Source organism: Nocardia sp. NPDC050378, assembly GCF_040655675.1.
Classification (GTDB): domain Bacteria; phylum Actinomycetota; class Actinomycetes; order Mycobacteriales; family Mycobacteriaceae; genus Nocardia; species Nocardia coubleae.
The window spans coordinates 229,666-287,336 of sequence record NZ_JBFAKI010000006.1 but is presented as its reverse complement, the minus strand read 5'-3'; the positions used below and the strand labels follow the sequence as shown (position 1 = coordinate 287,336).

Sequence of the window (57,671 nt, the reverse complement as noted above, 5' to 3'; positions counted from 1 at the left end):
CACCGCCATCACAGCGCCCATGTATCCGGAGTAGCGCCCACGCTCACGTGGCGCGACGATGGAACCGATGATGGCGACGGTGAGCGCGGTCAGCCCGCCCATGCCGACACCCTGAACCACACGCGCGACGAGCAGCACCGGCACGTTGTGCGCGAATCCCGCGATGACCGAACCGGCGACGAAGACGACGATCGCCGACTGCACCAGCAGCTTCTTGTTGAACAGATCCGCGAACTTGCCCCAGATCGGTGTGGACGCGGCGTTGGCGAGCAGCGCCGTCGTGATGACCCAGGCGTACGCGGTCTGCGAACCCTCCAGATCACCGATGATCGTCGGGAGTGCGGTCGCGACGATCGTGGTGCTGAGCAGGGCCGTGAACAGCGCCGCCAGCAAGCCGGTCAGCGCTTCCAGGACTTCGCGGTGAGTCATCGCGGCGGGATCGCGCGGCGTCACCGCCTGCACTGAACTAGACATGTGTTTCCTGACTCTCTGCCGAGATCGGCCGATCGTGGCTTGCCGCAGTGTGATGCGCGTGTGCGGTCAGTGCGTTCGTGAGTTTCTGAATGGCAGCGCGCGCATGCTCTGCTTCGTCCTCGCTCCAGTCGGCGAGAACCGCTTGCAGGCCGCGCGCTCTCGACAACCGAACGCGCAGTAGCAGATCGCGTCCCTTGTCGGTGATCCGGAGGACGCACGCACGGCCATCACTGGGGTCGGCGTGGCGGCTGACCAGGCCGGAGCCGACGAGGTCGGCGACCTGCCTGCTCAGCACGGACGGACTGATGCACAGGTCGGGGCTCAGATCCCCCTGCCTGCGCGGCCCCTTGGCTTCGAGAAGACCGAGTACCGCGACACCGCCGGGAAGCAGTTCGCCTTCTTCCGGGTGCGGCAGTGCGAAGCGAGTAGCCCTGCCGACAAGGTAGATCTCCTTGATCAGGCCCTCTGCCGTACTGGCGGACACCACCATGATCGCCCCAAACGCGAGATAGTTATTTGCATTATGCAACTATAATATAGTTGCATGCGCTAAGCAAATATCAGTCGTCGGCGCGGCGCACGCGGCGGCGCTGGATGTGCAGATCCGGGTGTTGCGTCTGCGGCGCGCCGTGTTGCAGGCGGTAGCGAAGCGGGAGTCGAACCCACAGGAGATGGATCTGATGCACAAACTGGCCGCTTCATCCACGACTTCATCGACGACGAGTCGCGGTGTTCACCTGGTTCGCCCACGCACTGCGCACCCATTCCGAGAAGTAGCACCGGCGCAGCCGCGAGACGGCCATCGGGCGTTACCGTCCGGCTGGAAACGATTCGGGTCGCCCGCGGCCACCGCCTTCAGATCCCCTCCGGCACAGAAGGTTCCGCCTTCGCCACACAAGTCGGGGTCGGCATCGAAGGCGCGAGAGACGTCCGCGAGCGCCGAGCCACCGCGTTGCGTGCGGCCTATTGATGCTGATGGTGGTCACTGGCCTGTCGCGGTCGACGGTCGCGTGTGCTCGGTCGTCACGGCATCAGCGCTCGTGCTGGGCGCGCTTGTGATCACCGGATAGTCCCCGGTGAACAGCGGCCGACCGGCCCGCTGATCGCCGAGCCGGTACGACCACGAGCCGATGCGCGAACACACCTCACAGCGGCTTGATCACGCGCGCGGGATTGCCTGCGGCGAAGACCTTTTCGGGGAGGTCGCGGGTGACCACACTGCCTGCGCCGACAACAGTGTCGGCGCCGATCGTGACACCTGGGCACACGATGACCCCGGCACCGAACCACACATTGTCGCCGATAGTGACCGGGGCGACGGTCTCCCACCCTTCGCGCCGAAGTTGGTGATCGGCCACCGGGTGCAGCGCGGTGATGATCTGGGCCCGTGGGCCGATCTGCACGTTGTCGCCGATCACGACTTTCGCACCGTCCATGATGATGGCGTCGTAGTTGAGGCAGCAGTCGCGGCCGAGGTGGATGAGGTAGCCGTATTCGCACCGGAAGGTCGGCAGGATCAGGGAGCCCTCGCCGATGCTTCCCAGTAGCTCCTCCAGGATGCTGCGGCGGAGCGGCTTCTCTTCCGCCGCAGAGGCATTGAACTTCTCCAACGTCTGCCGACAATGCATCCGCTCGGCGGCCAGCTCGGGGTCGTGGCAACGGTAGAGCTCACCGCTGAGCATGCGGTTCTTCTGTTCGCCCATGCGTGGCATCGTAAGAGCTCGACCTGGTACACAAGGGTATTCGCCCGCACGTGTCGGCAACGTCTGCCTGATCGCAGCACCGTCGCCGAACCTCGCGTCCGGATCGGCCGTGTGGGCACATGGACTGTATTGGTGGACAGGTCTTTTCGTTTCGCCGCTGGGGCGGGGTAGGGCCGACCGGGAAGGCGCACGGTGGAGATCGGTCATGAGAAACGGACCGGAAAACTGATTCTGGTGCGTCACGGCCAGTCACACGGCAATGTCGGACGTCGGCTCGAAACCCGGGTCCCCGGACCTCGCCTCACCGAGCGCGGGGCGGAACAGGCCGCTCGTTTCGCCGACGGTGTGACCGGCTCGCCGCGGTTGTTCTGCTCGACTGCTTTGCGGGCCCAGCAGACCGCCGCCCACATCGAATCGGTGGTCCGCACCCCTGTCACGGTGTTGCCGGGGGTACAGGAGGTGCAGGCCGGCGCGCTCGAAGGACTCGAAACCGATACCGCGCGTGCGGTATTCCATCAGACCTACCAGCGATGGCACGAGGGCGAGCTCGACCTCGCGGTGCCGGGTGGGGAAACCGGACACGAGGTGCTCGATCGCTATCTGCCCGTGCTCGAGGAGTTGCGGGCTCGCCATCTGCCTGCCGGCGGCGGGACGGATGTGATCGTGGTCAGTCACGGGATGGCCATGCGGCTCGCGGCCGGGGCGATCACCGAAGTCCCGACGGCGTTCGCCGCGCGCACGCGGCTCGACTTCACCCACACCATCGAGCTGGTGCCACGCTATTCGGCGGGCGAATTCACCGGGTGGGAGTGCACACGGTGGGGTGAGAATGTGCCGCCGTTCGACCCGGCCACGGCGTAGCTCTAGCCCAGCAAGTTCAGCGTACGCAGGTCGGTGAGGTATTTCCCGATCAAGCTCCGGTCGAGATGTGGGATGGGCAGGTCGATTTCCCGCAGTGCATCGTGAAACCGTTTGGCCGGCACCATGCCGCGTGCGCGTGCGGGTCGCCGGTAGGCACGCAGCAGCGGGAACACCGTCCGGCGCCGTCGCGGCTCCGGCAGCTGGGTCAGTGCCGACTCGAACCGGGCCAGCCACTCGGGATAACCGTCCAGGCGCTGCAGCGGCAGTCCCTCCTCGATGAGCCAGTCCACCAGCCGATCCAGACTCACTCCGTCGTCGTGTGGGTTGGTGACATTGAAGGTTCTGTGCGCCGGCCTCGGGTCACCGCCCAGCCTCGCGATCGCTGTCGCGGTGAAGTCGACCGGAAGCCCGTCGTAGTGATCGCCCGGGGTGGTGTCGCCGGTGAACGATCGCGGCGCGACACCGGTGGCGCCAAGGCTCAGCACCAGCCGGGTGAAGGTGTCCTCGACGTTGAGCTGACCGACGTAGTCCCGGTGTGCCAGCGCCATATTCGACCGGAACACTGTGACGGGCAGCCCGCATCGCTCGTGCGCCGCACGCAAGAGGACCTCCCCCGCCCATTTGCTCACCTCGTAGCCGTTGGCGTAGCTCCGCTCGTCGAGGGCTCTGCTCGGCAGCGCGACGCGGATGTCGGTGTCCTCGTCCAGTAGCGAGCCTTCCCGCGAACCCACGACCGCGATCGTGGACAGGAAGTCCACGGATTTCCCGCGAGTGGTGAGGGCGAGCCGGATGATCTCGGCCGTTCCCACGACATTGGCATCGAACAGATGCTGGTACGGGAGAACATGATTGACGTGGGCCGCCGCGTGCACGATGTGGTCCACGCGTGAGGCGAGCTGTTCCCAGACCGTACCGGGTACGCCGAGGGCGGGTGCGGCGACGTCGCCGGCGACGATCTCGAGGTGCCGCGCCGCCAATGCCCGGAATTCGCGGTGCAGGGTGGTGTCGCTGTCGAAGACGGTGTCGAGCCGCTGTTCGGCGGCGGTGGGGTCGGTCCCCCGCACGAGGCAGATCACGGTGCCACCGGTGGGGGCGAGCTTGCGCAACCATTCCAGGCACAGGAAGCGCCCGATATAGCCGGTGGCACCGGTCAGCAGCACTGTCCGCACCACCTCCGCCGACCGTGGCATCGCGTCGGCCTCGGCGACGATCGCCGGATCGAGAAAGACCTCCAACGCCAGGTCCGCCGCGTGCGCGGTGAGGCTGCCGATACCGTGCGCTGAGCTGAAGTTCGGCCGGATGCTATCCGAATATCGTTGCTGCTGAATGTATCCCGCGATGGAACCGAAGTCGGCGGTCGGCCCGGTGAGCAGCCGAGCAGGCACTTCCACGCCGAGCAACTCCCGCAGCAGGGCCGCATAGGACACGACCGCCAGCGAGTCGCCACCCAGTTCGGTGAAGCTCGTGGCGCCGGACACTTCCCCACCCACGATCGCCTGTGCCGCCCGCACGACGACCTCGAGCACCGGCAACTCACCCGCCCGCTGCCGCAGTGCCCGTAGGTCGTCGGCCTGGTCGTCGGCGTGGTCGCGATAGATCCGCTCCAGCCGCGCCGCATAGCGGTCCCGAAGCTTCGGCCGTAGCAATTTGCCCAGGCCCGAGAGCAGTCCGTTGTCGACGGTGAACGGTTCCGGCTCCACCAGGAAATCGCGGGGGATCTCGTGGGTGGCCAGTCCCGCCGCCGAGGCCGCTGTGCGCAGGGCGGCGGCCAGCGCCTGTTCGACGGTCCCGCCCGCCCGCGCTTCGTCGGTGGGCACGATCACCGCGAGCAGGTACGCGCGTTCGCTGGAGCCGTAGACGAAGATCTGATGGATCAGCGGGCTTGTGGCGTAGACGGCCTCCAACCGCGCCACCGTCACGAACTCGCCGTTGGACAGCTTGAGCACGTTGTTGCGCCGGTCGAGGTAGCGCAGGTGGTCGGGGGCGATCTCGGCCATGACGTCGCCGGTGCGATAGAAGCCCTCCTCGTCGAAGATCGCCGCCGACAACTCCGGCTGCCGGTAATACCCGGGAACGGCGGTGGCGGTGCGCACCAGCAGTTCCCCGCGCGGGTAGGGCCGGTCGGTGGTGAAGTAGCCCAGTTCCGGCACGTCGACGAGTTTGTACGCGGTGACCGGCGGACGTTGGATGCGATGGTCGAGCAGGATGTCGAGTGCTTCGGTGGCGCCGTATCCGTCGTGCAGTTCGAACCCGAGCAGCGCCTCGGCGAAGTCCTTGGCTTCCTCGGCCATCGGAGCGCTGCCGAAGATGGCATAGAGTGCTCGTCCGCCGAGGACGTCGCGGCGCATGGTGTCGAGCGCGGCGGCGCGCGCGGCATCGGGGTCGGCGCCCGCCGCACAGCGGCGGTCCACGTCGTCGCGGAACCGGTGCAGCAACAGCTCACAGACGCGCGGGGCGAAGGCGATCTCGGTGGGTCGCACCAGCGCGAGGTCGTCGAGCAGTGTCGAACGGTCGGACCGTGCCGTGAAGAACGTGGTGCCACCACGACCGAGTGTGCCGTAGAGCGAAAGACGAGCCGCCACATGGCTCATCGGCATATAGGCCAGGGTGAGCGCGGGTACCGGGCCGGCATTGCGCCACATTCTGGCGACCAGCCGCTGCGGGTAGATGGCGCCTTTCGGAGTGCCGGTGCTGCCGGAGGTGTAGATGAGCAGGCTCATCGAGTCGGGGTCACCCGCGAACAACGGGGCCGGTGTGAGCGTGTGCCCCGCGGCGATGTTCGTCTCGAGCGTGTCGACGGTGACGCCGGGAAGGCGTTGCCGGGCCTGATCGACGAGGCGAGTGTGTCCCTCGTCCGCCAGATCGGCGTCGAGCACCACAAGGTGCCGTGGAATCTGTTCGGCTGCAACGCTTTCCAGAACGCGCGCGAGAAATTCGACGCCCACCGCGAGGATTCGCGGTGACGTCTCGGCCAGGATGGTGGTCATCTCGTGTCCGGCGGCTCCGGCCTGCACCGGCACCGCCACCGCGCCCAGGCGCACGCACGCCAGGTCGACGGTGGCGTAGTCGACTCCGGTGACACCGACGATCGCGACGAAATCGCCGGGGCTCAACCCGCGTTCCCCGTGCCAGAACGCCGCGACGGCACCCACCCGGTCCCAGAGTTCCCGATAGCCGACGGTGTCGAACCGTGGGAGCAATCGCGCTGGCCCACCGGCGTTTTCGTGGGACGGTTCGGCGGCCCGGTACCCGAGGGCCGGTCGGTCGCCGTACCCGGTCAGTACCGTCTCGACCAGATGCGCCAGCGGCAGTGCGGGGTCCAGAACCGCCTCGGTGATCCTCGGGTCGCGTAACGCGGCCCGAACCTGCGCGTCGCTCTCGCACAGCCGCTCGATGCGCCGGTGCAGCGGAACTCCCGCACTGCCCATGGTCAGCCCCTTCCCACGAACGGCATCGTCGTCGGGAAGACACCGAGGAATTGGATATTCGTGTCCAGCGGCATCGAGGCCATCAGCACCAGCGACTCGGTGAACCGCTCGACCGGGATCGTCTGCTCGACCGACAGTGTGCCGTCGGCCTGCCGGGCCGCCGGTTGCGCGCTGCCGTCCGGCGGCGTCACATTGCCGACATCGATCTGACCGCAGGCGATTCCGTGCGCCCGCCCGTCCAGCGACAGCGCTCTGGTCAAGCCGAGCAGCGCGTGTTTGGCGGTGGTGTAGGCGATGGCGTTGGGTCGGGGCGCGTGCGCGGACGGCGCACCCATATTGATGATCCGGCCGCCACCGGGCGACTGCGCGCACATGAGGCGAAAGGCCTGCTGCGCGCACAGGAACGCGCCGGTGACGAGGGTGTCGATGGCGCGGTTCCAGTCCTCGACCCGGATGTCGGCGATCGGACAGCGCGGGACCGCCGCTCCCGCGTTGTTGAACAGCAGATCCAGCCGGCCGAAATGCCGTTCCACCGCGGCGAACAGCTCGGTGACCTCGGCGGGGACGGTGATGTCGGCGGGTGCGACCAGCACGCGGTTCGCGGGGACGTTCGCCAGATCGGCCGTCTCCTTCAGCAGTGCCTCACGACGGCCGGTCAACGCGACCGACCAACCGTGCTCGAGCAGAGCCAGCGCCGCCGCCCGACCCAGCCCACTGCCCGCTCCGGTGACGAGTGCGATGCGATCGTGGGTGCTCATCGGTTTTCCTCCGTTGCCACGTCGTCCACCCACAGGCGCAGGATGCGGCGGGCCTTGGGGCCTGGCTGATCGATATAGGGTGAGCGGCCGTGCAGCACCCGGCTGTTGCGGATGAGCAGCAGATCGCCTGCGGCCAGCATCAAATCGAATCCGACGCCGGGCCGGTGCAGCACCTCGTCGAGCACATCGAGCGCGGCCAGCCGGCGCGCATCGGCCGGGCGATCCGGATTCAGCGAGGCACGCACGGTTCTGGTCTGGTAGTAGCAACCGATGGTGCCGTCGGGCTGGGTGAACAGGATGGGTGACACCACGATCTGCGGTCCGGCCCGGCCGGTGCGGTCGTAGGTCCAGTCCTCGCGCAGCAGCGAGAGGGTGTCGCGGTCTTCGGCGGTCAGGATGTCGTCGACCTTGCGGGCACTGGCCAGCCGGGTGAAGCCCTGACCGTCGGCGGCCGGTTGCAGACACAGCAGGACCAGCAGATCGCACGTGTCGCAATGGAATCCGAGTGCGGTGACGCCGTCCCCGTCGCGGTCGCGCAGCACCTGGAGCAGATCGCCCGCACCGTTCTGGGGGACGACCACACCGATCCCGTCGAGCACGAACAGCAGGGTGCGCGTGATGTCGTCTTCTGATCGGCCCGGGTCGACGAAACCGGCGATATGGGCGAATCCCACTCGCTCGATGGCGGCGTCGACGAAAGCGTGCACGGCGGAACGCACCTTGTGCGCGTCGTCGTCGGCCGCGGCGAGGGTGTGCTGGTCGTCCCGGGCCAAAGGCAGCGACCAGAGCTCCGGGCGATCGACCAGGTGCTTTGCGTCCCAGCCGATTTCAACGTTATCGGACACTGTCGGTCCCCTTCCCTTGTCCTACGTCACCGCTCACCCGGGCGAGCGCCTTCGACCACAGCACCACCGCGGCATCGATCTGTTCGGCGGTCACCACCAGCGCGGGCATCATCCGGACGACGTTGCCGTAGGGCCCGCAGGTCAACAGCAACAGCCCGAGATCGGCGGCGGCCCGCTGAACGCGGGTAGCCGTGTCCCGATCCGGTGTGCCCTCGGGCGTGCGGAATTCGATGCCGACCATCAGACCCCGTCCCCGCACGTCCCCGATTCCGGGTTCGCCCAGCGCGCCCGCTCGCAATGCGGTGAGCAGTCGCTCACCCTGGGTCGCGGCGTTCTCGACCAGGTTCTCCTCGCGGATCACCGCCAAGGTGGCCAGGGCGGCGGCGCAGGCGACGGCGTTGCCACCGTAGGTACCGCCCTGGGACCCGGGCCAGGCGCGGCGCATGAGCTCCGTCGGTGCGGCGATGGCCGAGAGCGGGAACCCGCTCGCCAATCCCTTTGCGGTGACCAAGATGTCGGGGCGAACCACCGGTTCGTGCTGGTGTGCCCAGAAGTGCCCCGTCCGGCCGAAGCCGGTCTGCACCTCGTCGAGTATCAGCAGCATGCCGTGGTGGTCGGCGCGTTCGCGCAGACCGGCGAGGAATCCCGGTGGTGCGGGGACATAGCCGCCTTCGCCGAGGATCGGTTCGACCAGCAGCGCCGCGGTCTCGGCGGGCGCGGTGACGGTGGCCAGCACGTAATCGAGACCGCGCAGGGCGAATTCGACGGCCGCGTCCTCGCTCAGACCGAGCCGGTAGGCCGCCGGGAACGGCGCCACCGCGACACCGGGCATGAGCGGGCCGATACCCGCCCGGTACCGGGTGGAGGCGGTGGTCAACGCCGCCGCGCCCATGGTGCGGCCGTGGAACGAACCGTCGAACACCACGACGTTCGGCTTGCCGGTGGCGTGCCGGGCCAGGCGTACCGCCGCTTCGATCGCCTCGCTGCCGGAGTTGCTGAAGAACAGCGAATCCAGACCGGACGGCAGCACCGACCCGAGCTGATCGGCCAATTCGAGCAGCGGTTCGTGCATGACCGTGGTGTATTGCCCGTGGATCAGCCGCGCGACCTGCTCCTGGGCGGCTGCCACCACCCGCGGATGACAGTGGCCGGTGCTGGTCACCCCGACGCCGGCGGTGAAGTCGAGATACCGCACGTCCGCCGCGTCGTACAGGTACATCCCCTCGCCGCGACAGACCGTGACGGGCGTGGCCTGGGTGAGGACCGGTGAGAGTTCGGACATTCGGCTCCTAACGAGGTGGGTGGAGGGTCAGGCGGTGCGGTCGGCGGTCGCGACGGCCGGGAAGTACCCGGCCGCGCTCCCCCACGCGAGCGCGGCCGACCACCACCGCGGGGTCGGCGCGTGGAATCGGATGCCGAGCCGGTTCAGCGCCTCGACGGTCCACGAACTGTCGAGGCGAACGCGGCGATCCGCGTCATGGTGCGACCACGCCAGGGCTTCGCGCACCGCCGCCGCGTGCGATCCCTCCACGCGGGTGAGGGCGGCCGTGAACTCGGCGTCGTCGGCGAGGGCCACCGGATAGCCCGCCGCGGCACTCCACGCGACGAGATCGTCATGGGCGACCAGATGCGGGGTTTCGATGTGGTAGACCCCGGGCGCACAGGCCGGACGGCCTGCCACCGTCGCGATCGCCGCGGCGACGGTATCCACATGGGAGAACCCGAAAGTCACCGCGGGCCGCCTCGGGGCGACACCGGCGAGCAGATACCCGCGCAGCAACTGGTAGACCCGGTTGTCGCCGATATTGCGCTGGAACTCCCCGGTCCGGCTGTGCGCCGCGATGTGCCCGCTGCGATGGACATAGCATTGTCTGCCCTGCGCCGCCCACCGCCGCACAGCCAGCTCGGCCCCGAACTTCGCCCGCTCGTACGGAGTTCGGAAGTATTGGCCGATCCGCAGGTCCGCTTCGCTGAACCGGCGCGGTGCGCCGTCGACGGCGCCGGCGACCCCGAGCGTCGACAGATGATGGAATCTCACGCTCGGTACGTGCTCGTCGATCCAGTCGAGCAGCCCGCGCACCGCGAGGTGATTGGTCCGTTCGAGTTCGGCGGGTGCGGCGACGAGCCGGGTATCGGCGGCGGCGTGGATGATCACCTGGGCGTGCCGGGCCTCGCGAGCCGCCTCGGCCGACAGCCCGAGGTCCGGGCGCGTGATGTCACCGGCGAACACCTGGACACCCCGCTGGTGCCGGAGCCGTTGCCGCGCGTCGAGGTCGCGCTCCGCGCGCACGAGACACGTCACGTGGGCGTGGCGCGCGCGCAGCGCCGAGACCAGATGCCCGCCGAGGTACCCGGTGGCGCCGGTGACCAGCACTCGTGGTGCCTCGTCGAGGACACGCACCCGAGCGCGTGGCGGGCGAGCCGCCGCGAGCAGAACCTGGCCGGAGGTCGACAGCGCCGAGGTGACGCAGGCGTCGGCGACCACCCCGACCCGCCCGGCGAGCGTGGCGGCGAATTCCGCCATGATCCGGCGCGCCTGGTCGTCGGAGGCCGGAGTGCCAGGGTGTACGAGGTCGGCGACGAGGCGCCCCTCCACGATGCGCGCGGTCAGCTTCAGCCGGTACAGCGAGTCGCAGTGCGGGTCACGCGCGATGCCTGCCTGTTCCGGCGCGACCGACCAGTCCAAGGTGTGCTTGTCCGGTAACTGGAAGGTGCCGAGGAAATTGAAGCCGACATCGGGGCGATCCCCCTCGGTGTCCATCGGCTGCTCGGGTGTGGCCGCGAGCAGCCGCTCGATCGCCGCGGCGGAGTAAGTGTGCGCGTGGGACGTCGCTCGCGGGAGCCGGAGCCACTTCACCGCCGTGAACCAGCCGACGGTGTCGAGATATTCGCCGCCGTCGTCACCGACGTCACGACCGTGCGTCTCGACCTCGACCGCGATCTCGTCCCGCGACAGCGCCGCGAGGAAGGCCGCCAGCAGCTGCGCCTCGAGGCCGTGACCGCCGCCGCATTCGCGAACGAGTGCCGTTGTCGCCGCGCTGTCCAAGGTCCACACCAGACCGGCGGGGCGTGGTGCCTGCCCGGGGGAACGGGCCGGTCGGGGCGCCACCGCTACCGGGTCGGCGCGCTCGCTCGCCCATCGGTAGTAGTCACCGGTGGGCGGCAGGTCGAATCGCTTGCCCTGCAAGGCTGTTCGATAGGCGTAGGCGAGGTCGTCGAGCAGGATGTGCCACGAGAATCCGTCCACCGCCGAATGGTGGATCACCAGGGCGATGCGATCGGCGTGATGATCGCCCCCGTCGAACAGGTGCACCCGCAGGAGCCGTCCGGCCGCCGGATCCACACTCAGGTGCAGGTCGGTGCACGTGTCGGCAACGAACTGCGCCATCGCCGCCGCCGATCGCGGCAATCGCGAGAACGAGACCAGCTCGCCCTCGTCGACCTCGCGGGTGGCACCGGGACCGGTCGGCCCGATCTCGGTGCGCAGTACCGCATGCCGCTCGACGAGATCGGTGACCGCACGCGACAACACGCCCGCGTCGACGCGTTTGCCACAGCGCAGCACCACCGACTGGTTCCACTGCCGATGATCGCCGACCGGCTGCGCGAACATCCACCGCTGAGCGGGCCCCGGCCTGCGCGCGGTCCGGGGGGTCGTAGCGGGCGCCGTTACGCCGGATTCGATCGGCCGCGCCACTGCCGCCAGGCGTCGCGGGGTCGGGTGCCGGTAGAAGTCGTCGAAGGTGACGCGTCGGCCGTGCCGGTGGAGCAGGGCGATGGTGCGCATCGCCAGAATCGAGTCACCACCGAGGTCGATGATGTCGGCCTCGGGATGCACCGTACGTACGCCGAGCGCACCCGCCCACAAGGCCGCGATGCTGTGTGCGAGGCCGCTCGCCTCGCCACCGTGCAGCACACCGGCGCTGCCGCCTGCTCGGCTGCCGAGCAGCGCGGTGACTGTGGCGGCGAGGCGGGCGCGGTCGAGCTTGCCCGTCGGTGCCAGCGGCAGTGCCGGTAGCACGAAGATCGGTTGCGGGACGGCGTAGTCCGGCAGGACCGCACCCAGGTGGGTGCGCAGGGCCGCCACCGCTGCCGTCTCGTCGCAGGCGGGGTCGGTCAGGCTCACTGCCGCGCTCAAGCGATGGTCCGCGCCGGTCGAGTGGACCACCACGGCCGCCCGTTCGACACTCGGCACGAGTTCGGCCGCACGTTCGACCTCGGCCGGGTCGACCCGGAAGCCACGGATCTTGATCTGACGATCGGCGCGGCGCACGAACACCAGCGCACCGTCCTCGCGTCGCCGGCAGATGTCGCCGGTGCGGTACACACGTTCGCCGTCCCGCGCGAGAAACTTGCACGCCGTGTCGCCTGGAAGACCGAAATAGCCTGCGGCGACACCCTTTCCGCCGATATACAGTTCACCTTCGACACCGTCGGGTACCGGGTCGCCCTGCTCGTCGTGCAGCGACAACACCGTGGTGCCGATTGCCGTCCCGATGGGAACGATCGGCTCGTCGGGCAGTTCGGCGACCGTGGTCGCGACGAAACAGGCCGCACCGACCGTCGTTTCGGTGGGACCGTAATGATTGATCACCCGGTGGGCGATGCCGCGGGTGAGCACACTCGCCGTGAATTCGCGCGAGAGCGGTTCGCCGCCGAGCAACACCACGTCCAACGGCTCGCGCTCGGCCGGCGCGCCCTGCTCGAGTGCGCCCAGATGGGACGGCGTCGTCTTCAGCACCGAGATTCCCGCCCGCCGCACCGCTGCCCAGAAGGCCGCCGGATCACGGGTGTCACGATCGGCGACCACGTGCACCGAACCGGCGCAGGCCAGCGCGAGCAACCACGCGGTATGCCCGAGATCCGCCGCCAACGTCGTGACATGCCCGACGCACGGTGCCTCGCCCGCCTCGAAACCGAGTCGCGTACACAGCGACAACGCGTAGTGCGTGGCGTTGCCGTGGGTGACGGCGACGGCCTTCGGCTCACCGGACGAGCCGGAGGTGAACGAAAGATACGCGAGGTCGGCGGCGTCGACGGCGCAGGTGCCCGCGACAACGTCGCTCCCCAGCGCCGCGACCGGGTCGACAACCAGGGTGCCGTCGTGGCCCGGCTCCGCCGTCACCACGCAGCGCACCCCGACGGCGTCGAGTCGCCTGCGCAACTGTGCTGGGCTCCAGGATGATTCGGCGGCGACGGCGACCGCGCCGCAGCGCCATACCCCGAACAGCAAGGCGCACTGACGGGCATCGCGGTCACCGAGAACGGCGACGCGGTCGCCCCGGCGGATTCCGTCGTCTCGCAACCGCCGCGCGGTCACCTCGGCTATTCGCTCGACCTCGAGGTAGGTGAACGCGCGTTCGGAATCGGACAGCGCGGGCCGGTGCGGGTATGTTCGCGCGTTTCGCCGCAGCAGGTCGATCAGCGTGTCGGAGGTCATCGCGGCGAACCTCCGTCTCGGAAGTCGCCGGCCACAATGGCATCGATCGTTTCCTCCTCGGGCAACCGCCCGGCGAGCTCCCACGCGATCATGCGGTGCAGCCCGTCGAGGTGGAACAGACCTCGATCGGCGCGCAGATCCGCGTAGTCGCTGTGGTCCACCGGAGCGGTACTGAGGAACACCGTGGTGAGCGGCGCGTCGGCAAGAGCCGTGATCAGCTCGGTGCACACCGGATTCGCCGCCAGCAGATCGGCGCGCTCGGTGCGCACCCGCGCCGCGGCTTGCGCGACTGTCAGCCCGGTGCGTGGAACCAGCTCCCGCTCCCCGCCTTCGCTCAGGTGCCACGGCAGGGTGACGCCGGTGAGATCGGCCCGCGACAGCCTCACCCGTGTCCAGGTGCCCGACAGTGCGTCACCTCGACGAAGATTGTCCTCGCCTTCACGAAACCGCACGCCCTCTTCCGCGCCGTGCGCGCAGTGCTCCCCACGATAGATCTCCACGACCTCGGTGAAATCGCTCTTTCCGACGATTCTCATGATCCGCCGCGCCCCTATCCTTGTGCGATATCGTCTCGGAAGTGCTTGTCCGCGAACAGTTCCGGCGACAACCCGGCACCGAGCCCGAGCTCGCGCGCGCGGGCGAGCATGTGGCGCCAGTACGGCTTCACCGGGCGCCAGCGCGCCGCACCGACTTGGCAGTACGACGCATCGACGAAATAGCGGTGCCGATCCGACGTGGCGCCCGACAGGCGTCGCGCGTGCAGCAACGCCGAATGCAGCAGCACGGTCGAACCCGGTGGCAGAGCGTTGATCGTCAGTTCGCCCTCGATCCGGGCGGTTCCCAGATGAGCCATCGCCGACTTGCCGCGCGGCTCACGATGGGACCCCGGCAGGATCACCAGCTCGGCCATGCCGTTGTCGAGACCGTTCAGATAGTGCAGCGCGTGCACCATGATCAACGACGAATCGGCTCGATCGTTGGGTTCGTAGTCGTGATGCCACGGTTTGGCCGCGATCGTCGCGTCATGACGGTCGCTGTGCAGGTGGTGGAACACGAAATCGGGGCCGAGCAGCTGCGACAGAATCGCCATCAGCGATCGGTGGGTCAGGATTTCGCCGTGTGCGGGCAATTCCAGTTCCATCACCGGCGGAATCCCGAACGTCGCGGGATCCCGGCAACTATCGATGGACCGGGCGCGTAATCCCTGGTCGACCCATCGATCCACTTCCGGTAATGCCCGCGCGCACAATTCGCCCGGAATCAGTCCGGGGACGATCAGATAGCCCGATTCGGCGAACTGTTGTGCCACACCGACGCCGATATGGTCATTATCGAGAACAGGCCGCATGTGCCCGACCCTCCCTTCGACAACAAGCGATTACACGGTGGGAACGAGCGACGCCCGCGCATCCCGTAACCAATTCAGGGTGCGTTCGATACCGTTCGGCAGAGCAGTGGCCGGAGCCATAATGCGTTCCGCACGCGCGCGGGCGACATCGAGACAGCTGCGCCGCACCTCGCCGACGCGGGCGGCGGCGTACTGCGGAAGCCAACCGGATTGTTGTAGTCCGGCGGCGGTACGAATGGCGTCGACGAGTCCGTTCACGGTGATCTCCACGCCGGTTCCCACGTTGTACTCACCGAAACGGTGCGTGTGACACAGCGCGGCGGCGATGTTGGATTCGGCCACATCGTCGACGTACACGAAGTCACGGGTCTGCATTCCGTCGCCGTAGATGATCGGGGGGCGCCGTTCGAGTGCCGCCGCACAGAAACGCAACACCACCCCGGAGTCGCCGTCCAGCGATTGCCTCGGCCCGTAGACATTGCTGTAGCGCAAGGCAACGACATCGATATCGGTGGTTTCGGCGAACCACCGCCCGTAGCGTTCACCGACCCATTTCGCGAGGCCGTAGGCCGAGGGTGGATCGGGCGCCGTGCCCTCGGGCGTCGGGTAGTCCGCGGATTCGCCGTAGATCGCACCGCCCGTCGAACTGAGCACCACGCGCCGGACCCCGGCCGCCGCGGACGCCGCGAGCACGCTCACCACACCGACCACGTTGTGCTCGGCATCGGTCACCGGGTCGGCGATGGAACAGTGAACGCTGACCTGCGCGGCGAGGTGGAACACCACATCCGGCCGAAACCGCTGGACGATCTGGCGCACGGCGGCGGCCGATCGGACATCCTCACCGACCAGGTCCGCGCCGTGGCTCAATGCCCACTTCAGATTCCCGACGTTGCCGCGCGACAGATCGTCGACGACGAGCACCTCGGCCCCACGCGCGACAAGTGCATCCGTCACATGCGAGCCGACAAATCCGGCACCTCCGGTCACCAACGCACGCATCACTCAGACCCCCTGAGAAGAAGTGGTAAGGAATCATCATCTTTCGATGATTCGCCTGCTGAAACACGTTGCTACGCAAGCTATTCGAACCCCGGCTGCCACTCCGGCGGTGAAATCACCGTAACACGATGGCGCCGAATCATGTTGCGCATCAGTGACTTTCAATATTGCGTTTGCAGTCCGAGAACGGCCGACCACGGACGTCCGCCCGAACCGGCGCGATCACCACTGCGAGAAGTCGACTTATCTTGGGCAGCAGTATGTTTCGATTTCTGTGCTGAACCGACCGCAGATCCGCCAGCTACCCGAGGGAGCGATCGCATGTACGGCACCGTCCTCCACGCGCCCGGCGACATCCGCTTCGAGCAATTGCCCGACCCGCGGCTCGAGACGCCGACCGACGCGATCATCCGCACCGTGGCGGCGTGCGTGTGCGGAACCGACTTGTGGGTCTACCGAGGCATCGAACCCGTGGACCGCCCGGAGCCGATGGGCCACGAGTACGTCGGAGTAGTCGAGGAAGTGGGCGGTGACGTGCGCACGCTGCGCCCCGGGCAATTCGTCGTCGGATCGTTCGCGATCTCCGACAACACCTGCGGCACTTGCCGTCACGGCTACCAGTCCCGGTGCGAGCACGGTGCGTTTCTGAACACCTGTCAGGCCGAACACATCCGGATTCCGCACGCCGACGGCACGCTCGTCGCGATCGGTGATCCGCCGGACAGCCGTCACCTGGCCGATCTGCTCGCCCTGTCCGACGTGATGGGCACCGGGTGGTACGCCGCGATCTGCGCCGAGGTGCGGCCGGGTTCGACGGTGGCCGTCGTCGGCGACGGCGCCGTCGGACTGTGCGCCGTGCTGGCCGCGAGGGAACTCGGCGCCGCACGCATCATCGCGATGAGCAGGAACCCCGCCCGACAGCGGCTCGCACTGTCGTTCGGGGCCACCGATGTCGTCGCCGAACGCGGCTGCGAGGGTGTCGCGATCGTTCGGGACCTCACCGGCGGGACCGGTGCCGACTCGGTCATGGAATGCGTTGGCACGGCGGAATCTTTGGCGCAGGCGCTGCGCTCGACCCGCCCCGGCGGCAATCTCGGCGTCGTCGGCATACCCCACACCGACGGGGTCGACTGTGCCGAACTGATCTCCTCCACCGTCGGCGTGCGCGGCGGACCAGCACCGGTACGCCGCTTTCTCCCCGACCTGATCCACCGCGTCCGCACCGACCGCATCGACCCCGGCCGGGTCTTCGACCTCACTCTCCCGCTGTCCCGGGTGGCCGACGCCTATCGGGCGATGGATGAACGCCGTGCCGTCAAAGCCCTGCTGCTGCCCTGATCCGGCGGCTGGAGCAGGCATTGCGCCACATCGACGCCCAGACGCCGGCAACTATTTCGGTGGCTCCCTACGAATGATCAGGGCGCACCCAGGCCACGGCACCGATGATCAGTCCGGTCATCTCCGGGACCTTGGCAACGACGAGCGCGCCCATCACGTCTCGCTTTCGGTGTCGGTATCGCTGGGCTTGCGCCGTGCGGTGCCGGGAGGTGGCGTGGTGTCCCCGGTCGGATCGGTGGACAGGGCGGTTCTGACGCTGGGATAGACCTCGAGCGGTGTGGCACCCTCGGTTTTGCCGAGAACGTCACGGAACTGGCCGATATCGCGTGCGATACGCAGTCCTGTGCCCTGACGGGCCAGGACGGTGGCCAGTTCGGTGAGCATTGTCGCGGCGGTGACGTCGATGAACGGTGAGGTCTGCGCGTCGAGCACGACGATTCGGGTGTCGTCGGTGCGCAGCGCCCGGATTCGTTGTTTCACGAAATCGGCGTTGGCGAAGAACAATCCGGCCTCGACACGCACGACCAGCGCGCCGACCGGAGGGGCGAGGTCGCGGTGTTGTTCGGCGTCGACCCAGGCGGTGCCCGACCACGCCAGGGTCGCTACGTGTGGTCGCGAGACTCGGTAGAGCAGGAGCAGCATCGACACACCGATGCCGATCATCAGACCGGGCAGGGTATCGAACAGCAGCACACCGACCATCGCCGCGAGAGCGGCGGTGAAATCGGCACGGGCGGCATACCGGTAGATGCTGCCGACCCGTTCGGTCCACACCCGGTACAGCGCACGCAGGGCGGCGAAGTCCACCAGTTCGATCACCGCGGCGATCACCACGGCGGCCAGGACGGCTTCGGGAAGTTTCTCGAACAGCCCGGTCAGCAGCAGCAACGTCACAGTGGTGAGTGCCGCGACCACGAGGCCGCTGAGCTGTGTTCTCGCGCCGGCGGCGCCGTTGACCGCGGTCTTGGACAGGCTGCCGTTGACGACCATGCCCGAACACAGTCCGGCGCCGAGGTTCGCCGCGCCGAGCCCGCTGAGTTCACGGTTGGCGTCGATCTCGTACCCCGCCTCGACCGCGTAGGTTTTCGCCGCGCCGAGGCCTTCGGCGAATCCGATCAACAGCACACCGACCGCTGGTCCCAGCAGCCCGAGGTAGTCGTCCACGCCGAGGCCGCCCGGCAGCCCGATCGAGGGCAGGCCGGCATCGATGTGCCCGACGATCTCGACGCCCTTGCTGTCGAGATCGAACACCGCGACCGAGGCGATGCCGAGTAGCACCGCCAGCAACGATCCTGGAACCAACGGCAGCCACCGTTCGAGACCGAGGACGACGGCCAAGGCGAGAACGCCGACGCACAGGGTGCGCCAGTCGGTATCGCCGAGACGGCTCAGCACGCCCCACGCCTGCTCGAAGAAGTTGCCGTCGGTTTTCTCGACGCCGAACAACGTGGGGACTTGGCCGATGATGATCGTCAACGCCAAGCCGACGATGAAACCCTTGAGGACCGGTTCGGAGATGAACGACGCGATGAAGCCCAACCGGATCAGTCCGGCGAGTAGCCCGAGCAGGCCGGTCGCGATCGCCAACGCCGCGGTCAGCGCGATGTAGCGACCCTGGTCGGATGCGGCCAAGGGCGCGATGATGGCGGCCGACAATGCCGCGGTGGCCGACATCGGACCGACGACCAGGTGCCGCGAACTCCCGGCAGCGGCGTAGAGGATCAGCGCCGGGATCGCGGCATAGAGCCCGACCACCGGCGGTACCCCGGCGATGGTGGCATAGGCCAGTGCTTCGGGGACCAGCACCGCCCAGACCGTGAGACCCGCGACAACGTCGGGACGCAGCCAACTGCCGCGATAGTGCCGCAGCGAGGAGAAGACAGGCCAACCCCGACGGTTGTCGGCCATGGGTCCCACCGTCCGTTCGTCGAAGGAACACCCCTCACCCGCACCGTCGAGGTGCCCTGGTCAGGGGATGACGATGTCGAAGTCCGGGTTCGGTGTGTCCAACAGCCCCGACAGGGTCGCGAGCACCTGCGGGTCGCCCTCGACATCGACTTCGTGGAGGCCTTGGCCCGCCAGCACCCCGAGCAGTTGCGGTTTGGTCAATGTCAGGGTGAGGTCGGCGGGACCGACGTGGGGCGCCTCGGCGGTAGCGGTGCGCGGGGTGAGCGCGCCGTTGGACAATGTCAGACGGATGACCTGGTCTTCGTCGGTGAGCTTCCAGTCCATCGTGAAGCCGCCGATGCGCGCCGCCCGTGGCCCGTCGATGCGGACAGCGAGCGAGTCCGCGATCATGTCCACCGTCAGTGCCGAGGCCATCTCAGGATTGGCGGTGTCGATTTCGGTATGGCCGGGACCATGGCGTAGTTCTTGCGCACCGGTGAGATAGAAGTTTCGCCACGTGCCGTTCTCCGCGCCCCAGCCCAACTGCTCGTACACATCGGCCAGCGCGGCCTTGGCCGCCGTGTTGGCCGGCTCGGCGAAGACCGCGTGGTTGAGCAAGGTCGCGGCGAACCGCAGATCACCGTCCTGCACATAGGATTCGGCTTTGGCGAGCACGGCGTCGACGCCGCCGTAGTCCTTGACATACCGCTGGGCGGTAGCGACGGGCGGGTGCTCCCACAAATGGGCGGGATTTCCGTCGAACCAGCCCATGTATCGCTGGTAGACGGCCTTGACATTGTGGCTCAGCGACCCGTAATAGCCACGGTTGCACCATTTCTCATCCAGCGCCGGTGGTAATTCGAGTTGCTCGGCGATCTCCGCGCCGGTGAGGCCCTGGTTGGTCAATCGCAGTGTCTGGTCGTGCAGGTAGGAGTACATGTCACGCTGGCCGGCCAGCAGGTCGACGAACCGGTCGCGCCCCCACACCGGCCAATGGTGGGAGGCGAACGCGACATCGATCTTGTCGGCGAACATCGCGATCGCCTCGTCGAGGTAGCGCGCCCAGATCCGCGAATCACGCACCACCGCACCGCGCAGGGTCAACACGTTGTGCATGTTGTGGGTGGCGTTCTCGGCCATACAGATCGCACGCCGGTCGGGGAACAGGAAGTTCATCTCGGCAGGGGCCTCGGTACCCGGCGTCAGCTGGAAGATGATGCGCACACCGTCGACGGTTTCCTGCTGCCCGGTGTGGGTGATGTCGACCGTGGGCGGGATCAGCGTGATGGTGCCTGTGGAGGTGGTCATGCCCAACCCGCAACCGATCTGCCCGTCAGGGGCTTTCGGTAGCGTGGCGCCGTACATGTACACCGCGCGCCGTGTCATCGCGTTACCGGCGTAGACGTTCTCACTCACCGCGTGTTCGAGGAACCCCGCCGGAGCGAGCACTGGGACAGGATCGTGGCCGTGCGGGACCACACCGCGGGCGCCACCGAAATGATCACCGTGGGAATGGGTGTAGATCAGCCCCGTCACCGCACGATCACCCCGGTGGGCCCGGTACAGCTCCAGCGCCGCGGCGGCGGTCTCGGCCGAGATCAGCGGGTCGATGACGATAACGCCACGCTCGCCCTCGACGAGCGTCATATTGGACAGATCCAGATTGCGGACCTGGTAGATCCCTTCGGCGACCTTGAACAATCCCTGCTTGCCGCACAGCTGGCCTTGCCGCCACAAACTCGGGTTCGCCGTCGAGGGGCACTCACCGTCGAGGAAGCCGTACGCGTCGCCGTCCCAGATCGTGGTTCCGGCCGCGTCGGTGATGACAGCAGGTTCCAGAGCCGCGATAAACCCTCGCTCGGCATCTTCGAAATCGGTCTTGTCATCAAAGCGCAGCTCAGCCATCGCACCGTCCTCGAGATCATCACGCCTAGTCATTGAGCGAGACCGGCTCACCGAGCACCGGTCCCCGCTCCGAAGCATTCGGATACTTCCCATCGTCGCCACAGACGCCGATGTAGACCTCACCCTTTTCGGGTGAACCGCTGCACCTCGAGCACGCAAACCGGGTACTCGCGAGCGATGACTCACCGGAGCCCGGGATACCTGCCCAGCCTCACACCGTTCGGCGCCAACTCACCCACTCGACTCGCAGTCCGGTGCCTTCCGCCACCCACCGGATCGCGCAAGGTTCCTTCTCACGAGACGCGGATCCGCTGACAGAACACTCTGCGGACGATGGCGGCACTTTCGTTTGCGGCCGTTTGAGGCTGACGAGCTGGTATCCACATGATCTCCAGTGACAGCAGAGGCCCCGCATCGAATGTCTCCGATGCGGGGCCTCGAACGAAAAGAGCTGCTACGAGCTACTTTTCACCACTCGCCACACTACTTCTGCGCGGCCTTGAACTCACGACGACGCCGGTGCAGGATCGGCTCGGTGTACCTAACTCGGGCATCTTACCTAGCCTGACCTGCTGCTATCCCCGGAGAAGGTCGGCCTGTGACCGTTTTGTGGACGTTTTGAGCGTCGGGCCACTCGCACTCTCGGATACTCCAGCGAATACGCCCGCGCGGCGACCATCGATCCCGACGATGAAAGACCACGCACTGTGACGATATCGAAGGGTGAGCCGCGACCACGCACAAGCATGGAAACCCCGACGTTCGCCAAGACCTAGGCTCGGTCATCAACTTCCGGCAATCTCCAGGCAAAGTACTTGCTGAACACCGGACACCCTTGGTCCGTATCGAAACAGTTGGCGTTCGGATCAATCGACGACAGTTGCCGAAAACGGCCGCGCACCTCGAGCCGACAGAACCGCTCATGCGCCGCGATTGTCAACGCTCGAGAATCGACGAAGGGTCCTCGCGTTGGACCTGAGCCTGGCCAAGCAGACGACTCTCGAGTCGGCGACCCGACAGCGCGAGGTGTTGCACCACGTGCACGTGGGCGGGAACAGCGTAGGTTTCGCCTGGTTCGGTGAGCAGCCGGATCTCGCGCATGCCGAGTTCGTCGAGGATGTCGAAGGCAGATTGCAGATCGCTGTGTCCGACCGGATGTGGTTGCTGGAACGTCGCGTTCCCCACGTGTCCGCCCGCGCGCAGGGTGTCGCCGATGGCGGTCTTGCCTGCCCGGATGTAGATCAGCGCACCGCACCCCGTCTCGACGATCCGGCGCATCGCGGCGTCGAGGGCATCCCGGCAACCACAGGACAGCGCACCGAGAACGTCGCCGAGAATGCATTCGAAATGCAGCCGCACCAACGGTCGCGGAGCCGATGCCGGGTCGCCGTGGAGGAGAGCGACATGTTCGCGCCCGAGCCCGTCGGTGAAGCCCACGGCCTGGAACTCACCGTGCGGCACCGGGATCCGTGCGGCACCATGGTTGGTCACCCGGCACAATTCGCGGCGTCGGTAGGCGAGTAGTTGGCGCACTGTCACGAGCGGAAACCCGTGTGCCTGGCCCAGTTCGGTCAGTTCGGCCAGAGTGGGCCATTCGCCGTCGGCACCGATGAATTCGCACAGCACGGCGGCGGGCCGGAGCCCGGCGAGTTCGGCGATGTCGACGGCTGCCTCCGGGACATCGGGAACCGCGAGTACTCCGTCGTCGGCGGTGCCGACGGGAAAAATGTGACCGGGCCGGGTGAAATCGGTTGCTGCCCTGCCAGGTTCGATCAGCGCACGTAGCGTCGCGGCCCGCTGGGAGGCGCAGATGCCGCCCGCCTGGGCCGCGGCGAGCGTGACCGCGACTCGGTGGCGGGATCGCTCGGCCTCGGTACCCGAGGGATCGGCGGGCGGGATCTCGAGGGCGTCGAGCTCCGTGGCGGGCATCGCGACCTGGACGAGGCCGCAACCCAGACCGCCGAGCACGGTGATCGCCGCGCCGGTGACATGCTCGGCGGCCAGCAGCAGATGCCCACGGTAGCCGCCGGCCACCTCATCGACGACCACGGCCATCCGGCCCGCCCGCAGCGCGCCGAGGGTCGCGGTGACGGCCGGATACGCGGTCTCGATGGGGTTTTCGTTCACGGCAACGCGCGACCCGCGGGAACGAAGGTCAGCAGCTGACCCGCCAGCATGTCCAGTTGCGCAGCGATGCCGGGGTCGATGAGCGCACCCTCGGCATCCCAGATCGGCTCGGCCGAGTTGATCGCCACCCCGAGAGGAGTCGGCCAGGCGCGCAGTGCGTGTCCGATGACGCGCAACTGCCCGAGGGTGCCGACCGCGGCCTGCCACCCGTAGGCGCAGGCGATACATCCCCACGGCTTGTTGTCCAGGTAGACCGTTGGGTCACCGCGCAGATCTTCGATGTAGTCGAGCGCGTTCTTGACCAGCCCCGATACCCCGCCGTGGTAGCCGGGAGACCCGATGAGCACCGCATCGGCCTGCCGCAATGCCGCCAACAGGGCGAGCGCGCGGGGGACGCGGCCTTGATCGTGTGGGCTGTACATCGGCAGATCGATGTCGGCTCCACTGAACAGGACTGTGCGCCCGCCGCGGCGTTCGACGGCGGTCAGGCAGTGTCGCAGCGCGCGTTCGGTCGACGACGCCTGCCGCAGGGTGCCGCCGACGGCGACGACGAACGGGCGTCCGTCCTCCACCGGTGCGGGGGTGGTCTTGCTCGTCGGGCTGACCATCATTGTGCGGCCTCGTCTCTTCGTCGTGCGCCGAGGATGGCGAGAGTTGTATTATCCTCTGTCGAGAATGTTATTCTCTCCAAGCGCAGTCCGCAATATCTGCCGAATGACCGACCGGCCGATGACGGCCCGGATAGTGCGTCCGCACGCCGTCGGTAAACAACCATCCGAGCCGCCCCCGTCGAGGAGCCACCGTGGCCTATGTCATCACCCAGAACTGCTGCAAGGACGCGTCTTGCGTCCCGGCGTGCCCGGTGGACTGCATCCGCCCGGCCGATGGCGCCCAGGGCACCCAGATGCTGTTCATCGATCCCGAGACCTGCATCGATTGCGGGGCGTGTGTGGACGAGTGCCCGGTCGACGCCATCTACTCCGAATACGATCTGCCGCCGGATCAACAACGATTCCGTGAGCTCAACGCCGCCTATTTCCAACGGCATCCGCTCGAGCCCGGACCCGTCGCGGCGCCGCCGCAGCAGCGCGCGCCGGTTGGTCCGGGCGCGCTGCGGGTCGCGATCGTCGGGGCCGGGCCCGCCGCCTGTTACGCCGCGACCGGACTGCTGAGTGTCGACGGCGTCGAGGTCGACCTGTTCGATCGACTGCCCACGCCCTTCGGGCTGGTCCGGTTCGGTGTCGCCCCGGATCACCAGCGCACCAAATCGGTGGTCAAGGCGTTCGACAACGCCTTTCGCACCGAACGTTTCGCTTGTCATCTCGGCGTGGAGATCGGCTCGACGCTGACCCATCAAGACCTGCTGGCCCACCATCACGCCGTTGTCTACGCCATCGGCGCCCCGGCCAGCCGCGACCTCGGCATCCCCGGAGAGCACCTGCCAGGACACCACGCCGCCGCCGACTTCGTCGGCTGGTACAACGGGCATCCCGATCACGCCGCGCACCTCGTGGACCTGACAGGCAGGCGAGCGGTGATCACCGGCAACGGTAACGTCGCCCTCGACATCGCCCGGATGCTGCTGGCCGGGCCGGTCGCGCTCGCCGCGACCGATATCGCCGAGCACGCCTTGGCGGCACTCTCGGAGCATCGCATCGAGGAGGTCGTGATCCTCGGTCGGCGCGGTCCTCGCGAGGCGGCCTTCTCCGTCGGCGAATTCAGCGCGCTCGGCCATCTCGACGGCGTCGATGTCGTCCTCGACGACGCCGATCTGACACCGCACCCCGACGACGACGTCGAAACCGCGGCGAAACTGGCTCTCGCTCGCGAATACCGCGAGCGCCCCGCGACCCAGGGGAACAAGCGCATCACCTTCCGCTTCCACACCGCCCCTGTCGAATTCGTCGGTACCGAACGCGTCGAGGCGCTGCGGGTCACCGGTGCGACGGAGCCGATCGAGACCGGCCTGGTGTTCCGCTCGATCGGTTACCTCGGCCGCGCCGTCGACGGCGTGCCCTACGACGCCCGCACCGGCACCATTCCGCACCGGGCAGGCCGGGTTGTCGACGCGGCCGGCGTCGCGATCCCCGGGGTCTATGCGACCGGCTGGATCAAACGCGGGCCGCGCGGTGTCATCGGCACCAATCGTGGCTGCGCTGCCGAGACCGTCGCCGGACTACTCGCCGATCACGCGAACGGCAGCCTCGACCGTCCGGTCGCGGATCGGCGATCACTGCTCGAGCTGATGGCCGAACGGGAAATCGCCCCGGTGGATTGGCCGGGCTGGCGCGCGATCGACGCCGCGGAACGGGCGCGTGGCGCCGCCGTGTCCCGGCCGCGCGTCAAGCTCGTCTCGGTCGAGGAACTCCTCGAGACCGCGCGTCGTCGCTGATCCCCCGCCCGCTCGTCGAGCCCGGGCGGCGAAGACCGGTGCGGCGTTCAGCGCGGCTCGACGTCGGGCGACTCCACCGGAACGTCCACCCGCTGGTCTTCGACGGGCCACAGCGACTTCCCCAGATGCTGTAGCGACAGCATCGCCACGGCCAGCATCGATTTCACCCGTCGATCGCAGGCAATACGCCGGGCGATCGCGCCGACGCGCATATCAGTCGCTTGCGGGCAGCGGCTCGGCGCCCTTGAGGGACATCGGGACCCGGCCGATACTGAGCGTCCCGATTCCGGGTTTGGTCACCAGGACCTCGGCGCCGGAGCCGTCGACATAGCGCTTGCCAAGGATGGTGCCCTCGGCAAAGTCTGCATCCAGCGTGACACCGGCCACCGCGGGCGCCCCCAGGGGGACCATCGGTACCCCGCCGACCCGCAGGTCGTCGAGGCTCGCCGACGGGCGGACCACGATGACTTCGGTGTCGCAGACCTGGCTGCGCAGTCGCGTACCGCTGGTGACCACGGTCGACCTCCCAATCCTCGGACGTATCAGCATTCTCTCATTCGGAGAATATCATATTCACCTAGCTACAAAATGGCGCACTACAGAGAGGCTCCACTGATAATCTCGTTCTCATGAGGGAGAAGGTCGGGCAGTTCCGATCCGTCCTTCACACCGAAAGGCCTTGCTGTGGACCCAGATTTCTTGTATCGCCACGCGATACGGCCGGACCCCCGCCGATATTCCGTCGTCGTGTGGGCGTCCGGTCAGTCGGCGGATCACCTTGCCGCAGCGGTCGGCGAACATCCGGTCCTGGACTTGCTCGCGATCTGTTCCGACGCCCACCCGGGTGCGGACATCCCAGCACAGACCGACCTCGCGCGTACCGTGCAGAGCGTCGTGACACTCGCCCCGGACTGCGTGCTGTACCTACCTCGCCACTACGACACCGACACCGTCTGCCGACTACTCATGGCCGGTATCAACGTCATCACCACCCGTAGCGAGCTGCATCACCCCGACAGCATGGAGCCCACCGTGCTCGCCCGGCTGGAATCCGCCTGCTGGGCGGGGCGAGCGTCCCTGTACAGCACCGGGGTCAGCCCGGCGTTCGTGACCGAGCTGATGCCGATCACCATCGGTGCGATCCAGAGCCGGATAGAGAACGTATCGATCGAGGAGTACACCGATCTCACCGGCCACGAACCGACCTCCCCACCGCCTGGCCTCGCCAGATTCGGCACACCGTGCCCCACCCACATGGACCATCGGGCACTGATCCATTTCCAACAGAACTTCGGCCCCTCGCTTCGCCTGATCGCGGACGGTCTCGGGCTCGCCGTGGACACGGTCGAAGTCAGTGGCGACTACGCCGCGACGCGCGGGGGAACCGCGCACATCCCAGCCGCGACAGTGGGAGCGCTTCGGATGTCGTTGGTGGGCAGCCATCTCGGCATCACCCGTGTCACCTACCGGGCGACGTGGTACTGCACGCGAAACCTCGAGCCGGCATGGCGACTCGAACCGAACGGCTGGCGAGCCACCATCACAGGCGATCCGACACCCATGGAGATCACTGTGCGCTCCGCGTTCCCGCTCGGGGCACCATATGAGCCCGTCCCCACCCACACTGCCCATCGCGCGGCCCGCACGATCCCGTTCCTGTGCATGGCACCCCCCGGAATCCGCACCAGCCTCGAGCTACCTCCCTCGACGGTGTCCACCCGCTGACCTGGAAACCCACTGCCCTCGGCGCAGATCCGGGCAGTCAGTCCTGCTCGTTCTGTCCGGCCTGGGCGCGAGCGACGATGCGGCGGGCGTGGCCGAGGATGGGTGCGTCCACCATGCGCCCGCCGATCGCGAAGACTCCGTGCGAGTGTCGCGCGGCGGCGAGGGTGCGCCGGGCCCAGTCGACTTCGTCGGGGGTGGGGCGGTACGCGGCCGCGATGACCGGAACCTGCCCGGGGTGCAGCGCGACCTTGATGTCGAAGCCGGACGCCACCGCATCCTCGGCTTCCTCGGCGAGGCCGGCCAGATCGGCGATGTCGAGGAACACACCGTCGACGGCGAGTTTGCCCTGTGCTTTCGCGGCGAGCAGAGTCGTCGCCCGCAGCTGCCTGGCTACGTCGCGATACGTGCCGTCAGCATGGCGGGAGGAACTGCCGCCCAGCGCGGCGACCAGGTCTTCGGCACCCCACATCACCGCGACCACGTTCGCGGCCCCGGCGATTTCGTCCACTCGCCGGAGCCCGACTGGAGTCTCGATCAGGGCGATGATGTCGTAGCCGGCCAATTCCGCGGCGAGCGCACCGGTCTCGGCCTTGGGCAGCATGAGAACGCGGTAAGGCGACCGTGCGAGCATGTCGAGATCGTCGTCGATGTGCGGTGAATCGAGCGGGTTGATCCGGATGATCGTGCGTGCGGGGTCCAGGCGGCTCCCCCGGACCGCCTCGCGCGCAGCGGCTTTCGCATCCTCGCCCACCCCGTCCTCCAAGTCCAGGATCACGGCATCCGCACAGGCCGCCGCCTTGGCGAATCGTTCAGGCCGGTCCGCCGGGCAGAAGATCCACACAGACCCGGGCGGCTCCCAACGGGGGTCTACAGCTTGCTTCACAGACTGAACGATAACGCCATTCTCGCAGCTATATCAACCTCTTCGGCGAAGATTGCTCGACATAGACCACATTGCTGAGGATAGAATGGAAATGTAATTCTCCAAAGATCGCTTCGCGCTGACCGCCCTGCCCCGCCCCCGCCGAGTACCGGCAAGAGATGGACGACCATGCATCCTCGAATCGACCACGGCGACACCGCGATCCGAAAAGGACCACCACGGTCGAGCCGTCGGCAGCCGGCTCCCGCACCCAGCGAACCGGCCCAACCCCGCCGGGTGATCGTGCGCCAAGTGCTGGACTTCTTCGAGAAGTGCCCGGCTTGCGACTATCCCGCGGAGGCGACCGAGACCGTTGCCATCTTCCGCGACGGCCGTATCGACACAACGCTGCAGCCCACGTGCGGGCTACCGTGCGGATGGCGCGGCACGGCGCGCGAGCAACGGATCGGATGACCGGCGAGGCGCCGCGACCAGGCCGGTCAGCGTCCGCTCACGACGGGCATCGCGGCGCCGATCCGCACTGTCACGAGGTCCTGGTAGAAGGCCACGTGGCCCCGGAGCCGAGCCACCTGCGGTGCGGGATCCTCGTAGCTCCAGATCAGCGGAGTGCCGCCGTCGCCGTCGAAGTGCCAGTAGGTCGCCACGCCCTTGAACGGGCACGTGCTGGCACGCCCCTCGGCTCGCGACAGCGGCACCGCCACGTCGGCGCGGGGAACGTAGAACACGAGGCCGTGGTCCTGCTCGTCGACCAGCAGGGTTCGCGTCGATTCCGCGATCAGCCGGTCACCGAGACCGACAGTGACGAGATTGCGACGCGCGTGGATGTCGACGCGGTAGTCGGGACGGTCGAGAAATCCTCGGGACACGACGTTCTTCCTCTCAGAGCCGGGCCGCGGCCGGCACCCGCGCGTCATCGACGCGGAGGCCGCGGATCATCGCTTCCTGCGTGAAAGAGGCGAGCAGGCTGCCACTTTCGGTGTGTATCAGACCATGCACGCACGACATCCCTGCACCGACCTGGATGCTCTCGTGCGAGTACAGCAACCAGCCGTCCCATTCGACCGGTTCGTGGAATCGCACGCCGATGGTGAGTACCGCGGTCGAGAGGCTCCGGTGGGCTTGCGCAGTGCCGACTCCAGGATGCGCACGCAACGTAGTCGACACCGACAGGTGGCCGGTGAAGTGCGCCAGCAGCGCCTTGGCCAGGTCGTCACGCTCGGGTATCTGGTTGTAGCGCACCCAGGCGTGCAATTCAGGCGGACCGACCTCGTCCGGATGGTTGACATCGGCGACGCCGACGATGCGCACATCCCGGCCGCTCATCGGCATCCGCGCAGGCAGCGCCGACGCGGGACCGGCTACCTCGGGGCGTGGAACATGATGGCGCACAACATCTTCCACCGGCACATCGGCCAGCACCGACACGGTCGCGCAACACCTGCCCGCTTGCCGCACCGCGACGACCGCACCGGCAGTGGTCCGTCCCTGGTGCGTTACCTCGACCGAGAACCATACGGACTCGGCCGGGTCGACCACGCGGGTGAACACCGCGTGCGCCGACCGGATCACCTTGCCGGGCAAGGATTTCGCGCAGGCCACCAGGGACTGCGCGAGCAGCTGACTGCCGTCGACGACTTGCCGCCCGCCGCCGTCACTCGAGCCGGAGAAGGTCCCTGGTTCCGCCGGTTCGACATCGAAGATCCGCAGCATCCGCCCGACCGAAGACTCCGGCACTGCCTGCTCCGCTGCCGTCGCGTTCATCCGACCTCCCAAACAGGACGAGAATCTGATTCTCCCAATAGAGAATCTATCTTACAATGACGGCCATGCCCGACATGTGGAACGACCTTCTGTCCTGCCTCGACCTCGAACCGGTGCTCGGTATCGACAACATCGCACTCCAGGGCGGGAACCAGGCCCTGCCCTATCACCGTGTGTTCGGCGGTCAGATTCTCGGGCAACTGCTGACGGCGGCCCGGCTCGCCCGCCCGGACAAGGTGGTGAAGTCGCTGCACACCGTCTTCACCAGGGAAGGGCGCTCCGACACCCCGATCAGGTATTACGTCAGCGTCGAGCACGAAGGCCGCTCGTTCGCCACTTTGTCCATGCTTGCCTACCAGGGCGAACGAGTGATCGCCTCGGCCATCGCGTCGTTGCATGTCCCCGAGGAGGGCCCGCACCGCCAGAGCCTGCCCGCGGTCGGTCCCGTGCTCGGCCCCGAACACCGGGTCGAATTCCCTTTGCTGCCCTGGGAAGTCCGCGCGAGCGACGACCTCGACAGCATCGCCGTCGGCGCCCCCGAGTACACGATGTGGATGCGCACCCCACCGGTCGAGCCGGAGCTGGGCCGAGCGCTCACCGCCTACGCCACCGACCTGACACTGATCGGCACCGCACTGCGACCCGAAGCGGGGATCAGCCACACCGGCAACGGCACGCGGTTCCTGTCGGCGGTCACCACCCACACCCTGTGGTTCCACGGCGCCGTCCGCAGCGACACCTGGCAGATGCTGCGTCAGCACAGCCCGATCCTGTCTGGTGGCCGCATCTTCGGTCGCGGCGACGTCCTCACCGAGGACGGTCTGCTGGTGGCTTCCTACGCCCAGGAAGCGATGTTCCGCATGCAACCGTGACGATGCACGGGCCCGTGTTTCCGGGTTCAGGCGCCGGTCTGACTGTCAGCAGGCCGGCGGCTGTATTCGTCCACCAGCTCGCGCCGCAGAATCTTCCCGGTCGGTGTGGCAGGCAACGCATCCCGGAAAACCACCTTGTCCGGGGTGCGTGAGCCGCGCAAGCCCGCGCGCGCGAAGCCGCGCAGCTCCTCCGGGTCGGGATCGCCGTCGGGCACCACGACAGCCACGATGATCTGACCCCACTGCTCGTCCTCGACCCCGATGACCGCGACCTCACGCACCTGCGGATGCTCCACCAGCACGTCCTCGATCTCCGCGGGCGCGATGTTCTCACCCCCACGAATGATGGTGTCGTCGGAACGCCCACCGACATAGAGGTATCCATCGGTGTCGAGCACGGCCACGTCCTTCGTCGGAAACCAGCCGTCCGGGTCGAGGACGGACCCGATGCCGGTGTAGCGGCCCGACACCTGCGCGCCCCGGACGTACAGCTCGCCCGGCGCGCCTGCGGGCAGCACGGTACCGTTCTCGTCACGGATCTGCAGCTCGATGCCGGGCACCGGGGTTCCGACCGAACCCAATCTGCGAGCCACTGCCGGGTTGTCGGTGGCCAGCGCCGCACGATGCTCCTCGGGCCCGAGAACCGCGATGGTCGAACTGGTTTCGGTCAGTCCGTACGCGTTGACGAAGCCGACGTCGGGCAGCAGGCGAAGGGCCTTGCGCAGCAGCGGCAGGGCGACCTTGGAGCCGCCGTAGGCCAAAGTGCGCAGCGACGGCAGTGTCGCACCGGTGTGTTCCAGTTCGGCGACGATTCTGGCGAGCATGGTCGGCACGACGGTCGCCGTGGTCACCGATTCCCGACGCGCGGCCGCGATCCATTCCGCCGCGTCGAATGAGCGCAGGTACACCACTTTTCGGCCCGCGTACAGATGTGACATCGCGGCACCGACGCCGGCGATGTGGTACGGCGGCACGCACACCAGCGCTGCGTCGTCCGGCGCGGCGGAAGCGAAGTCGACCGTGCCGGTGATGTAGCTGACCAGATTGTGGTGGGTCAGTTCGACCGCTTTGGGTGCGGACGTCGTCCCGGAGGTGAACAGCACGACCGCCACCTCGTCAGGGGCGGCATCGAGTGCGGCGGGTTCGGCCGCCGCCGCTCGCGCGCGGAAATCCGTCGAACGGACAACGGCGACAACAGAATCGGAAACCGCACTCGCGACGGTGTCGTGGTACTCGTCGTCGCAGACGATCAGGGGTGCGTCCAGCCGGGCGATGAGCCCACCGAGTGCGCTCGCGCCGAGCCGGTAGTTCAGCGGCGTGAAGGGCAGCGCGGCACCGGCGCAGGAGAACAGCAACAGCGGCAGCAGATGTCCGCCGGTCCCCACGTAGGCGACGCTGCGGGCGCGTGACTCGGTGAGCACCGCGGCACCACCGTGCGTCAGTTCGCGCAATCGCGCTGTCGTCCAGTGTGTTTCGCCGCAGACCACCGCGGTCCGGTCCGGATCGTTCGACGCGGCCATGTCGAGCAGTAGCGCAATGCTCATGTCGCCCTCTCCACGGGCAACGCTCGTCGGCGGGGCGACGCAGTCGATGCCGCGATATTGCATTCTTCGTTCAGGAGAATAACATATCCATAGCAGTGCCCTGCGCAGCGAGAGGCGGTAGCCGTGATCCGAGTGGTCGGCGCTTTCGACACCGCGGACTTCGACGCCGCTGTGACACCGCCCGGTGTCGTCGTCGCGGTCGCGGCGGATCCCGTGGCTGCCTCGGGCGCGCATTGGCTCCAGCACGCGACGTTCACGCTCACGACGGTGGCCACGGCCGACCCCCGCGTCGTCACGGTGCCGTCCATCGCGCGGGCTCTCGATCAGATCCGGCAGCACTGCCGATCCCGTCCACTGGCGGCCACGGTCTGCGATGCCGTACTCCGCGCCGGGCAGCCGTCACCGAATGTCGAGCATGGGCTGCTCGTCGAGTCGCTGGCGTATTCCACCCTGCAGAGCGGACCGGAGTTCGCTGCCTGGCTGCGTACCCGGCGGGCGGCGCCGGGTGAGCCGGAGCCCGGTGAGCCGCTCACGGTTCGTCGCGACGGACCCGCTCTGCACATCCGCTTCACCCGACCGCACCGGCACAACGCGTTCGACGACCGCACGCGTGCGGCGCTGCTCGACGCGCTGGCCATCGCCCGGTGGGACGATTCGATCCGCGCGGTCGAACTCAGCGGCGCGGGTCCGAGCTTTTGCAGCGGTGGGGATCTCACCGAGTTCGGCCGATTCACCGATCCGGTGCGCGCCCACCTGGCACGCACCGAGTACAGCCCGGCGCGGGCACTTAACGCGCTGGCCGAACGTCTCGGGCCGGGGTTGCGGGCGCACATCCACGGCCACACCCGGGGCAGCGGCCTCGAAATGGTCGCCTTCTGCGGTGTCGTGAGCGCGCACCCCGACACGATGCTCGGCCTGCCCGAACTCCGGCTCGGCCTCATCCCCGGCGCGGGCGGAACGGTGAGCGTCGCGCGCCGCATCGGCCGCTGGCGCACCGCCTACCTGGTACTGAGCGGACAAACGATCGACGCGCGAACCGCCCTGGATTGGGGGCTGGTCGACGAACTCACCGAGCCGGTCACGCACCGGCACGACTCCCACCGCGCCCCGAGGGGCATCACCCCAGGACTTGCACCGTGACTGCCGCCCGACCCGCACGCGCGGCACAACCCGACCGAACCTCGCGACCCGACGAGCACTGCACCACTGCCGCCCGTACAGCCACGCCCGGCACACAACTGAACCGGCCCTCCCCACCCGAGGACTACCCCACCGAGACCCCCACGCGAAGCACATCCAGCACCGACCCCACCAGGATCCGGCCAAGCCGTGAGCACCCGGACACAGCCGCCGCGCAATGGGCCGCCTCCGGCGCGCTCTGGTTGACCGGCGATCCGGCGGGCAAGCCCGACCACAGCCGGGCAGCGATCGTGTCACGAGCTCGCCTGGTCGCCGACTCCTTCACCGCGGCTACCGGGGTTCCGATCGACGTTGGAATCGAATTGGCCGGGCGCGCAGCACAACTCGGGTTGAGCCGCCGCGGGCGGATCTCCGCGGGTGGCGCGACACGGCTGCTCGAGGCCAGCGACGGGTGGTGTGCGCTCACCCTGGCCAGAGCGGGCGACTGGGCAGCAGTCCCTGCGCTGGTCGCGACAGCGGACTACGGAACGGCACCGGGACCGGACATTCGGGCTTCCAGCACTGCCGATTCCGTGGTGGCGGACGCATGGAAGGCGATTACCCGATGGTCAGCGCAGCGACCAGCGACCGATGTCGTGGCGCGCGCCCGTCTGCTCGGATTGCCCGCGGCGGTCCTCGGCGAGCAGGCACCGGCCCGGCCGATCGTGCGGCGCATCGGACCGGCGGGTGCCGCGCGGACTCCGGCCGGATGCCTGGTGGTCGACCTGTCCTCGATGTGGGCGGGCCCGTTGTGCGGGCGACTGCTCAGGCAGGCAGGCGCGACTGTGATCAAAGTCGAGAGCCCGTCGCGCCCCGACGGCACCCGCGCGGGCGCACCAGCGTTCTTCGACTGGATGAATGCGGGAAAGCTCTGCTATGCAACGGATTTCGATGATGCTCGGCTGTTACGCGAGCTGCTTCTGCGCGCCGATGTGGTACTGGAGTCGTCCCGGCCCGCAGCGCTGACCCGCCGCGGCCTCGGCCCGGAACTCCCCGCTCGGCCGGGTCGGGTGTGGGCACGGATCACCGCCCACGGCACCGGGCACGGCGCGCACTGGACCGGGTTCGGCGATGACGCCGCGGTGGCCGGTGGGCTGGTCGCCGTCGGGGCCGGCGGCCCCTATTTCTGCGCTGACGCCGTGGCCGACCCACTCACCGGCCTGAAGGCGGCTCGCGCGGTCGTGGAATCCCTCGCCCGCGGTGGCGGCGAGCTGATCGAACTGTCGCTGAGCGCGGTCGCCGCGGAATACGCGGCTCTACCGATCGTTCCCGCGACGCCCGGCCTCCTCGCCGCCCGGCCTACGGCACCGACGGTCACCGCACACGCCTCACGGCTGGGCGGCGACAACGCCGCGGTCCATCTCCTCGCGGACTCACTGTCGCGATCGGACCACACCGGGCCGGTCGACGCGCACGGCACACTATGCCATTCTCCATTGAAGAGAAGTATATTCTTCAATGACACGAATTGAGTTCAGCCACGGTCGCTTTCGCGCACCGGAGAGGAGCCCGCATGGCTCTGCCCCCGCTTCCCGAGGACCAGTGGGACGACGATGTCGACCACGCGCTGGCGCGCATGCTGCCCAAGGAGCGACGCAACCCCACCGAGGCGGGCAACGCGCTCTCGGTGCTGGTCAACCATCCCCGGTTGACTCGCGCCTTCCTCGGTTTCAACACACACCTGCTGTTCGGCTCGACCCTCAAACCGAGATTGCGCGAACTGGCCGTGCTGCGGGTGGCGCACCGCCGCGAGTGCGCCTACGAATGGCAGCATCACGTCGAGATGGGGCGGGCCGCCGGGCTGACCGACGCCGAGATCGACGCGGCAGCCCGCACCGGCACCGCACCCGACGCGTTCGACCGGCTGGTGCTCGACGCGGTCGATGAACTGGACGAGAAATCGGCACTGTCGGAGCAGACGTGGACGGCCCTGGGCACCCGGCTCGACGACCGTCAGCGGATGGACTTCGTGTTCACCGTCGGCTGCTACACCACCTTGGCCATGGCGTTCAACACCTTCGGTGTCGCACCGGACGAGACCGCTGCCATGCCGCACTGAACTCACCGGGCGCGCGCTCCCCGCCGGACGCGCGCCCGGTGCCGTCACGCCCGCGGCAGGCCGAGCACTCGCTGCGCGATGATGTTGCGCTGGATTTCCGAGGTGCCGCCTGCGATGGTCCCGCTGAAACTGCGCAGGTAGCGCTCGAACCAGCTGCTCGAGAAGTGGTCGAGGTTGAGCGCATTCTGCGGTGCGGTCATCCGGGGATGACCCAGCCCGTCCGGCCCGGCGGTATCGAGGGCGTGTTCGGTCGCCGCCTGCACTGCCTCGGACCCGAGGACCTTGAGCACCGACAGCGCGGGCACATCCGGTTCGCCACGCGATTCCTTGGCCAGCGCGGCCGAACCGAGCAGCCGCAGCGCGTAGCTGTCCATCACCAGCCGGGCGTAGGCGTCGTTGTCGAGCGCGGTGCGCGGGCGGAAATCGGTGAGCAGATCCTGCAAGCGGTCGGCGAAACTGAGCCAGAGCAGGGTGCGCTCGTGCCCGAGCGAACCGTTGGCCACCGACCAGCCCGCGTTCTCCTCCCCGATCCGGTTGGCCACCGGCACCCGCACGCCCTCGAAATAGACCTCGTTGAAGTCCAGGTCGTCGGGTGCGCAGGCAGAAGGGAACGGGCGCACCGTCACCCCGGCGGTGTCGGTCGGGATCAGCAGCACGCTGATCCCCCGGTGTTTGGGCGCCGCCGGATCGGTGCGGACGAACGTGAGCAGCACATCGGCGTCGTGCGCCCCCGAGGTCCACACCTTCTGCCCGTCGACGACGTAGTGGTCGCCGTCGCGCACCGCTCTGGTCCGCAACCCGGCCAGGTCCGAACCGGCACCCGGCTCGCTCATCCCGAGCGCGGCGGTGAGCTCGGCCCGCAGGATCGGCACCGCCCATTCCCGTTGTTGTGCAGGCGTTCCGAACGACAGAATCGAGGCGGCGATGATGCCGACGCCCTGCGGATTGAAACTGTGATAGATCCGCCGCCGCGACAGTTCCTCGCGGTAGACGTATTGCTGCAGCAGGGTGGCGTTGCGGCCCCCGAACTCCGGGGTGTTGCCGGGCAGTAGCCACCCGTTGTCGAACAGGGTGCGCTGCCAGCGCCGGGCCCATTCCGGTACGTCAGCACTGGATTCCGAGCGCTGCACCGCTTCGGCCTCGCTGGGCAGATGCTCGGCGAGGAAGTCGACGAACTCGGCCCGGAAGGCCTCGACCGAGGGATCAAAGCTGAGTTGCACGGTATTCCTCCGTCACGTGGACCCGGTGTTCGGCCGCACCGCCGAGCAGCAGCTCGCCGGCCTTGGCGCGCTTGAGCGCGAACTGCAGATCGTTCTCCCAGGTGAAGCCCATGGCACCGAACAGCTGCACGCCATGGGCGAACACCGTGGATTGACACTCCCCCGCCGCGGCTTTCGCCATCGATGCCGCCAGCCGCTGTCGCGGATCGTCGACCGATCGGCACAGCGCGGCGAAGAAGCCGAGGGCATGTGCCCGTTCGATCGCCACGTGCATATCGGCGGCCTTGTGCTGCACCGCCTGGAACGACCCGATCGGCACCCCGAATTGGGCCCGCCCACGCACATGGTCGAGCACCAGATCCAGGATCCGGCGGCAGGCACCGACCGTGGTCAGCGCCATACCGGTGAGCGCGCACTGCTCGGCGTGCACCACGCGGGCGCCTACCCGGTCGGCGGGTGTGACCCGGACCGCGTCGAAGGTCACCTCGGCCAGGTGCAGCACCGGGTCGAAAACCGCTGTGCGCCGGGCTGTCACGGCCTCGGCGGCGACCACGAATACCCCGGCGTCGGTGACCACGGCGAACTGCTCGGCACGATCGCCGTCGAGCACCTGGTGCGCGGTGCCGTGCAGCCGCCAGCCCACCCCGTCGCGCGCGGCGGTGACCCCGCCGTACACCGCCGCGCCGGGACGCTCCACCCGGTCGGTATCGGGTACCAGGGGCGCGAACTGAGTCATCGTGGCCAGGAACGGTGTCGGGTCGGTGGCCCGGCCCAGTTCCTCGCACACGATGCCCAATTCGATCGCGGCACCGGGCCCGGTGAGCTCGGTCCAGCCGAGTCCGACATAGGTCTGCCACAGAGCCGTGGGATCGGCGTCCTTGTCGACGATCTCGCGCACCAGGGCAGGCGGGCAGTGCTTGGCCGCGACGTCACGCACGATGTCGCGCAACAGCCGCTGCTCGGTGTCGAACTCGAACAGCATCGAAGCCTCCGCTACTTGAGCATGCTGCCGGCGTCGACCGGCAGCGAGACACCGGTGATGAACCGGGCCTCGTCGGACACCAGGTACAGCACCGCGTTGCTCACATCGACGGGATCCACCCACGGCGTGGGCAGGGTGTGGAACATCCGGCAGATCGGCTCGAGATCGGCCGGGCCCGGGTTGTCCAGATCCGGCCGGAACAGCTTGTAGGTGCCCTCGTTGAGCAGCATCGAGGTGCTGACATGCGTGGGGTGCACCGAATTGACCCGGATGGACTGGTGCCCGTGTTCCACCGCGAAGGTGCGCATCAGGCCGACCACACCGTGTTTGGCCGCCACGTAGTGCCCGACATTCGGGTAGGCCTTGAGGCCACCGACCGATCCGGTCAGCACCACCGCGCCGCCACCCGCCGCGACCAGGTGCCCGATACCGGCTTTCACGGTCTTCCAGACACCGCCCAAATTGACCGCGATCATGTCGTCCCACAGCGTTTCGTCCAGGTCGGCCAGCGGGCCGCCTTCGTTGCCGATGCCCGCATTCGCGACGATGATGTCGAGCTTGCCCAGCTGTTCGACACCGCTGTCCACCGCGGCCTTCAGCGCGTCGTAGTCGCGCACGTCGACCTCGGCCGTCACCACCCGCCTGCCTTCGGCCTTGACCAGTTCGGCGGTCTCGGCGAGGTCCTCGGGGGTGGACATGGGGAAGGGCACATTGTCGAGCTGTTTGCAGACGTCGACGGCGATGATGTCGGCGCCTTCCTGCGCCAGTCGCACCGCGTGGCTGCGGCCCTGGCCGCGGGCCGCGCCGGTGATGAAGGCGACCTTGTTCTCGACCCGTCCGGTCATCGTGAATCTCTTTTCTTCGGTGGGGAATTCAGGACTGAGGGGTGAAGGTGACGTGCAGTTCGGTCAGGCCGCGCAGGATGTAGGTCGGCTCGTAGCGGTAGTTCCGGTCACCGGCGGGACCGTGGTGCTGTTCGTCGATCCGGATGTCGAGCATCCGGTCCAGAATCCGCTCGATCGACACCCGTCCCTCGACCCGCGCCAGCGGTGCGCCCGGGCACGAGTGGACACCGCGTCCGAAGGCCATGTGCTCACGGAAATTGGTTCTGCCCAACTGGAATTCGTGCGGGTTGTCGAAGCGGCGCGGATCGCGGTTGGCCGCACCGGGGCAGAACATCACCGTCGAGCCGACCGGGATCTCCACGTCACCGACGGTGGTGTCGCGCAGGGCGAGCCGGAACCCGGACTTCACCGGCGCGTCCATCCGCAACGTCTCCTCGATGAAGGCGGGTATCAGGCTGCGGTCCTCGCGCAATGTCTGTTGCAGATCGGGATGGTCGCCGAGGATGCGCATCGCGGCGCTGAGCAGTTTGGCGGTCGTCTCCTGGCCCGCGGCGAAAAGGAAGGTGGCCGAACGCACCACGTCGATCACCTCGGGCGTGGAGCCGTCGGGATACTTCGCCAGCGCGAGGGAGGTCAGCACGTCGTCGCGCGGGTTCTCCCGGCGATCGGAGATGTAGCGGACGAACTTGTCGTCGAGCCACGCCAGCGGATTCGAGGCGAGCACCTCGTCGTCGAGGGCGCCGACCCGGGTCCCGGGCTGCGAGGCGCCGAGCACGATGCGGAACTGCGCGTGGTCCTCCTCGGGGACTCCGAGCATGTCGGCGACCACCAGCAGCGAGAACGGTTTGGCGTAGTCGGCGAGGAATTCGGACTTGCCCGCGGCCAGGAACTCGTCGAGCTGGCGATCGGCCAGCCGCCACATGAAGTCCTCGTTCTCCTTCAGGCGGGCCGGGGTGAGCAGCCGGTTCAGCACCGACCGCGCGTAGGTGTGTTGCGGCGGGTCCATCGTCACCATGTGCTCGTACATCGGCAGTTGCGCGCGATGCTGTTCGAGCAGCTCGGTGATGTCGTCACCCTCGATCGCGAAAGGCAGCGGCGGGAACGGTCCACCCACCGCGATGGCCGAGGAGAACAGGCTCGGGTCGCGCAGCACCTGCAGCGATTCCTCGTAGCCGGTCACCGCGTACACCCCGTAGTGCGATTCCTTGCTGACCGGGCACTGCGCCCGCAGGTGATCGAAATACGGGTGGGGATCGGGCACGAGCGCCGGATCGGTGAAGTAGTCGACGGTGTCGAAATCAGTCATTCGTGCTCTCCTCGAAAACGTCACTATTCTCTCGCGAGAATAGCATTCTCCAATAGGTATGGTAGGCCCCTGCACGGCGATCACCGCTCAGCTCAGGGCAGATACACCCGGCTGGCGAGCCAGCGGCCGTCGACGAGCTGCATGGTCATCAACACCCGGCTGCGATCGATCCGCGGGTCGGCCGACGCGGCATTGGTGACGGTCTGGTCGATGAACAGCAGCACCTCCACCTCGGTCTCGGTCGCCGATTTCACCGCCGCCTCGAGCACCGTCCCCTTGCCGGTGGCCTTGTTCTGCTGCAGCAGCTCGCGCAACTGGCCGCTCGATCGGGTGTACATGTCCCGGAATTCCCCGGTCGACCCGTCCAGCACGGCGGCGAAATCGCTGTCGAGCCGGGTGGAGTCGACGCTGGTCAGCGTCACCCCGTAGGCGCGGGCAGCGGTGACCGCGGCCGCGGCGGCGTCGTCCACCGCCTGTTCGTGGCGCAGTCGCGTGCCGAGAAACACCGCGGCCGCGACGGCGACGATCGCGACGAGGGCAAGGGCGGGCACCGCCGCGCGACGGGCGAAGCGCACCACGCGCGCACGCCGCCCGGCGGCCGGCTCGGCGTCGTCGCCGGCGGGTTCGGCCGACGACGAAATCTGTTCTTCGGCAGCGTCTTCCGATCCGGTCTTCGGCTGCTCGGCCGTCGGCCGGTCGGCTTCTACAGTCTCGGTGTCACTCATGGTGTCATTCCTCGCGGTAGGGATCGGGCTGGCGATGGGTCGGTCGGTCACCGGTGCGGGGCCGGCGGCGGGTCGGGCAGGGGCGGACCCGCGAAGGTGAGAGGCAGCGACAGGGGGCCGACCGGTGTCGACACCGTCTGCCGGGTGGGGCTCTCGCCGGGCGGCGGCGCCCCCGGGACGACGGTGCCTGCCGGTCGTGGCGCGTTGGCGGCGCCCCGGATCAGCACCGACGGGTCGGTGTTCGGGCAGTACGTGTAGACGAAGGGCTCGGGAAAATCGGGCAGTGACGGTGCCCGGCGCGGCAGGTCGTAGTCGCAGGAGTAGCGCGGGTACAGGTTCACCAATCCCCAGACACCGCCGTCGTGGAAGGCGACGGCGATCGCCTCCAATGTGGAACCCGCCCGCTCGGTCGGGAAGAAGAACTCCTGGAGCGCGGGCACCCTGGCTCCGGTGATTTCGGCGACCACGCCGAGGTTGTCGAGCAGTTGCCCGCCCGCACCCGCGTTCTGCGCGAGCACACCGTCGAGGGCGCGCAAGGTTCCCGGCGCCGCGTCGAGGAGCGCGACATAGCCACCGGACTTGGCGCTTACTCCGGTGAGCACCTGGTTCGCGTCGGCGGCGAAATCGCCGAGGCCGGGGGCGAGCTCACGGACGGTACCGAGCACCTGTCTGCCCCCGCGCAGCAGCTCGACGGTCTGGGGCAGCACGGTGTCGAGGGTGGAGATCAGGAACACCCCACCGTCGATGAGGTCGGCCAGCTTGTCCGCGCCTTGCGGACCGACGCCGAGCTCGTCGACGATCGCGGCCAGCTGGGCCGGATCCACCTGGGCCAGTGTGGAATCCAGTTGCCCGAGGGTCTGCCACAGCGGGGTCGGTGTGCTGGTGCGCGCCACGTCCACTTCCGCGCCGTCGACCAGGTAGGGGCCCTCGTCGCGGGTGGGCCGGAAGTCCAGGTACTGCTCCCCCGCCAGCGACAGGCTCGCCACCCGCACCTCGCCCTCGGCGGGAACCGCGGTGTCCGCGTCGATCACCGTGACCGCGACGAGCCCGCGTTCGGTGAGCGACACCGATTCCACGGTGCCCACCGGCACCCCACGCAGCGCCACGGTGCGCCCGGTCAGCAGCCCGCCGGAGTCGGCGAGGTGTACGCGCACGCGGTAGGTCGTGGCGGCCGGGTTCACCCCGAGCGCGCCGAAAGTCAGGTAGCCGATCCCGACCACCAGTGTCACCACCAGCGACAGGGCCGACGCCGTCGCCCGCCGCGCCCGGATCGCCCGCACCGTCGCGACAACGGCGCGCGCCGCCGCTTCGCTCATGCCGCCCGTCATCCGCCTGCTCCGGAGATCCGGCCCTGCAGGCGCAGCAGCGTGTAGGTGAGGGTGCCGACGAAGTTCGTCCAGTCCCGGGTGTCGGGCAGTCTACTCGCCGGGTCGCCGGGATGGTTCACATCGGGCAGCACGCCCAGAGCCAGGTCCTGGAAGTCGGCGTCGGTGCTGGCCGCGGTGCTGGTGGTCACCGCGATCACCGGGCCGAGCATCGAGTTCATCGCCGCCACACTGGCATTCGGGTCGGTCGCGGCCGCGTTTAGCTGTTCGGCGATCCGGTTGATGTCGGCGATCATCCCGGTGGTCTGGCTGCCGTCGAGACCGGGGAACCGCGCGAGCTGGCGCGAGATCCGATCGACCTCGCCGACCAACGACAGCGCCTGCGTGGAGTTGTCGCGCAGGGTGGTCAGCGCAGGTCCGGCGGCGAGGAGGACCTCGTCGATGGTGCCGCTCTGTTTGTCGAGGGTGCGCGCGAGCCGGTCCACCTCCGCGAGGGTCGCGCGGATGTCGTCGGAGCGGGCGGCGAGCGCCTGCACCACCCGCGTCGACTGGGCGATCAGCTCCGCCATCCGGTCACCGCGGTCCCCGACGGCTCGTCCCAACCCGTTGACGATGGTGGTGAGATTGCGGATGGCACCACCGTTGACCAGCAGCGACGCCGTGGTGAGCAGCTCTTCGATGGTGGCCGCGGCAGCGGTGTGCTCGCGGGCGATGCGGTCACCGTCGGCCAGGACGGGGGTGGCGGGTGTGGCCTCGGGCGGCGCGGTCAGGGCGACGAAGACATCGCCGAGCGGTGTGGCGGTGCGCAGTTCGGCGGTGGTCCCCAGCGGCAAGCGCACGTCGGGGCGGATGCTCAGTGTCACCACGGCGGTGTAGTCGCGTACCGCCATGTCGGTCACCTCGCCGACATCGGCGCCCGACAGCCGCACCTTGGCCTTGGCGGGCAGGTTCAAGGCGTTCTCGAAGTCGGCTCGGACGGTGTAGTTCTCACGGCCACCACCCGGCACGGGCAGGGGCAGGTCGCCGAAGCCCACCGCGCAGCTCGTGCCTGCACACAACGCCGTGAGCGCGAGCGCCGCGACGCGGGGCCCGGGCCTCATCGCGGCATCCTCGACATGGCCTCGAGCATGTCGGTGAGCCCGAAGTCGGGGCCGAAATCCTGCAATGTGCCGGTCGCACAGCCCAATTGGCGCAGCCCGAGAATATTGCACACTTCCTTGACCAGCTGGCCGTCGAAGAAGACCTTGTCCAGCAGGGCGTGCACGCGCACACCGCGATACTCGAAATCGACGGCCCGATAGGCGTTGTTCAGCAGCAGTGGCGTCACATCGATGAACTCGGCGAGCTGCCCGCGGTAATCGGCCAGCGCCTTGGTGACCGTGGCCCCGTTGGCAACCGTCGATTGCAGCACCCCGGCGTTCGCGGCGAGCAGCGCGTCGGCCTCGCGCAGGATGTCGACGATCTGGGCGCCGGTGCCGCCGGTGCCGATACCGAGATCGGCGACGACATCGCCGAGTTGCCCGGTGGCGGTGCCGAATTCGTGGATGGTCTGTTTGTTCGCGGCGGCGACACGGACCAGTTCGGCGAGCTGATCGACCAGCTGGGTCACGGTCTGGCGGGTGTCCTCGCCACCGTCCTCGCCCAGTTTCACCGCCGTGGCGAGCTGGTCGAGGGTCTCGCGCAGCTGCGGGCCGCTGCCGGTCGCGATCGCCGACGATGCGGCGAGCAGCTGGGCCACCGGGCCGTCGCCGGGTGTGGCCCCCTCGAGCTCGCCCGCCATCCGGTCGGCGGCGCCGAGCAGCCGGTCGAATTCCATCGGGGTGCGGGTGCGGTCGAGGCCGAGGCGCGCACCGTCCGCGAGGGTGGGGCCGCCGCGATAGGCGGGGGTGAGTTCGACGTGCCGGTCGGTGAGTACCGACGTCGACAGGGTCACGGCCCGCGCGTCGGCGGGAATCTCGACATCGCGGTCGACTTCCAGGGTGACCTCTACCTGCGAGCCGCGCGGTTCGACCGCGGTGACCTCGCCCACCGGCATCCCGAGCACCGCCACCGTGTTGCCGACGTAGAGCCCCGCGCCGTTGTCGAACAGGGCGGTGACGGTGATCCGGCGCTCGCCGCGGATCGGGCTGTCGGCGAAACCGGCCACCGCGCCGGCCACCAGCACGACCACGGCGATCAGCACTGTCCGTGCGGCCCTCATCGGCAGTCCTGGAAGTAGGGTGGCAGCTTCGCCAGTTCCGCGTTGCCGCCGAGCGCGCACATCCAGGAGTCGATCAGTGGTCCCGCCGGTGCGGTGAAGTCGACTTCGTTGGCGGTGCCGGAGGCATTGGCGAAGTTGCGCACGGGGATCGGCAGGATCTCGAGCGTGCTGCGCAGCAGGGCGTCGTTGCGTGCCAGGCTCCCGAGCAGTCCGTCGAGACCGGTCAGCAGGCTGTCCAGGGCCGGGCGGTCGTGCACCACCAGCGTGCGCACCTGGTCGGCCAGGGTGCGGGTGGCGTTCATCAACCGGTTCACCGCGTCGCGGCGGGACACGATCTCGGTGAGCAGGTCGCGGCCCTGGGTCATGAGTGCGGCCAGGTCGGCCTGCTGACCGCTGAGCACGGTGGTGAGCTGCGCGGTGCTCGCCAGCAGCGCGCTCATCTCCCCGCGCCGTTCCCCGACGATCGCGGCCAACGCGCGCAGATTCGCCAGCATGGCCGGCAGTACCGTCGGCACGCCTTCGAGCTGGGTGGCCAGCGTGGTCAGCGAGTCACCGATCCGGGCGGCATCGATCTGGTCGAAGGTGACCGTGGCATTGTCCAGCGCGGTCTGCAGGTCGTAAGGAACTTCGGTGTGTTCCAGGGTGATCCGCCGATCCGACAGCACGCCCTCGCCCGCGGGACGGAGTTCGATGTAGCGGGCACCGAGCAAGGTGGTGAGTTTGACCGCGGCCCCCGTATCGGCACCGAGGGGCACCGAGGAATCCACATTCAGCACGACGACGACCCGATCGCCTGCCAGCCGCGTGCCGCCGACCGTGCCGACCCCCACCCCCGCGATCGTCACCGCGTCGCCGGTGCTGATCCCGGCGGCCTGGGCGAATTCCGCCTCATAGCGGGTGGTGCCGAGACCGAGTGCCTGAAAACCCACCGCGGCGAGGGTCACCGCGAGCAGCACCAGCACCGCGCACAGCCCGAGGACGACCCGCCGATGCTCCTCGATCGGCCGCTGGAACCGTTGTCGGACAATTGCTTTCATACTCGCCTCACCTGCAGATCGGTGAATATCGGGGTTGCCCGCCGGGGGTGGCCAGACCGACGACCGTCGGCACCAGCGCCACCAGCGCGGGCAACAGCGTGATGTTGAAATTGCACAGATACGTACTCAGATACGCGCCTTCCTGACTCACCCTGGCCAGGCCTTTCATCAACGCGGGCAGGTTGAAGCCGAGGTAGGCGAAGTTCTCCTTGTTCTCCTCGAAATGCCGGGTGAAGCCCGGTTCGCGGTAGAGCATCGCGTTCAGATCCGGCTCCGCCTCGGTGAGCACCGCGGCCATCCGGCCGGTCACCAGCGCCGCGGAATCCAGCGTGGACAGCAGTTCGTCGCGGTGTGCGGCCAACCCGCCGATGATCGCGCGCGACTGGGTGATCAGCCCGCTCACCTCGCCGCTGTGCCCGGCCAGATCACCGACCACCCGGCTCAGATTCGCGATCACGGTGCCGAGCACCTGGTCGGGTCCGGCCAGCGACTGCGCCAACGACGACACCTGCTCGATCAGCAGGACCATCGAGGTCTGATCGCCCTGCAGGGCTTTGATGAGCGCGCCGGTGACATTGTCGACCTGGGCCGGATCAAGCCCGCCGAACAGTGGCTCGAATCCGTTGAGCAGACCGGAGATATCGAACGACGGTTCCGTGCGTTCCAGCGGAATCTCCGACTCCGGTGCCAACCGCGCGCCATCACCGAAGTCGGCCAGGGCGAGGCCGAGATAGCGTTGGCCGATCACGTTCTGGTAGGTGATCGAGGCCTTGGTGTTGCCGTAGAGGACCTGGTCGTGCTCGACCCGGAACCGAACGCGGGCCCGCACTCCCGTGAGCTCGATGCTGTCGACGCGTCCCACCCGTACACCGGCCATCCGTACGTCGTCACCGACCCGCAAACCGCTGACATCGCTGAAAACCGCCGAGTACCGGTGGGTTTCACCGTTGATGCCACGGTCGAGGGTCACGAAGGTCACCCAGATCAGGGCCATGGCGACGGTGACGAACAGGCAGACCCCGACCAGCGGGCGGCGATAACTCATCGCGGAACCCCCATCGGCAGCGGGCCGTCGGCCAGCAGTGGCGTGAGCACGGCCTCGGCACCGTTGTGCGCCCCGCCGAGTGCCCGTTCGATCAGCGCCGTGATCTCGGGCGGAAGCCCGGCGGTGAGCTCAGGGGGTACCGGATAAGAGCGCGGATCCATGACCGGCGGTACCTCTTCGAGCGGAACAGAGACCGGCGCCGTCGCGCAGCTCGGGCCGGCGAGTTCCCCGTACCTCGGACAGTCGGCCCTGGTGTAGGGCGTGTGCGGAGTCAGCCGGAACTGGAATTTGCCACGGCCACGTGGGTTGTCGGCGTTCCAGAATTCCTGGTACCACAGGTCCGACAGCTTGCGGATACTCACCACGATCTGGCTGAACGACGGCGAGCCCGCGGCGAAAACGTCCAGGACCGGGCCCATCTGGTGCATCACCTGGCCGATCTGGTCGGTGCGGCGCTCCAGGGTGGCGCCGACGGTGCCGAGGGTTGTCCCCCCGGCGGTGAGCAGTCCCGCCAATTGGTCGTGCTGTTCGGCGACAGTGCGCATCGGGACCACAGCCTGGTGCAGCGCGTCGAGCAGCTCGGGGGCGGCCGCGTTCAGCCCACGCACCGAATCGGCCAGCAGGGTCAGGGTGGGCGGGCCGCCGTCCGGGGTGAGCAGCGCGTCGAATTCCCTGGTGATGCGTTCGAGGCGGGCACCGGCTCCGACCAGGTCGTCACCGCGCCGATCGGTTGCCTCGGCGACTGCGGCCAGCACACCCACCGTGCCCGAGCTGCCGACCCGCGCGGTGGCGGCGATGATCTCGCGCAGCTTGGTCAACGCGGTCTGCAACTGCACGGTGGACAGGCTGGTGTCCTGGCGGATCTCGGTGTTCGCGGTGAGCACGGGGCCCGGCCCGTTGTCGACCAGCTGGATCGAGGAGACGGCGAATACGTTGCTCGGCACGACCCGTGCCGTCACAGTACGCGGAACACCCTGGGCCGCAACGGGGTCGAGGAGCAGCCGGACCCGGTTGGCCGTGCCTGCCCGCGCGGGCGTGACGCCGGCGACGATCCCGACCAGCATGCCGCGGAACTTCACATCGGAACGGGCGGGCAGGCCGTCACCGAGTTGCTCGAGCACCGCAAACACCTCGACCTTCTCGTCGAAGCGCCCGGTGGACTTCATCAGCAGCGCGATGACGACCGCGCTCACCGCCACCAGCACCACCACCCCACGCAGGAGCAGATTCCAGCCCGCCGGGCCACGACCGTCCTTTTCGAAGATCACCGACACGGGCTCACCCACCCAACCTGGCACTGGCACCGATGCCCCAGATCGCCACGGTGAGCAGCAGATTCACCACGATCATCAGCGAGATCGCCGCACGCATCGCGCGGCCGGCCGCGATGCCGACACCCTGCGGACCACCGGCGGCGTAGTAGCCGTAGTAGCACTGCACCGCCGTGGTGATGACGACGAAGACGATCGCCTTGCCTAGCGAGTACACGATGTCGGGACCGTTGAGCACCAGCTGGAAGTAGTGGTCGTAGGTGCCCGCAGACAGTCCACCGGAGAGCCCGACCACCGCTTCCACCGCCAGATAATTCGCGGCGAGGCAGACCAGGTAGAGCGGCACGATCGCGACCATCGCGGCGAGCAGCCGGGTACTCACCAGGTACGGCACCGAACGGATGCCCATCGACTCCATGGCGTCGATCTCCTCGGCGATGCCCATCGCACCGAGCTGGGCGGTGAAACGGCAGCCGGCCTGCGCGGCGAAGGCCAGCGACGCCATGATCGGCGCCAGTTCTCTGGTCGAGGCCGTGGAGGCGATCAGGCCGATGGTCGGCTCCATGCCGAGCAGATGCAAGGCGTTGTAACCCTCGAGGCCGACGATCGCCCCGCCCGCCGCACCGAGCACGATGATCACCCCGGCGGTCCCGCCACCCACGACGAGCGAGCCGTTGCCCCAGGTGACGTCGGACAGGATCCGCAGGAACTCGGTCCGGTAGTGCCGCAACATCACCGGGATGGAGAACAGGGCGCGCAGCAGGAAAGTGAACATGTGCCCGAGGCGCATGACCGACACACCCACCCGGCGTGACACGCGGACGATCGTGCGGGTGCCCGGCGGGAGATACGGCGCGGCCATCACAGCCCCTGCCGTGGGAACAAGATCATGAACAGCTGTGTGAACACGACGTTCACCAGCATCAGCAGCAGGATCGAGGAGACCACCGTCGAGTTGACGGAGTTGGCGACACCGGCCGGTCCGCCGTCGGTGTGCAGGCCCTTCTCACAGGCCACCACCGCGACGATCATGCCGTAGACCACGGCCTTGACCATGGTCAGCCAGAGGTCGCCGACGGTGGCGAACGAGGCGAAGGTCGCCACGAAGCTGCCCGGCGCGCCGTCCTGGGCGAAGACGTTGAACAGGTATCCGGCCAGAAAGCCGACGAAACACACCACCCCGGTGAGCGAGACACCGACGAGCACGGCCGCGGCGACCCGGGGCACCACCAGGCGCCGCACGACCGAGACGCCCATGACCTCCATCGCGTCCAGCTCGTCGCGGATCTTGCGTGAGCCGAGATCGGCGCAGATCGCCGAACCCACCGCCGCGGCCATCAGCAGCGCCGCCACCATCGGCGCGCCCTGGCGGATCACCGCGAGTCCACTGGCCGCGCCCGCCAGCGAGGTGGCGCCGACCTGCCCGGCGAGCAGGCCGAACTGAATGGACAGGGTCACCCCGATCGGGAGGGAGACGAAGATGGTCGGCAGCACCGCCGCCGAGGACATGAACGCCGACTGCCTGATGAACTCGGCGAAAGCGAAACGGCCGGTAGCGATATCAGTGATCAGGTACTGCACGGCACGGACACCGAGCACGAACTGCCCGCCGACCGTCTCCAGCGCCGCCATCGGGTGCCGTCGCAGATAGCCACGCCACCATGCGGAGATCTCCCGGGTGGCCGGCGTCGCACGCGAAAGGCCGACATCGCCTTCCGGGCTGTCCCGGACCGCTGCATCGCGGGGGATCGTCATGGGTGATCTTTCGGGTCGGTCGGGCCGCGCGAGACTGTGGCGGGCGACGAAAAGAGCGCGGAGACCACCGCACCCCTGGCCGGAAATTAGCTTCTCCATTCTGAGCTACACGTCACTGACTAGTCAAGAGCAGCACGAACTATTCATGAGAATCCAATTCTCTCAATGTGACGCGATCAGACCGACGTCCATGCGGGCGCCGCCGAGGGCACACGAAACGCCGGTCGCCGCGTCGCCGAGGTACGGCGACGCGACGACCGGCGTCGAGGCCACGAACAGGGCGGCCGTCCAGTTGCTACCCCAGCGGTACGAGGTCGCGCATCTCCTCACGGAACGCGGGCGGAAGCAGCGACCCGGACCGGAACGGTTCGACCGGCGGCACGCTCACCCCGGGAAATCCCGCCGCAGCGAGGGCGCAGGATTTGAACGCCATGGCGGCGACACTGACCCGATGACACGAGGTGGCCACCCGCTCCGCCAGTTCAGCGGGCAGGTCCTCGCCCCAGATCGCGACCTCCGCCAATCCCCGGTCCAGACAGTCGAGCACGCCCTCGCGCACCTCCCGTTCGGCGAGATAGCTGCGCACAGAGACCGCGACGGCGGTCGGCCACAGGTCATGACGCGAAATCGCCAGCGATTGACGCAGGTCGAGCACGGTGGCGCCGAGGATCTGCAGGGACGCGGCATTGTCCGTGGCCGTGACGAGTGCGGTCACTTCCCACCCCGCCGCGGCTCGGTCGAACAGCCACCCGCCCGCGTGCCGGACGATATCGGCCGCATCCGGCCCGACCACGGCCAGCCGATGTCGGAGCGGGTGCTGATGCGCGTGCGCGCGCCACCGAGTTGCCGAATGAATGCCGCGACAAGCACCGTCCATGGATTCGATGGATCGTGTAGCCATAATTCCAACCCGTCATCGCCTGCGGAAAGCCGAGATGGTGCGTTGCGAGGACCGGCAGGCCCCGAACCGGGGGACGCAACCACCGACCACACAGTAATTCGATTCTCTGCAGCGCGAGCATCATTCTCGCCCACCAGCGAATGTGATCCACATCACGATTTCTATCCAGGCCGCGCGCCCCGCAAATCGGGCGATACGGTCAACCGCCCCTAACCTTGCTCACACTTCTGCAAATGTGATTCTCTGTTCTGAAGAATCAGATACTCGCCGTGGGTGCCCCGCCCGCCGACGAAGGAGTTCGACGATGCGCAAGATCCCACCCGATCTGGTCCGCCACTACCAGGAACAGGGCTGGTGGACATCCGAGACTCTGGGCGATCTGCTCACCGACGGCCTGCGCGCCGCCCCCGAGACACCCTTTCGCGTCCACTCCGCGACCCGCCCGTGGCAGGGTACCTTCGGCGAGGTCGAGCACATCGCCCGCAGACTGGCAGCCGGCTTGCACCGCCGCGGCGTCGAGCCCGGCGACATCGTCGCTTTCCAGCTGCCCAACTGGATGGAGGCGGCCGCAGTCTTCTGGGCGTCGGCGATCCTGGGCGCCACGGTCGTTCCGGTCGTGCACTTCTACGGCAGCCGGGAACTGACCCACATCCTCGAGACGGTCCGTCCCGACGTCTTCGTCACCACCGAGCGATTCGGCAGCATGGAGTTCGCGCCGGAGGTCTACCGCGACGTTCCGATCACCGGCGTCGTCGGCGCGGATTTCGAGCAGTTGCTCGACGAGCGACCACTGACCGGCACGCTGCCCGTTCCCGCGGCGGGCCCCGCCCTGATCGCCTTCACCTCCGGCACCACCCGGTCACCGAAAGGTGTTGTGCACAGCCACCATACGCTCGCCTACGAGACCCGTCAGCTCGCCGGGTTGTATCCCGCCGACCGGGGGAATCAGATCACCGCGGCGCCGGTGGGCCATTTCATCGGCATGCTCAACGCCTTCCTCATCCCCGTCCTCGACGGCGCCCCGATCAACCTGGTCGACGTGTGGGATCCGGCGCGCATCCTCGCGCTGATGACCACCGATCGACTCTCGGTCGGCGGTGGCGTCCCGTATTACGTCACCAGCCTGCTCGATCACCCGGACTGGACCGCCGGACATCTGCCGTATCTGCGCTATGTGGGTTTGGGCGGTGCCGCGGTCCCAGCCGCCCTCACCCGCCGCCTCGCGCGCGAGGGCATCACCGTGTACCGCTCCTACGGCAGCACCGAGCACCCGTCGATCAGCGGCTCACGGTACTGGGCAGCGGAGGACAAGCGGCTGTTCACCGACGGCAATGCCCTGCCGGGGGTGGAGATCCGGCTGGCGCCCGACGGCGAGATCCTCAGCCGCGGGCCGGATCTGTGCCTGGGCTACACCGAGCCCGAACTGACCACCGCCGCATTCGACGACGAGGGCTGGTACCACACCGGCGACATCGGCACCCTCGACGCCGACGGCTACCTCACCATCACAGATCGCAAGTCGGACATGATCATTCGCGGCGGCGAGAACATCAGCGCGCTCGAGGTCGAAGAGGTACTCCTGGCCGTGCCAGGGGTGGCCGAGGCGGTCGCCGTGGCAGTGCCCGACCCCCGGCTGGGCGAACGCACCGCCGCGGTCCTGCGCCTGCTGCCCGGTCACGCCGGCCCCTCCCTGGATCAGCTGCGCGCGCAGTTCGCCGCGGCAGGGATGGCCAAGCAGAAATGGCCCGAAGAGGTGTACATCGTCGCCGATTTCCCGCGCACCGCCAGCGGCAAGGTACAGAAGTTCGTGGTGCGCCGGAACCTGGCGGCCCAGCGCGAGGACATTGCCCTTCAATCCTGAAGAGAATATGATTCTCACAAACCGGTAAGGAGGGATCCATATGACGAAGATCGAGCTGCCCTATCAGCTCTTCGACGCGGACAACCATCTCTACGAGAGCAAGGAAGCGCTCACCCGCCATCTGCCCGAGCAGTACGCGGGAGCCGTCCAGTACGTCGAGATCAACGGCCGCACCAAGATCGCGATTCTCGGCCAGATCAGCGAGTACATCCCCAACCCCACTTTCGAGGTGGTGGCTCGCCCCGGCGCGATGGAGGAGTACTTCAAGTACGGCAATCCCGAGGGCAAGAGCCGCCGGGAGATCTTCGGCAAGTCGATGAAGGCGATCGATGCCTTCCGTAATCCGGAGGCCCGGCTGAAGGTCATGGACGACCTGCAATTGCAGCGGGCCCTGATGTTCCCGACGCTGGCCAGCCTGGTCGAGGAACGTATGCGCCAGCACCCCGAACTGATCCACGCGGTCATCCACTCGCTGAACCAGTGGATGCTCGAAGACTGGGGCCAGGACGGCAGCTTCGTGCACTCGGGGCGGATCTTCACCGTCCCGGTGATCACGTTGCCGATTGTCGAGAAGGCGATCGAGGAATTGAACTGGGCGGTGGTCGAACACGGCGCCAAGGCGATTCTGGTCCGGCCGGCGCCGGTGCCCGGGTTCAAGGGCATGCGCTCGTTCGCGCTGCCCGAGTTCGATCCGTTCTGGAAGCGGGTCGTCGAACTCGACGTGCTGGTCACCATGCACTCCTCCGACAGCGGCTATTCGCGTTTCGATGCCGAATGGGACGGCAACAGCCTCGAGATGCTGCCCTTCCAGACCAACACCTTCGCCATGACCAACCAGTGGCGCCCGGTCACCGACGCGGTCGCCTCGTGGGTGTGTCACGGTGCGCTGAACCGGTTCCCCGACTTGAAGATCGCGGTCATCGAGAACGGGTCGGCCTGGCTCGAGCCACTGTTGCAGCAGCTCTCGGACGTCTACAAAAAGGCACCGGAGGGCTTCGGCTTCCGCAATCCGATCGAGGCGATCAAGCAGAGCCTCTACGTGAGTCCCTTCTGGGAAGAGGACCTGGTGCGGCTCTCCGACGTGATGGGCGCCGATCACGTGCTGTTCGGCTCCGACTGGCCGCACCCGGAGGGCTTGGCCGAGCCCGCGCGGTACATCCACGAGATCAAGGACATGCCGATGGAGAACCAGGCCAAGATCATGGGCGGCAATCTCGCGCGGTTGCTGAAGGTATGAGCTGGGATTCCCTCCCGCAGCTGGTCACCAGCGCGGCGGAGCGCTTCGGTGACGCCGAAGCGGTCGTCGACGGCCCGCTGCGCTTGAGCTTCACCGAACTCGCGGCCCGGGTCCACCGGGCCGCGGGGGCGCTGGCCGGTGCGGGGATCGGCAAGGGGGACCGGGTGGCGTTGTGGGCGCCGAACTCCGCCCACTGGATGATCGCGGCGTTCGGCGTGCTCACAGCAGGCGCGGTGCTGGTGCCGGTGAACACGCGCTTCAAGGCGGGCGAAGCCGCCGAAGTGATCCGGCGCAGCGCGGCGAAAGCGGTTCTGGTGGAACAGGGTTTCCTCGGCACCGACTACACGGGCGTCACCGACGTGCCGGTGTTCGACCTGAAATCCGGGTTCCTCGAGGCGGGCGAACCGTTCGAGTGCGCGGTGGCGGGCACCGATGTCGCCGACATCATCTTCACCTCCGGGACCACCGGCCGCCCCAAGGGCGTCATGATGAATCATCAGCAGACGCTGCGTCTCTACACGGAATGGTGTGATCTCGCCGATCTGCGCGAAGGCGACCGGTATCTGATCGTCAACCCGTTCTTCCACACCTTCGGATACAAGGCGGGCCTGGTGGCGTCCCTTATCCGGGGCGCGACCGTGCTGCCGGTGCCGGTTTTCGATGTCGACACGGTCCTCGACCTCGTCGAACGCGAGCGGGTGACGATGCTGCCCGGACCACCGACCCTGTACCACTCGCTGCTGGCGGCGAAGGGCACCCATGATCTGTCCTCGCTGCGGGCTGCGGTGACCGGCGCCGCCGACATCCCGGTGGAACTCATCCGCCGCATTGCGGAGGAACTGCCGTTCCGATCCATCATGACCGGATACGGCCTCACCGAGGCCGGGACGGCCACCGCCTCCCGGCCCGGCGACACCTTCGAGCAGATCGCGACCACCGTCGGGCGACCGTGTGACGGGGTAGAAGTCCGTATCGCCGAGGACGGCGAGATCCTCGTGCGCGGATATTCGGTCATGCTCGGTTATCTGGACGATCCCGAGGCGACCGCGGCGGCGATCGACCCGGACGGTTGGCTGCACACCGGCGATCTCGGTGAACTCGACATCGACGGCCACCTGCGCATCGTCGGAAGGAAGAAGGACATGTTCATCGTCGGTGGTTTCAACGTCTACCCTGCGGAGGTCGAAGGCTATCTGCTCGAGCATCCCGGCGTAGCTCAGGCCGCCGTTGTCGGGGTGCCCGACGAGCGACTCGGTCAGGTCGGGCGGGCGTACGTGGTGTCCGCGGACGCGGTCACCGAGGACGAGCTCATCGCCTGGAGCCGGGACCGGATGGCCGGATACAAGGTGCCCCGGTCGGTGCGGTTTCTCGATGCCTTGCCGCTCAACGCGACCGGCAAGGTGATGAAAGACCAGCTCACATGAAGGCCGCGCCGGTGACCACGTTCGCTGATTTCGCCGCGCTGCGTGCCGCGATCGGCACCGAGGTCGGCGTGAGCGAGTGGATCGAGATCGACCAGTACCGCATCGATCGCTTCGCCGAAGCCACCGGCGACCGGCAGTGGATTCACGTCGATCCCATCCGCGCGGCCGCAGGCCCGTTCGGCCGGACGATCGCCCACGGCTTCCTCACGCTGGCCCTGCTGGCCCCGATCTCCCAGCAGCTGATGGCGGTGAGTTCTGCGCGCATGGCGATCAACTACGGTCTCGACAAGGTCCGGTTCCCGGCACCGGCACCGGTGGGCAGCCGAATGCGCGGCACGCTCGTGCTCGTCTCGGTCACCGACATCGAGGGCGGGGTGCAGGTCGCGCGCGATATCACCCTCGTGGCCGACGGTGTCGCCAAACCGGTCTGCGTCGCTCGGCATCTCGTGCGATATCTGAGCTGATCATGCGTCGTTGCGGGTCGGGCCTGATTCGCGGTGCCACGGTTTTCGGCCGGTCGTGCACCGATGTGCGCTTCGAGGACGGTCGAATTACGGCCTGTGGCAACAACTTGCGCCCTGAGCACGGGGAACGGGTGATCGAAGCAAGGGGCGGGTGGCTGCTGCCGGGGCTGCACGATCATCATATTCACCTGCGGGCCCTCGCGGCGCGCGACGATTCGGTCCCGGTGGGTCCACCGCAGGTCATCGGACCGGACGAGTTCGCGGCGGCGCTGCGGCGCGCCTGTGTGCGGCTGCCGACGGATGGCTGGTTGCGCGGGGTCGGTTATCACGAAAGCGTTGCCGGACCGCTGGATCGCGACGTCCTCGATCACCTCGCGCCGGATCGCAAGGTCCGCGTGCAACACCGGTCCGGCGCGCTGTGGGTGCTGAACTCGGCGGCGTGCCGGGCGGCCGGGGTCGATTCGTGCGCGCTGCCGGGGATCGAGCGCGACGCGGCGGGCCGGGCGACCGGGCGGCTGTGGCGGTTGGACAGCTGGCTCGGCGACCGGGTGGGCACCCGGCACGGCGACCTCGCCGCGCTCGGAGCTCGAGCGGCCGCAGCGGGTGTCACCGGATTCACCGACGCCACACCCGATCTCACGGCCAACGCGATCGACGCCCTGGCCGCCGAGGTCTCCTCGGGGGCCTTGCCGCAGCGGGTGCACTGCATGGCTCCCCCGGCGAGAACCCGCCCGCCCGACGACGCGTTCGCTCTCGGTCCGACCAAGATCTTGCTCGACGACACCGACCTGCCGACCCTGCCCGCGTTCATCGCACGCATCGAGGCCGCGCACGCGATCGGTCGACCGGTTGCCGTGCACTGTGTGACACCGGTGCAACTGCTGCTGACCGCAGCGGCCCTCGACGACGCGGGCATCCTGTCCGGCGACCGCATCGAGCACGGCGCCCTGATCCCCGCCGATACCCTGAACTGGTTGCGGCGCAGCTCCGTCACCGTGGTCACCCAACCACATTTCCCCGTGGAGCGCGCCGCACAATACGCGGCCGACGTCGATCCCGCCGACCGCCCCGATCTCTGGCGACTCGGCTCACTGCGCGACGCCGGGATCGGGCTCGCCGCGGGCACCGACGCCCCGTTCGGCGGAGCGGATCCCTGGGCGGTGATCCGCGCCGCCATGCACCGCCCCGAGCCCGAACGCCTGTCACTGACCGCCGCGGTGGGCTTGTTCCTCGGCGAGCCCGCGCATCCCGCCCGTCGACGCCGGATCTCCTCCGGCGCACCGGCCGACCTCACCCTGCTCCGGCTTCCGCCGACGGACATCATCGTACCGAGCCGAACTCTCGTCGCCGCCACCGTCATTCGCGGCGAGGTAGTCTTCACCGCCGACACCACTGTCCGCTACACGGAGGGCTCCGCCGTGCCGACAGCCACCGACCGCTGATCGAAACGTGTTCGCGCCCAATGCGAACAGTTCACAACGGTCTCGAGCCCACCACCGACCTCCGCACCGTTCGGCGGCCCGACGAGCCCGTCGAATCGTGAATCAGCCTCTCAGGCCGAGCGCGCGATGGCGGGTGCGGCCGGGCAACCGATGGTGCGGGCCCGGTCCAGTACCGGGGACCTGCGCCAGAGCTGACCGAACCCGCCGTGGTCTCGCACACTGCCGACCGATGGTGCCGAGCGGAGCACGGGGCACGCGTAGACCAGCCCGGCCGGATCGATCCGGCAGGTGTCGAGCCCTGCGCCGCAGTCCTCGGCCAGGTCGCCGGTCGGGTGCGGGCCGAGCCGGATCTCACCGTGGTTGGCGCGCAGCCAGTCCGCGAGGGCGCGACGCTGACCGCCATCGGGGGCCAGGTCGGCGGGCCGGTCGCCGGTCAGCCGCAACCGGGCGCCGAAGAGTCCGGCGATGGCGAGTAGTGCATCGGGGTGATCGGCATTTTGCCGGGTGAGCGGGACCACGATCTCGAATTCGTAGTCGCCGCTCGAGGCGAGCAGCTCCATCGCGCGCACACTCGCACGGAAGGCACCTGGGCCGCGCAGCGCGTCGTTGGTGGCGGCGGTGGCCGCGGCCAGGCGGATCCGCGCGGTGAGGCGATGGTCGCCGGCGATCCGGCGACCCACCGCCGGCGTGACACCGGTGCCGTCGGTGTCGAAAGCCAGGCCCATCCCCCACCTGCGGGCGTGGTCGACGATGCTCCAGAAGTCGGCGTGCCCGGTGGGTTCGCCACCGAGCACGACCGTATCCACGCCACAGCGGGCGAGGTCGTCGACCAGGTCGAAGCAGTCGGACGTGCTCAGCCGGTCGTCGAGCGTTCCGGGTCCACCCGGGCTCTCGACGGGTGCGGTGAGCTCCCAGACGACGGTGGTCGGCGGGATCACAGTGCCAGGCGCTGCCGCCGGGAGGAACCGATCCGCAGTCATGCTCACCTCCATGTGAGAATGGCGTTCTTGCGTAAACGATACCCATCATCGCCGACTAATGCCCGCAATCAAGGGAATCTTCACCCTCTAACACGATTGCTCTGCGGTATGATTTCCACA

48 protein-coding genes and 1 pseudogene (1 of these 49 running past the window's edge) are annotated in these 57,671 nt (G+C 68.1%); 13 read left to right on the top strand and 36 right to left on the bottom strand.

Going from position 1 to position 57,671, the window contains the following annotated elements:
- From AB0I35_RS16585 to AB0I35_RS16570, 4 genes and pseudogenes are all read right to left on the bottom strand, one after another.
- A protein-coding gene (locus tag AB0I35_RS16585; protein ID WP_357396841.1) for an MDR family MFS transporter crosses the window boundary here: on the bottom strand, window positions 1-474 show its 5' portion. 1,146 nt of this gene lie to the left of the window's left edge; only the first 474 of its 1,620 coding nucleotides appear in the window; its start codon is at window positions 472-474; its stop codon lies beyond the left edge, outside the window.
- Complete coding sequence (locus AB0I35_RS16580) at window positions 467-1,003, bottom strand: MarR family winged helix-turn-helix transcriptional regulator (protein ID WP_357396840.1); 537 nt, start codon at window positions 1,001-1,003, stop codon at window positions 467-469. Before AB0I35_RS16580 ends, AB0I35_RS16585 begins: the two co-directional genes overlap by 8 nt.
- A 279-nt stretch (window positions 1,004-1,282) precedes the next feature.
- Window positions 1,283-1,414, bottom strand: a pseudogene (locus tag AB0I35_RS16575) (enoyl-CoA hydratase); the annotation flags it as partial.
- Between the two features lie 205 nt (window positions 1,415-1,619).
- Window positions 1,620-2,177, bottom strand: a complete 558-nt coding sequence (locus tag AB0I35_RS16570) for a sugar O-acetyltransferase (protein WP_357396839.1) — start codon at window positions 2,175-2,177, stop codon at window positions 1,620-1,622.
- Between the two features lie 192 nt (window positions 2,178-2,369).
- Here AB0I35_RS16570 and AB0I35_RS16565 point away from each other — a divergent pair, with 192 nt between their 5' ends.
- Window positions 2,370-3,038, top strand: coding sequence for a histidine phosphatase family protein (locus tag AB0I35_RS16565; RefSeq protein WP_357396838.1), 669 nt, complete (start codon window positions 2,370-2,372; stop codon window positions 3,036-3,038).
- Window positions 3,039-3,040: 2 nt separating this feature from the next.
- Here the strand turns inward: AB0I35_RS16565 and car are convergent, their stop codons facing one another.
- From car to AB0I35_RS16525, 8 genes are all read right to left on the bottom strand, one after another.
- Entirely contained in the window at window positions 3,041-6,466 is a 3,426-nt protein-coding gene (car, locus tag AB0I35_RS16560) for a carboxylic acid reductase (protein ID WP_357396837.1), read from the bottom strand.
- 2 nt (window positions 6,467-6,468) lie between these two features.
- On the bottom strand, window positions 6,469-7,224 hold the full coding sequence (locus AB0I35_RS16555; protein ID WP_357396836.1) for an SDR family oxidoreductase: 756 nt from the start codon (window positions 7,222-7,224) through the stop codon (window positions 6,469-6,471).
- A complete protein-coding gene (locus AB0I35_RS16550; RefSeq protein WP_357396835.1) occupies window positions 7,221-8,069 on the bottom strand; it encodes a TauD/TfdA family dioxygenase in 849 nt (282 codons plus the stop codon). The genes AB0I35_RS16555 and AB0I35_RS16550 overlap by 4 nt, the downstream gene beginning before the upstream one ends.
- Window positions 8,059-9,351 carry an aminotransferase class III-fold pyridoxal phosphate-dependent enzyme gene (locus AB0I35_RS16545; protein ID WP_357396834.1) on the bottom strand — a complete coding sequence of 431 codons (1,293 nt, stop codon included), beginning with the start codon at window positions 9,349-9,351 and terminating at the stop codon, window positions 8,059-8,061. The genes AB0I35_RS16550 and AB0I35_RS16545 overlap by 11 nt, the downstream gene beginning before the upstream one ends.
- Window positions 9,352-9,378: 27 nt before the next feature.
- Entirely contained in the window at window positions 9,379-13,509 is a 4,131-nt protein-coding gene (locus AB0I35_RS16540; protein WP_357396833.1) for an AMP-binding protein, read from the bottom strand.
- Window positions 13,506-14,045 (bottom strand): DUF6309 family protein, encoded by a 540-nt coding sequence (locus AB0I35_RS16535; RefSeq protein ID WP_357396832.1) that lies wholly within the window; start codon window positions 14,043-14,045, stop codon window positions 13,506-13,508. Before AB0I35_RS16535 ends, AB0I35_RS16540 begins: the two co-directional genes overlap by 4 nt.
- Window positions 14,046-14,059: 14 nt before the next feature.
- The gene (locus AB0I35_RS16530; protein ID WP_357396831.1) at window positions 14,060-14,818 is read right to left on the bottom strand and encodes a phytanoyl-CoA dioxygenase family protein; all 759 of its coding nucleotides are present in this window, start codon (window positions 14,816-14,818) and stop codon (window positions 14,060-14,062) included.
- Window positions 14,819-14,887: 69 nt separating this feature from the next.
- Window positions 14,888-15,859: an NAD-dependent epimerase/dehydratase family protein gene (locus tag AB0I35_RS16525; protein ID WP_357396830.1), complete on the bottom strand. Its 972-nt coding sequence runs from the start codon at window positions 15,857-15,859 to the stop codon at window positions 14,888-14,890.
- A 321-nt stretch (window positions 15,860-16,180) separates the two neighbouring features.
- On the opposite strand from AB0I35_RS16525, the gene AB0I35_RS16520 reads away from it, so the two are divergent.
- Window positions 16,181-17,197: a zinc-dependent alcohol dehydrogenase family protein gene (locus AB0I35_RS16520; RefSeq protein WP_357396829.1), complete on the top strand. Its 1,017-nt coding sequence runs from the start codon at window positions 16,181-16,183 to the stop codon at window positions 17,195-17,197.
- Between the two features lie 153 nt (window positions 17,198-17,350).
- On the opposite strand, the gene AB0I35_RS16515 is transcribed toward AB0I35_RS16520, so the two are convergent.
- From AB0I35_RS16515 to AB0I35_RS16500, 4 genes are all read right to left on the bottom strand, one after another.
- Window positions 17,351-19,105 (bottom strand): SulP family inorganic anion transporter, encoded by a 1,755-nt coding sequence (locus tag AB0I35_RS16515; RefSeq protein ID WP_357396828.1) that lies wholly within the window; start codon window positions 19,103-19,105, stop codon window positions 17,351-17,353.
- A gap of 60 nt (window positions 19,106-19,165) precedes the next feature.
- The gene (locus tag AB0I35_RS16510; RefSeq protein WP_357396827.1) at window positions 19,166-20,989 is read right to left on the bottom strand and encodes an alkyl sulfatase dimerization domain-containing protein; all 1,824 of its coding nucleotides are present in this window, start codon (window positions 20,987-20,989) and stop codon (window positions 19,166-19,168) included.
- Window positions 20,990-21,925: 936 nt separating this feature from the next.
- Entirely contained in the window at window positions 21,926-23,116 is a 1,191-nt protein-coding gene (locus AB0I35_RS16505) for a 3,4-dihydroxy-2-butanone-4-phosphate synthase (protein ID WP_357396826.1), read from the bottom strand.
- Window positions 23,113-23,727 carry an NAD(P)H-dependent oxidoreductase gene (locus tag AB0I35_RS16500; protein WP_357396825.1) on the bottom strand — a complete coding sequence of 205 codons (615 nt, stop codon included), beginning with the start codon at window positions 23,725-23,727 and terminating at the stop codon, window positions 23,113-23,115. Before AB0I35_RS16500 ends, AB0I35_RS16505 begins: the two co-directional genes overlap by 4 nt.
- 191 nt (window positions 23,728-23,918) lie before the next feature.
- Between AB0I35_RS16500 and AB0I35_RS16495 the strand changes: the two genes are divergently transcribed.
- Entirely contained in the window at window positions 23,919-25,508 is a 1,590-nt protein-coding gene (locus AB0I35_RS16495) for an FAD-dependent oxidoreductase (RefSeq protein WP_357396824.1), read from the top strand.
- Window positions 25,509-25,721: 213 nt separating this feature from the next.
- Here the strand turns inward: AB0I35_RS16495 and AB0I35_RS16490 are convergent, their stop codons facing one another.
- Complete coding sequence (locus AB0I35_RS16490; protein ID WP_357396823.1) at window positions 25,722-26,024, bottom strand: hypothetical protein; 303 nt, start codon at window positions 26,022-26,024, stop codon at window positions 25,722-25,724.
- A 231-nt stretch (window positions 26,025-26,255) separates the two neighbouring features.
- On the opposite strand from AB0I35_RS16490, the gene AB0I35_RS16485 reads away from it, so the two are divergent.
- Window positions 26,256-27,233 (top strand): dihydrodipicolinate reductase, encoded by a 978-nt coding sequence (locus AB0I35_RS16485; RefSeq protein WP_357396822.1) that lies wholly within the window; start codon window positions 26,256-26,258, stop codon window positions 27,231-27,233.
- Window positions 27,234-27,270: 37 nt separating this feature from the next.
- On the opposite strand, the gene AB0I35_RS16480 is transcribed toward AB0I35_RS16485, so the two are convergent.
- The 3 genes from AB0I35_RS16480 to AB0I35_RS16470 all read right to left on the bottom strand — a co-directional run bounded on the left by AB0I35_RS16480 (window position 27,271) and on the right by AB0I35_RS16470 (window position 29,877).
- Window positions 27,271-28,116, bottom strand: coding sequence for a CoA ester lyase (locus AB0I35_RS16480; protein ID WP_357396821.1), 846 nt, complete (start codon window positions 28,114-28,116; stop codon window positions 27,271-27,273).
- A 479-nt stretch (window positions 28,117-28,595) separates the two neighbouring features.
- Window positions 28,596-28,982, bottom strand: coding sequence for a DUF427 domain-containing protein (locus AB0I35_RS16475; RefSeq protein WP_357396820.1), 387 nt, complete (start codon window positions 28,980-28,982; stop codon window positions 28,596-28,598).
- Window positions 28,983-28,995: 13 nt separating this feature from the next.
- On the bottom strand, window positions 28,996-29,877 hold the full coding sequence (locus AB0I35_RS16470; RefSeq protein WP_357396819.1) for an acyl-CoA thioesterase domain-containing protein: 882 nt from the start codon (window positions 29,875-29,877) through the stop codon (window positions 28,996-28,998).
- Between the two features lie 65 nt (window positions 29,878-29,942).
- Here AB0I35_RS16470 and AB0I35_RS16465 point away from each other — a divergent pair, with 65 nt between their 5' ends.
- Window positions 29,943-30,749, top strand: coding sequence for an acyl-CoA thioesterase domain-containing protein (locus tag AB0I35_RS16465; RefSeq protein ID WP_357396818.1), 807 nt, complete (start codon window positions 29,943-29,945; stop codon window positions 30,747-30,749).
- A gap of 26 nt (window positions 30,750-30,775) precedes the next feature.
- Here the strand turns inward: AB0I35_RS16465 and AB0I35_RS16460 are convergent, their stop codons facing one another.
- Complete coding sequence (locus AB0I35_RS16460; RefSeq protein ID WP_357396817.1) at window positions 30,776-32,293, bottom strand: fatty acid--CoA ligase family protein; 1,518 nt, start codon at window positions 32,291-32,293, stop codon at window positions 30,776-30,778.
- A gap of 213 nt (window positions 32,294-32,506) precedes the next feature.
- Between AB0I35_RS16460 and AB0I35_RS16455 the strand changes: the two genes are divergently transcribed.
- The 3 genes from AB0I35_RS16455 (at window position 32,507) to AB0I35_RS16445 (ending at window position 35,531) form a co-directional block, all read left to right on the top strand.
- Complete coding sequence (locus tag AB0I35_RS16455) at window positions 32,507-33,433, top strand: enoyl-CoA hydratase/isomerase family protein (RefSeq protein WP_357397016.1); 927 nt, start codon at window positions 32,507-32,509, stop codon at window positions 33,431-33,433.
- Window positions 33,434-33,609: 176 nt separating this feature from the next.
- Entirely contained in the window at window positions 33,610-34,944 is a 1,335-nt protein-coding gene (locus AB0I35_RS16450) for a CoA transferase (protein ID WP_357397015.1), read from the top strand.
- Between the two features lie 41 nt (window positions 34,945-34,985).
- Window positions 34,986-35,531 carry a carboxymuconolactone decarboxylase family protein gene (locus AB0I35_RS16445; RefSeq protein ID WP_357396816.1) on the top strand — a complete coding sequence of 182 codons (546 nt, stop codon included), beginning with the start codon at window positions 34,986-34,988 and terminating at the stop codon, window positions 35,529-35,531.
- A gap of 44 nt (window positions 35,532-35,575) precedes the next feature.
- Here the strand turns inward: AB0I35_RS16445 and AB0I35_RS16440 are convergent, their stop codons facing one another.
- The 14 genes from AB0I35_RS16440 to AB0I35_RS16375 all read right to left on the bottom strand — a co-directional run bounded on the left by AB0I35_RS16440 (window position 35,576) and on the right by AB0I35_RS16375 (window position 50,143).
- On the bottom strand, window positions 35,576-36,751 hold the full coding sequence (locus AB0I35_RS16440) for an acyl-CoA dehydrogenase family protein (RefSeq protein ID WP_357396815.1): 1,176 nt from the start codon (window positions 36,749-36,751) through the stop codon (window positions 35,576-35,578).
- The gene (locus AB0I35_RS16435; RefSeq protein ID WP_357396813.1) at window positions 36,735-37,733 is read right to left on the bottom strand and encodes an acyl-CoA dehydrogenase family protein; all 999 of its coding nucleotides are present in this window, start codon (window positions 37,731-37,733) and stop codon (window positions 36,735-36,737) included. The genes AB0I35_RS16440 and AB0I35_RS16435 overlap by 17 nt, the downstream gene beginning before the upstream one ends.
- Before the next feature lie 11 nt (window positions 37,734-37,744).
- A complete protein-coding gene (locus AB0I35_RS16430; RefSeq protein WP_357396811.1) occupies window positions 37,745-38,578 on the bottom strand; it encodes a mycofactocin-coupled SDR family oxidoreductase in 834 nt (277 codons plus the stop codon).
- Window positions 38,579-38,606: 28 nt separating this feature from the next.
- A complete protein-coding gene (locus AB0I35_RS16425; RefSeq protein WP_357396810.1) occupies window positions 38,607-39,884 on the bottom strand; it encodes a cytochrome P450 in 1,278 nt (425 codons plus the stop codon).
- Between the two features lie 92 nt (window positions 39,885-39,976).
- A complete protein-coding gene (locus tag AB0I35_RS16420; RefSeq protein WP_357396809.1) occupies window positions 39,977-40,609 on the bottom strand; it encodes a hypothetical protein in 633 nt (210 codons plus the stop codon).
- A gap of 47 nt (window positions 40,610-40,656) precedes the next feature.
- The gene (locus tag AB0I35_RS16415; protein WP_357396808.1) at window positions 40,657-41,925 is read right to left on the bottom strand and encodes an MlaD family protein; all 1,269 of its coding nucleotides are present in this window, start codon (window positions 41,923-41,925) and stop codon (window positions 40,657-40,659) included.
- Between the two features lie 8 nt (window positions 41,926-41,933).
- The gene (locus AB0I35_RS16410; protein ID WP_357396806.1) at window positions 41,934-43,034 is read right to left on the bottom strand and encodes an MlaD family protein; all 1,101 of its coding nucleotides are present in this window, start codon (window positions 43,032-43,034) and stop codon (window positions 41,934-41,936) included.
- Window positions 43,031-44,134 (bottom strand): MCE family protein, encoded by a 1,104-nt coding sequence (locus AB0I35_RS16405; RefSeq protein ID WP_357396805.1) that lies wholly within the window; start codon window positions 44,132-44,134, stop codon window positions 43,031-43,033. Before AB0I35_RS16405 ends, AB0I35_RS16410 begins: the two co-directional genes overlap by 4 nt.
- Window positions 44,131-45,171 carry an MlaD family protein gene (locus AB0I35_RS16400; protein WP_357396804.1) on the bottom strand — a complete coding sequence of 347 codons (1,041 nt, stop codon included), beginning with the start codon at window positions 45,169-45,171 and terminating at the stop codon, window positions 44,131-44,133. Before AB0I35_RS16400 ends, AB0I35_RS16405 begins: the two co-directional genes overlap by 4 nt.
- A gap of 7 nt (window positions 45,172-45,178) precedes the next feature.
- Window positions 45,179-46,216, bottom strand: a complete 1,038-nt coding sequence (locus tag AB0I35_RS16395) for an MCE family protein (RefSeq protein ID WP_357396803.1) — start codon at window positions 46,214-46,216, stop codon at window positions 45,179-45,181.
- On the bottom strand, window positions 46,213-47,502 hold the full coding sequence (locus tag AB0I35_RS16390; RefSeq protein WP_357396802.1) for an MCE family protein: 1,290 nt from the start codon (window positions 47,500-47,502) through the stop codon (window positions 46,213-46,215). The genes AB0I35_RS16395 and AB0I35_RS16390 overlap by 4 nt, the downstream gene beginning before the upstream one ends.
- Window positions 47,495-48,349, bottom strand: a complete 855-nt coding sequence (locus AB0I35_RS16385; RefSeq protein WP_357396801.1) for an ABC transporter permease — start codon at window positions 48,347-48,349, stop codon at window positions 47,495-47,497. Before AB0I35_RS16385 ends, AB0I35_RS16390 begins: the two co-directional genes overlap by 8 nt.
- Window positions 48,349-49,242 (bottom strand): ABC transporter permease, encoded by an 894-nt coding sequence (locus tag AB0I35_RS16380; RefSeq protein ID WP_357396799.1) that lies wholly within the window; start codon window positions 49,240-49,242, stop codon window positions 48,349-48,351. The genes AB0I35_RS16385 and AB0I35_RS16380 overlap by 1 nt, the downstream gene beginning before the upstream one ends.
- Window positions 49,243-49,537: 295 nt before the next feature.
- The gene (locus AB0I35_RS16375; RefSeq protein WP_357396798.1) at window positions 49,538-50,143 is read right to left on the bottom strand and encodes a hypothetical protein; all 606 of its coding nucleotides are present in this window, start codon (window positions 50,141-50,143) and stop codon (window positions 49,538-49,540) included.
- Between the two features lie 304 nt (window positions 50,144-50,447).
- Here AB0I35_RS16375 and AB0I35_RS16370 point away from each other — a divergent pair, with 304 nt between their 5' ends.
- The 5 genes from AB0I35_RS16370 (at window position 50,448) to AB0I35_RS16350 (ending at window position 56,571) form a co-directional block, all read left to right on the top strand.
- Window positions 50,448-52,004 (top strand): AMP-binding protein, encoded by a 1,557-nt coding sequence (locus AB0I35_RS16370; protein ID WP_357396797.1) that lies wholly within the window; start codon window positions 50,448-50,450, stop codon window positions 52,002-52,004.
- Window positions 52,005-52,044: 40 nt separating this feature from the next.
- Window positions 52,045-53,241 (top strand): amidohydrolase family protein, encoded by a 1,197-nt coding sequence (locus AB0I35_RS16365; protein WP_357396796.1) that lies wholly within the window; start codon window positions 52,045-52,047, stop codon window positions 53,239-53,241.
- On the top strand, window positions 53,238-54,665 hold the full coding sequence (locus AB0I35_RS16360) for a FadD3 family acyl-CoA ligase (protein ID WP_357396795.1): 1,428 nt from the start codon (window positions 53,238-53,240) through the stop codon (window positions 54,663-54,665). The genes AB0I35_RS16365 and AB0I35_RS16360 overlap by 4 nt, the downstream gene beginning before the upstream one ends.
- 11 nt (window positions 54,666-54,676) lie before the next feature.
- The gene (locus AB0I35_RS16355) at window positions 54,677-55,129 is read left to right on the top strand and encodes a MaoC family dehydratase (RefSeq protein ID WP_357396794.1); all 453 of its coding nucleotides are present in this window, start codon (window positions 54,677-54,679) and stop codon (window positions 55,127-55,129) included.
- Window positions 55,130-55,260: 131 nt separating this feature from the next.
- Window positions 55,261-56,571 (top strand): amidohydrolase family protein, encoded by a 1,311-nt coding sequence (locus AB0I35_RS16350; protein ID WP_357396793.1) that lies wholly within the window; start codon window positions 55,261-55,263, stop codon window positions 56,569-56,571.
- Between the two features lie 110 nt (window positions 56,572-56,681).
- Here AB0I35_RS16350 and AB0I35_RS16345 read toward each other — a convergent pair whose 3' ends face one another.
- Window positions 56,682-57,551 (bottom strand): hypothetical protein, encoded by an 870-nt coding sequence (locus tag AB0I35_RS16345; RefSeq protein WP_357396792.1) that lies wholly within the window; start codon window positions 57,549-57,551, stop codon window positions 56,682-56,684.
- Window positions 57,552-57,671: the final 120 nt, after the last annotated feature.

What these genes read in the sequence shown, in the direction of transcription:
- AB0I35_RS16570 (WP_357396839.1), bottom strand. Translation starts at nt 2,177, where the DNA reads ATGGGCGAACAGAAGAACCGCATGCTCAGCGGTGAGCTCTACCGTTGC.
- car (WP_357396837.1), bottom strand. Translation starts at nt 6,466, where the DNA reads ATGGGCAGTGCGGGAGTTCCGCTGCACCGGCGCATCGAGCGGCTGTGC.
- AB0I35_RS16555 (WP_357396836.1), bottom strand. Translation starts at nt 7,224, where the DNA reads ATGAGCACCCACGATCGCATCGCACTCGTCACCGGAGCGGGCAGTGGG.
- AB0I35_RS16545 (WP_357396834.1), bottom strand. Translation starts at nt 9,351, where the DNA reads ATGTCCGAACTCTCACCGGTCCTCACCCAGGCCACGCCCGTCACGGTC.
- AB0I35_RS16540 (WP_357396833.1), bottom strand. Translation starts at nt 13,509, where the DNA reads ATGACCTCCGACACGCTGATCGACCTGCTGCGGCGAAACGCGCGAACA.
- AB0I35_RS16535 (WP_357396832.1), bottom strand. Translation starts at nt 14,045, where the DNA reads ATGAGAATCGTCGGAAAGAGCGATTTCACCGAGGTCGTGGAGATCTAT.
- AB0I35_RS16525 (WP_357396830.1), bottom strand. Translation starts at nt 15,859, where the DNA reads ATGCGTGCGTTGGTGACCGGAGGTGCCGGATTTGTCGGCTCGCATGTG.
- AB0I35_RS16520 (WP_357396829.1), top strand. Translation starts at nt 16,181, where the DNA reads ATGTACGGCACCGTCCTCCACGCGCCCGGCGACATCCGCTTCGAGCAA.
- AB0I35_RS16515 (WP_357396828.1), bottom strand. Translation starts at nt 19,105, where the DNA reads ATGGCCGACAACCGTCGGGGTTGGCCTGTCTTCTCCTCGCTGCGGCAC.
- AB0I35_RS16510 (WP_357396827.1), bottom strand. Translation starts at nt 20,989, where the DNA reads ATGGCTGAGCTGCGCTTTGATGACAAGACCGATTTCGAAGATGCCGAG.
- AB0I35_RS16500 (WP_357396825.1), bottom strand. Translation starts at nt 23,727, where the DNA reads ATGATGGTCAGCCCGACGAGCAAGACCACCCCCGCACCGGTGGAGGAC.
- AB0I35_RS16470 (WP_357396819.1), bottom strand. Translation starts at nt 29,877, where the DNA reads ATGAACGCGACGGCAGCGGAGCAGGCAGTGCCGGAGTCTTCGGTCGGG.
- AB0I35_RS16465 (WP_357396818.1), top strand. Translation starts at nt 29,943, where the DNA reads ATGCCCGACATGTGGAACGACCTTCTGTCCTGCCTCGACCTCGAACCG.
- AB0I35_RS16460 (WP_357396817.1), bottom strand. Translation starts at nt 32,293, where the DNA reads ATGAGCATTGCGCTACTGCTCGACATGGCCGCGTCGAACGATCCGGAC.
- AB0I35_RS16445 (WP_357396816.1), top strand. Translation starts at nt 34,986, where the DNA reads ATGGCTCTGCCCCCGCTTCCCGAGGACCAGTGGGACGACGATGTCGAC.
- AB0I35_RS16435 (WP_357396813.1), bottom strand. Translation starts at nt 37,733, where the DNA reads ATGCTGTTCGAGTTCGACACCGAGCAGCGGCTGTTGCGCGACATCGTG.
- AB0I35_RS16430 (WP_357396811.1), bottom strand. Translation starts at nt 38,578, where the DNA reads ATGACCGGACGGGTCGAGAACAAGGTCGCCTTCATCACCGGCGCGGCC.
- AB0I35_RS16425 (WP_357396810.1), bottom strand. Translation starts at nt 39,884, where the DNA reads ATGACTGATTTCGACACCGTCGACTACTTCACCGATCCGGCGCTCGTG.
- AB0I35_RS16420 (WP_357396809.1), bottom strand. Translation starts at nt 40,609, where the DNA reads ATGAGTGACACCGAGACTGTAGAAGCCGACCGGCCGACGGCCGAGCAG.
- AB0I35_RS16415 (WP_357396808.1), bottom strand. Translation starts at nt 41,925, where the DNA reads ATGAGCGAAGCGGCGGCGCGCGCCGTTGTCGCGACGGTGCGGGCGATC.
- AB0I35_RS16410 (WP_357396806.1), bottom strand. Translation starts at nt 43,034, where the DNA reads ATGAGGCCCGGGCCCCGCGTCGCGGCGCTCGCGCTCACGGCGTTGTGT.
- AB0I35_RS16405 (WP_357396805.1), bottom strand. Translation starts at nt 44,134, where the DNA reads ATGAGGGCCGCACGGACAGTGCTGATCGCCGTGGTCGTGCTGGTGGCC.
- AB0I35_RS16400 (WP_357396804.1), bottom strand. Translation starts at nt 45,171, where the DNA reads ATGAAAGCAATTGTCCGACAACGGTTCCAGCGGCCGATCGAGGAGCAT.
- AB0I35_RS16395 (WP_357396803.1), bottom strand. Translation starts at nt 46,216, where the DNA reads ATGAGTTATCGCCGCCCGCTGGTCGGGGTCTGCCTGTTCGTCACCGTC.
- AB0I35_RS16385 (WP_357396801.1), bottom strand. Translation starts at nt 48,349, where the DNA reads ATGGCCGCGCCGTATCTCCCGCCGGGCACCCGCACGATCGTCCGCGTG.
- AB0I35_RS16380 (WP_357396799.1), bottom strand. Translation starts at nt 49,242, where the DNA reads ATGACGATCCCCCGCGATGCAGCGGTCCGGGACAGCCCGGAAGGCGAT.
- AB0I35_RS16375 (WP_357396798.1), bottom strand. Translation starts at nt 50,143, where the DNA reads ATGGCTACACGATCCATCGAATCCATGGACGGTGCTTGTCGCGGCATT.
- AB0I35_RS16370 (WP_357396797.1), top strand. Translation starts at nt 50,448, where the DNA reads ATGCGCAAGATCCCACCCGATCTGGTCCGCCACTACCAGGAACAGGGC.
- AB0I35_RS16365 (WP_357396796.1), top strand. Translation starts at nt 52,045, where the DNA reads ATGACGAAGATCGAGCTGCCCTATCAGCTCTTCGACGCGGACAACCAT.
- AB0I35_RS16360 (WP_357396795.1), top strand. Translation starts at nt 53,238, where the DNA reads ATGAGCTGGGATTCCCTCCCGCAGCTGGTCACCAGCGCGGCGGAGCGC.
- AB0I35_RS16345 (WP_357396792.1), bottom strand. Translation starts at nt 57,551, where the DNA reads ATGACTGCGGATCGGTTCCTCCCGGCGGCAGCGCCTGGCACTGTGATC.